Annotated in this window: 46 protein-coding genes and 1 tRNA gene; 15 read left to right on the top strand and 32 right to left on the bottom strand. The window is 47.5% G+C overall.

Features of this window, described 5'->3' with window-relative positions; all coding sequences use genetic code 11:
- Positions 1-88 precede the first annotated feature (88 nt).
- The 8 genes from ACEW9O_RS11655 to dnaG form a co-directional block, all read right to left on the bottom strand.
- Positions 89-1186 carry a glycosyltransferase family 4 protein gene (locus tag ACEW9O_RS11655; RefSeq protein WP_373550335.1) on the bottom strand — a complete coding sequence of 366 codons (1098 nt, stop codon included), beginning with the start codon at positions 1184-1186 and terminating at the stop codon, positions 89-91.
- Entirely contained in the window at positions 1183-3084 is a 1902-nt protein-coding gene (locus ACEW9O_RS11650; protein WP_373550334.1) for an ATP-dependent DNA helicase RecQ, read from the bottom strand. Before ACEW9O_RS11650 ends, ACEW9O_RS11655 begins: the two co-directional genes overlap by 4 nt.
- Before the next feature lie 118 nt (positions 3085-3202).
- Positions 3203-3778: a Maf family nucleotide pyrophosphatase gene (locus ACEW9O_RS11645; protein WP_373550333.1), complete on the bottom strand. Its 576-nt coding sequence runs from the start codon at positions 3776-3778 to the stop codon at positions 3203-3205.
- Between the two features lie 10 nt (positions 3779-3788).
- Positions 3789-4703, bottom strand: a complete 915-nt coding sequence (locus ACEW9O_RS11640; RefSeq protein WP_373550332.1) for a geranylgeranylglycerol-phosphate geranylgeranyltransferase — start codon at positions 4701-4703, stop codon at positions 3789-3791.
- Between the two features lie 125 nt (positions 4704-4828).
- A complete protein-coding gene (locus ACEW9O_RS11635) occupies positions 4829-5332 on the bottom strand; it encodes a KdsC family phosphatase (protein WP_373550331.1) in 504 nt (167 codons plus the stop codon).
- Between the two features lie 6 nt (positions 5333-5338).
- Positions 5339-5584, bottom strand: a complete 246-nt coding sequence (iscX, locus tag ACEW9O_RS11630) for a Fe-S cluster assembly protein IscX (protein ID WP_373550330.1) — start codon at positions 5582-5584, stop codon at positions 5339-5341.
- 39 nt (positions 5585-5623) lie between these two features.
- Positions 5624-5968 carry a 2Fe-2S iron-sulfur cluster-binding protein gene (locus ACEW9O_RS11625; RefSeq protein ID WP_373550329.1) on the bottom strand — a complete coding sequence of 115 codons (345 nt, stop codon included), beginning with the start codon at positions 5966-5968 and terminating at the stop codon, positions 5624-5626.
- A gap of 132 nt (positions 5969-6100) precedes the next feature.
- Positions 6101-8044, bottom strand: coding sequence for a DNA primase (gene dnaG, locus ACEW9O_RS11620; RefSeq protein ID WP_373550328.1), 1944 nt, complete (start codon positions 8042-8044; stop codon positions 6101-6103).
- Positions 8045-8430: 386 nt separating this feature from the next.
- Between dnaG and ACEW9O_RS11615 the strand changes: the two genes are divergently transcribed.
- The 3 genes from ACEW9O_RS11615 to ACEW9O_RS11605 all read left to right on the top strand — a co-directional run bounded on the left by ACEW9O_RS11615 (position 8431) and on the right by ACEW9O_RS11605 (position 12236).
- On the top strand, positions 8431-8646 hold the full coding sequence (locus tag ACEW9O_RS11615) for a hypothetical protein (RefSeq protein ID WP_373550327.1): 216 nt from the start codon (positions 8431-8433) through the stop codon (positions 8644-8646).
- Positions 8647-8700: 54 nt separating this feature from the next.
- Positions 8701-10665: a hypothetical protein gene (locus tag ACEW9O_RS11610; protein ID WP_373550326.1), complete on the top strand. Its 1965-nt coding sequence runs from the start codon at positions 8701-8703 to the stop codon at positions 10663-10665.
- Between the two features lie 170 nt (positions 10666-10835).
- The gene (locus ACEW9O_RS11605) at positions 10836-12236 is read left to right on the top strand and encodes a hypothetical protein (protein WP_373550325.1); all 1401 of its coding nucleotides are present in this window, start codon (positions 10836-10838) and stop codon (positions 12234-12236) included.
- A gap of 6 nt (positions 12237-12242) precedes the next feature.
- On the opposite strand, the gene ACEW9O_RS11600 is transcribed toward ACEW9O_RS11605, so the two are convergent.
- Entirely contained in the window at positions 12243-13106 is an 864-nt protein-coding gene (locus ACEW9O_RS11600; protein WP_373550324.1) for a carboxypeptidase-like regulatory domain-containing protein, read from the bottom strand.
- A 113-nt stretch (positions 13107-13219) separates the two neighbouring features.
- Between ACEW9O_RS11600 and ACEW9O_RS11595 the strand changes: the two genes are divergently transcribed.
- The gene (locus ACEW9O_RS11595; protein WP_373550323.1) at positions 13220-14494 is read left to right on the top strand and encodes a sterol desaturase family protein; all 1275 of its coding nucleotides are present in this window, start codon (positions 13220-13222) and stop codon (positions 14492-14494) included.
- Here the strand turns inward: ACEW9O_RS11595 and ACEW9O_RS11590 are convergent, their stop codons facing one another.
- From ACEW9O_RS11590 to mnmA, 4 genes are all read right to left on the bottom strand, one after another.
- Positions 14495-16651 carry a prolyl oligopeptidase family serine peptidase gene (locus tag ACEW9O_RS11590; RefSeq protein WP_373550322.1) on the bottom strand — a complete coding sequence of 719 codons (2157 nt, stop codon included), beginning with the start codon at positions 16649-16651 and terminating at the stop codon, positions 14495-14497.
- A 233-nt stretch (positions 16652-16884) separates the two neighbouring features.
- Positions 16885-17397, bottom strand: coding sequence for a ribosome maturation factor RimM (rimM, locus tag ACEW9O_RS11585; RefSeq protein WP_373550321.1), 513 nt, complete (start codon positions 17395-17397; stop codon positions 16885-16887).
- Positions 17398-17405: 8 nt separating this feature from the next.
- Positions 17406-18122, bottom strand: a complete 717-nt coding sequence (locus tag ACEW9O_RS11580) for a hypothetical protein (protein WP_373550320.1) — start codon at positions 18120-18122, stop codon at positions 17406-17408.
- Between the two features lie 108 nt (positions 18123-18230).
- Positions 18231-19349, bottom strand: coding sequence for a tRNA 2-thiouridine(34) synthase MnmA (gene mnmA, locus ACEW9O_RS11575; protein ID WP_373550319.1), 1119 nt, complete (start codon positions 19347-19349; stop codon positions 18231-18233).
- 162 nt (positions 19350-19511) lie between these two features.
- Between mnmA and ACEW9O_RS11570 the strand changes: the two genes are divergently transcribed.
- Together ACEW9O_RS11570 and ACEW9O_RS11565 are read left to right on the top strand one after the other, a co-directional pair.
- Positions 19512-20150, top strand: a complete 639-nt coding sequence (locus tag ACEW9O_RS11570; RefSeq protein WP_373550318.1) for a LysE family translocator — start codon at positions 19512-19514, stop codon at positions 20148-20150.
- 123 nt (positions 20151-20273) lie between these two features.
- Positions 20274-21140 carry a septal ring lytic transglycosylase RlpA family protein gene (locus tag ACEW9O_RS11565; protein WP_373550317.1) on the top strand — a complete coding sequence of 289 codons (867 nt, stop codon included), beginning with the start codon at positions 20274-20276 and terminating at the stop codon, positions 21138-21140.
- Positions 21141-21282: 142 nt separating this feature from the next.
- On the opposite strand, the gene ACEW9O_RS11560 is transcribed toward ACEW9O_RS11565, so the two are convergent.
- From ACEW9O_RS11560 to ACEW9O_RS11550, 3 genes are all read right to left on the bottom strand, one after another.
- Positions 21283-23481: a radical SAM protein gene (locus tag ACEW9O_RS11560; protein ID WP_373550316.1), complete on the bottom strand. Its 2199-nt coding sequence runs from the start codon at positions 23479-23481 to the stop codon at positions 21283-21285.
- 33 nt (positions 23482-23514) lie between these two features.
- Positions 23515-24177, bottom strand: a complete 663-nt coding sequence (locus ACEW9O_RS11555; RefSeq protein ID WP_373550315.1) for a YggS family pyridoxal phosphate-dependent enzyme — start codon at positions 24175-24177, stop codon at positions 23515-23517.
- A gap of 67 nt (positions 24178-24244) precedes the next feature.
- Positions 24245-24634, bottom strand: coding sequence for a glyoxalase (locus ACEW9O_RS11550; protein WP_373550314.1), 390 nt, complete (start codon positions 24632-24634; stop codon positions 24245-24247).
- Between the two features lie 132 nt (positions 24635-24766).
- Here ACEW9O_RS11550 and pgi point away from each other — a divergent pair, with 132 nt between their 5' ends.
- Positions 24767-26413 (top strand): glucose-6-phosphate isomerase, encoded by a 1647-nt coding sequence (gene pgi / locus ACEW9O_RS11545; RefSeq protein ID WP_373550313.1) that lies wholly within the window; start codon positions 24767-24769, stop codon positions 26411-26413.
- A gap of 142 nt (positions 26414-26555) precedes the next feature.
- Here the strand turns inward: pgi and ACEW9O_RS11540 are convergent, their stop codons facing one another.
- On the bottom strand, positions 26556-27266 hold the full coding sequence (locus ACEW9O_RS11540) for a metallophosphoesterase family protein (protein WP_373550312.1): 711 nt from the start codon (positions 27264-27266) through the stop codon (positions 26556-26558).
- 109 nt (positions 27267-27375) lie between these two features.
- Here ACEW9O_RS11540 and ACEW9O_RS11535 point away from each other — a divergent pair.
- From ACEW9O_RS11535 to ACEW9O_RS11515, 5 genes are all read left to right on the top strand, one after another.
- Positions 27376-27450: transfer RNA gene (locus ACEW9O_RS11535), tRNA-Arg, on the top strand.
- A gap of 65 nt (positions 27451-27515) precedes the next feature.
- Positions 27516-28127: a methylthioribulose 1-phosphate dehydratase gene (locus tag ACEW9O_RS11530; protein ID WP_373550311.1), complete on the top strand. Its 612-nt coding sequence runs from the start codon at positions 27516-27518 to the stop codon at positions 28125-28127.
- A gap of 123 nt (positions 28128-28250) precedes the next feature.
- Entirely contained in the window at positions 28251-28778 is a 528-nt protein-coding gene (locus tag ACEW9O_RS11525) for an acireductone dioxygenase (RefSeq protein ID WP_373550310.1), read from the top strand.
- Between the two features lie 140 nt (positions 28779-28918).
- Entirely contained in the window at positions 28919-29599 is a 681-nt protein-coding gene (gene mtnC / locus ACEW9O_RS11520; RefSeq protein ID WP_373550309.1) for an acireductone synthase, read from the top strand.
- A 62-nt stretch (positions 29600-29661) separates the two neighbouring features.
- Entirely contained in the window at positions 29662-30114 is a 453-nt protein-coding gene (locus ACEW9O_RS11515) for a hypothetical protein (RefSeq protein ID WP_373550308.1), read from the top strand.
- Here the strand turns inward: ACEW9O_RS11515 and ACEW9O_RS11510 are convergent.
- The 5 genes from ACEW9O_RS11510 to ACEW9O_RS11490 form a co-directional block, all read right to left on the bottom strand.
- Positions 30111-32873 carry a hypothetical protein gene (locus ACEW9O_RS11510; RefSeq protein WP_373550307.1) on the bottom strand — a complete coding sequence of 921 codons (2763 nt, stop codon included), beginning with the start codon at positions 32871-32873 and terminating at the stop codon, positions 30111-30113. The two genes, ACEW9O_RS11515 and ACEW9O_RS11510, sit on opposite strands and share 4 nt — an antisense overlap.
- Complete coding sequence (locus ACEW9O_RS11505) at positions 32870-35269, bottom strand: hypothetical protein (protein ID WP_373550306.1); 2400 nt, start codon at positions 35267-35269, stop codon at positions 32870-32872. The genes ACEW9O_RS11510 and ACEW9O_RS11505 overlap by 4 nt, the downstream gene beginning before the upstream one ends.
- Positions 35266-35976, bottom strand: coding sequence for a hypothetical protein (locus tag ACEW9O_RS11500; protein ID WP_373550305.1), 711 nt, complete (start codon positions 35974-35976; stop codon positions 35266-35268). Before ACEW9O_RS11500 ends, ACEW9O_RS11505 begins: the two co-directional genes overlap by 4 nt.
- 4 nt (positions 35977-35980) lie before the next feature.
- The gene (locus ACEW9O_RS11495; RefSeq protein WP_373550304.1) at positions 35981-37111 is read right to left on the bottom strand and encodes an AAA family ATPase; all 1131 of its coding nucleotides are present in this window, start codon (positions 37109-37111) and stop codon (positions 35981-35983) included.
- Between the two features lie 116 nt (positions 37112-37227).
- Positions 37228-37845 carry a hypothetical protein gene (locus tag ACEW9O_RS11490; RefSeq protein ID WP_373550303.1) on the bottom strand — a complete coding sequence of 206 codons (618 nt, stop codon included), beginning with the start codon at positions 37843-37845 and terminating at the stop codon, positions 37228-37230.
- A gap of 187 nt (positions 37846-38032) precedes the next feature.
- Here ACEW9O_RS11490 and ACEW9O_RS11485 point away from each other — a divergent pair, with 187 nt between their 5' ends.
- Positions 38033-39634, top strand: coding sequence for a beta-N-acetylhexosaminidase (locus ACEW9O_RS11485; RefSeq protein WP_373550302.1), 1602 nt, complete (start codon positions 38033-38035; stop codon positions 39632-39634).
- A 143-nt stretch (positions 39635-39777) separates the two neighbouring features.
- Here the strand turns inward: ACEW9O_RS11485 and ACEW9O_RS11480 are convergent, their stop codons facing one another.
- From ACEW9O_RS11480 to panB, 9 genes are all read right to left on the bottom strand, one after another.
- Positions 39778-41895 (bottom strand): YCF48-related protein, encoded by a 2118-nt coding sequence (locus ACEW9O_RS11480; protein ID WP_373550301.1) that lies wholly within the window; start codon positions 41893-41895, stop codon positions 39778-39780.
- Between the two features lie 220 nt (positions 41896-42115).
- The gene (locus ACEW9O_RS11475) at positions 42116-44806 is read right to left on the bottom strand and encodes a CHAT domain-containing protein (RefSeq protein WP_373550300.1); all 2691 of its coding nucleotides are present in this window, start codon (positions 44804-44806) and stop codon (positions 42116-42118) included.
- 33 nt (positions 44807-44839) lie between these two features.
- Positions 44840-45706, bottom strand: a complete 867-nt coding sequence (locus ACEW9O_RS11470; protein WP_373550299.1) for a tol-pal system YbgF family protein — start codon at positions 45704-45706, stop codon at positions 44840-44842.
- Positions 45699-46271 (bottom strand): RNA polymerase sigma factor, encoded by a 573-nt coding sequence (locus ACEW9O_RS11465; protein ID WP_373550298.1) that lies wholly within the window; start codon positions 46269-46271, stop codon positions 45699-45701. Before ACEW9O_RS11465 ends, ACEW9O_RS11470 begins: the two co-directional genes overlap by 8 nt.
- A gap of 90 nt (positions 46272-46361) precedes the next feature.
- On the bottom strand, positions 46362-46865 hold the full coding sequence (locus tag ACEW9O_RS11460; RefSeq protein ID WP_373550297.1) for an endonuclease V: 504 nt from the start codon (positions 46863-46865) through the stop codon (positions 46362-46364).
- Between the two features lie 259 nt (positions 46866-47124).
- The gene (locus ACEW9O_RS11455) at positions 47125-49911 is read right to left on the bottom strand and encodes an MSEP-CTERM sorting domain-containing protein (protein ID WP_373550296.1); all 2787 of its coding nucleotides are present in this window, start codon (positions 49909-49911) and stop codon (positions 47125-47127) included.
- Positions 49895-50407: an exosortase K gene (gene xrtK, locus ACEW9O_RS11450; protein ID WP_373550295.1), complete on the bottom strand. Its 513-nt coding sequence runs from the start codon at positions 50405-50407 to the stop codon at positions 49895-49897. The genes ACEW9O_RS11455 and xrtK overlap by 17 nt, the downstream gene beginning before the upstream one ends.
- Before the next feature lie 256 nt (positions 50408-50663).
- A complete protein-coding gene (gene mltG, locus ACEW9O_RS11445; RefSeq protein ID WP_373550294.1) occupies positions 50664-51698 on the bottom strand; it encodes an endolytic transglycosylase MltG in 1035 nt (344 codons plus the stop codon).
- A 158-nt stretch (positions 51699-51856) separates the two neighbouring features.
- Complete coding sequence (gene panB, locus ACEW9O_RS11440) at positions 51857-52672, bottom strand: 3-methyl-2-oxobutanoate hydroxymethyltransferase (protein ID WP_373550293.1); 816 nt, start codon at positions 52670-52672, stop codon at positions 51857-51859.
- A 155-nt stretch (positions 52673-52827) separates the two neighbouring features.
- Here panB and ACEW9O_RS11435 point away from each other — a divergent pair, with 155 nt between their 5' ends.
- On the top strand, positions 52828-53811 hold the full coding sequence (locus ACEW9O_RS11435) for a DUF4249 family protein (protein ID WP_373550292.1): 984 nt from the start codon (positions 52828-52830) through the stop codon (positions 53809-53811).
- Between the two features lie 109 nt (positions 53812-53920).
- Positions 53921-55513: a 23S rRNA (adenine(1618)-N(6))-methyltransferase RlmF gene (gene rlmF, locus ACEW9O_RS11430; RefSeq protein WP_373550291.1), complete on the top strand. Its 1593-nt coding sequence runs from the start codon at positions 53921-53923 to the stop codon at positions 55511-55513.
- A gap of 180 nt (positions 55514-55693) precedes the next feature.
- On the opposite strand, the gene ggt is transcribed toward rlmF, so the two are convergent.
- Complete coding sequence (ggt, locus tag ACEW9O_RS11425; RefSeq protein WP_373550290.1) at positions 55694-57433, bottom strand: gamma-glutamyltransferase; 1740 nt, start codon at positions 57431-57433, stop codon at positions 55694-55696.
- Between the last annotated feature and the right edge of the window lie 238 nt (positions 57434-57671).

Raw genomic sequence — 57671 nt, 5'->3', positions numbered from 1 at the left:
GGTGTATCTTCAGTGTCTTAGGTTTCTTAGGTGGTGAAAAAATTGGTTCTTTTCACCACCTAAGAAACCTAAGGCACTGAAGGCACACTTAAGCATATATTGCAATTAGTTTTTCTTTTTCGAGCTCCCAACACCATTCCTTCGACGCTATTTTACAACTTTCCTGTAGCGCCAAATACAACTCATTATCCCCTATAAGGTGCACAATCGCCTGCACCAGCGCATCCACCTCCAAACGATTGATCAAATAAAAAACCCGGTGTTCTTCTTGCAGCGCCAAATATTCCGGAAAATTCATTTGAATCGACGGCACTCCCGCCTGTACATAATCAAATGCCTTATTCGCCAGCGAGTAATAATAACTCAAGCCGCGGTTTTCCAACAGATTTAATCCAATGCTGGCTTGTTGCGTGACTGAACGTAGTTTATCCGGGGCCAAATAACCCAAAAAATGCACCTTACTTTCCACCTGCAAATCCTTCGCCAGTTGTCGCAGTTCCTGCGATAAATCCCCTTCTCCAGCCAACCATAATGTTGCACCTTCAATTTTTTGCATCGCCGCGATGGCCGTTTCCAGGCCCCGGCCAGCATTGAGTACGCCTTGGTAGAGGATAATGGGTGAAGTTGAGGGGTTGAGGAGTTGAGGAGTTGAGGGAGTCTTACTGTTTTGAAGGGGCATATTTCGAATAACCTGAAAGTGAATGCCGTAGCGCTGCTGGAAAATCTGGGCGAGGGCCGGGCCAACGGTATACGCCCGATCTACCTTTGGAATACAAACCTGGGCGACCATCTCCCAGATGCGCTTAGTCAAAGGCCGGTCAACTACCTCGGGCACCTCACTGAAGTACTCATGCGCATCGTAGTAGCATTTTTTCTTTTTTAAACGTGCAACTCCCAGGCAGGGCATTATAGTATCCAGGTCGATGCCAGTGTAGATGTCAAAGCTTTTTTGCAGCAACAGCCAGCAGAATAGTCTAAGATTGTATTCCAGGTAAAACAGTTTTCCTTGGTCAAACCAACAAACCAGACGAATTTGCCGATAGTCCGCAGCGGGTAGGAGAGGGGATGTTTTGCGGAATCGCCCTACAAGGGTCACCTCATGGCCTTCCGCATTCAGGGTGCTACAAATGCGCTGCATCCGTTGATCGTAGCACAAATCATTGGTGACTGTGAAGACCAGTTTCATGTTTTGAGTTGGAGTTTACCGTTTTTTTCAATCAGCATACCCTCGTTTTGCATAAAAGTGAGCGTTTCAAGTACTTGCTGCTGTGTTTTAGGGGCGAAGGAATCGACAACCGCTTTGACAGGCAGAGCTTCTTGCTCCAAGAGGCGTTGAACTTTTTGGCGAATGCGTTCAAAAGTTTCTCCATCGAGGTTTTGCTTTTTGCGCTCCAGGCAGACATCACAAACGCCACAAGCCGGGGCGTCTTTTTCACCAAAATAATGCAACAGTTGTTGGCTGCGGCAGATTTTTTCCTCCGCGTAAGCAATCGCCTTTTGGATGCGCTCCGCGTGGCGGGTTTTGCGGAAGTTGTACAATTGAGTGTCAAAAGTAAGGTAGGCAGCATCCACCCGTTCGCGCAAATAACTCAGTTGCGGTTTGTCTTTTTGAGGGTTGTATTCAATGATGTGGTCTTCTTGCATGCGCACCAGCGCCCGTTGTAGTTGCTCAGATGAAATTTTACAATACTCCGCCAACTTTCTCTCGCTAAATGTAACATAACTGGAAAAAACACCCTGGTAACTGCGCAAAATGATTTTCAATACTTTATCCAGCTCGCGGTTTTTGATTTGGTAATCGTACAATCGCTCTTTGTCCACCTTGATCAGTAGGGTAGAAGGGGTAAAAACCGCCTCGGACAAACTAATCCAGCCTTCCTGCTCCAATAATTTGAGGCAATTAAACGTGCGTACTGGCTCCAATTGGAATTTTTGGCAAAAAATGGAGATATCAAAATCATAACTTTCACCCTGGCCGCCCCCTAAAGCGAGTTGGAAATTACTGCCTAGTGCCCGGTAAACTTGCCGGGCTTCGTCCAAGCTCGGGAAAGCTTGCGCATACTGGTATTCCAGGCTGCGGCGGTCATTTTGGTTGTACAACAAAACGGCGTAAGACTTGAGCCCATCGCGCCCGCCTCGCCCCGCTTCCTGAAAGTAGGCTTCGAGACTATCCGGCAATTCCAAGTGAACCACCGTGCGCACATCCGGCTTATCGATGCCCATCCCGAAAGCATTGGTACTAACCATCACCCGGGTGCGCCCACTGACCCAGGCGTCTTGTTTGGCCGAACGCTCATCGGGCGTGAGGCCCGCGTGGTAAAAATCGGCGGAGATGCGTTTTTTTTGCAGCAATTGGGCGATCTCTTTGGTCCGCCGCCGATTGCGCACATATACGACCCCACTGCCGGGGACTTTTTGCAAAATAGCTACGAGTTGTTCTTCTTTGGCCTCGCTGGGACGTACGATGTAAGCGAGATTAGACCGAGCAAAACTGGATTGGAAAACCTGCTGATCCCGGAAAGCCAACTTGGCCTGAATGTCTTGCACCACCTCCTGGGTGGCTGTGGCGGTCAATGCAATGATGGGAACCTGGGGGAAATACTCCCGAATTTTGGCGATTTCGAGGTAAGGTGGCCGAAAATCATAACCCCATTGCGAGATACAATGCGCTTCGTCTACGGCAAAAAAGGAGACTTTCATGCGTTTGATGCGCTCCCGTGCCAAGTCACTTACCAGCCGCTCGGGCGAGAGGTAGAGGAATTTTACATCGCCATGGACACAGTTGTCCAACAAGCGATCAATATCGCGATAGGCCATCCCAGCGTAGATTGCCAGTGCGGAGATGCCTTTTTTTTGCAGATTTTGCACCTGATCTTTCATCAGGGCGATCAGCGGAGAAATGACAATACAGATGCCCTCCTGACAAAGGGCAGGAACTTGAAAACAAATGGATTTCCCACCACCCGTTGGCAACAGCGCCAGGGTATCTCTTCCTTCCAAAACCGACTGAATGATGTGCTCTTGTTGGGGCCTGAATTGTTCATGTCCCCAATATTGGCGGAGCACCTCAATGGGTTGTTGCATAAGAAAAAGTTTAGGGAGGTTTAGGTAGGTTTAGGCTACCGCGAGCGACTTAGACAAGGTCGTGTCCAAGTCGCTCGCGGTAGCCTAAACCTACCTAAACCTTCTCAACTGCTCAACTTCATATAAAATCCAGTAGCTCCCGGTACACCTGATCCACTGGCAAGCCCATAATATTGGTAAAAGTACCTTCAATTCTGGAGATTTTACAAAGCCCGATCCATTCCTGAATGGCATAGGAACCAGCTTTGTCAAAAGGACGGTATTTTTCGACGTAAAAATCAATCTCAATATCGCTCAAAGGCTCAAATTGCACCCGGGATTCGGCGGAAAAAACCTTCTCCCGGTCTTTGGACAACAAACAAACCCCCGTGATGACCCGATGCAGTTGCCCTGACAATTTTTGCAACATCTGTCGGGCATCCGCTGCGTCGAGTGGTTTGCCATAAATAACCCCATCCAAAATGACCACACTATCGGCAGCCAGAATGATCTCATCCTGTTGGATAAACTCGCGGGAAGCATAGGCTTTTTTACGCGCCAAATACCCCGCCACCTCATCAACTGGGGTTTCGGGAGGATATGTTTCCTCTACCTCTGTTGTTTTGATTTCAAATTTGAAACCTGCTTCACGCAGAAGCTGACTACGCCGAGGAGAAGTAGAAGCCAGGATGATGTTTAGGGACAATGGATTCATTCAGAATTATTTAAATCAGTAGTAAAAGTACTCCCGCTAGCATGACTATTTTAGCCAAATTGCTGATGCGGTGGTAATCGCTGGGCGTTTGGGCGCTTTGTAAAAGGTAAAGGGCATAAACCAATGGTGAAATGACCCCTAACAATGCCCCAAGATAAAACCAGTCACTAAAACCGGGTATTTGATTGAGGTATAAAAACCCCAGCAACACCATCAAAAATAAGGCAATAGCCATCGCCAAGTACTTCGCGGAACGATCACCCGCTGCAATCGGAAAAGTGCGGCAACCTGCCGCTGCATCCCCAATTTTATCTTCCAAATCTTTGACGATTTCACGGAACATCGTGCTGAAAAAAGCAAAAGCGCAATACCAATTGATGATGGATTGTAAAGATTGAGCTGTTTGTGGTGCCATATCCTGCAAAGCCCACCAAGCTGGCAATTCTGCCAACCACACCAAGCCAGCCACCCCTGCACAAAACAAGGCGACCAACATATTGCCTACCAAAGGCCGCTTTTTAAGGGTTTTTGTGTACAAAAACAACAACACAAAGGCCAACACATACAAGCCCATCATGTACACCTGCCCAATGCGAAAAGCTAAGTAAAGGGACAACCAAAAACCCAAAAAAAACAATAGGGCATAAACCCACATGCAGAGTTGAGCACTGATTTTGACATTAACGATAACCTTTTCTTTGCGGTTGAGCAAATCCATTTCGTAATCGTATAAATCATTGATGATATAGCCACAGGCGGTGGTACAGAGCGTAGCCAGAACCAAAAAGAGGAATTCAAGCGTATTGAGTCGTGGGACAATGCCCTGCTGCTCAAAGGCTGGCAGCAACAATCGAAAATAGAGCAAGGATTGAACCAACGCAACAATCAACAAATTGGGTAGCCTTAGCAAGCGGAAGAGGGACATTGGGACTGTTTGTGTGAAATATCAATGAATACCATCCCTTCACTTAAGTTCTGGTCCCTACAAATATAGACATGCGCACAAAATATGTACTATTTAGGACTACTTATTTTGCGCGTTTGGTTTGTTTAATCTTCCGACCACTTGCCCTGCAAACGCAAAACTTTTTCAATGACATCCCGCACGCAACCTTCGCCGCCGCACAATGGAGATACATAATTGACGATGGGAAAGAGCTCTGGAGCTGAATTTTTGGGACAGGTAGCCAAGCCCACCCGGCGCATCACCGGGTAATCGGGCAGGTCGTCGCCCATGTACAGGATGCCTACCGGATCCAGTTCGTATAGGTCTACAAACTCCTCAAAAGCTTCTAACTTATTGCTGATGCCCGAATAAATGTCCTTGATTCCCAAGGCTTCCAGACGTTTTTTGACACCTTCGGAGCGCCCACCCGTGATGATGGCAATTTTATAGCCCTTATCGATGGCGATTTTGATGGCCAGCCCATCGCGGACATTCATTTTGCGCAGCAACTCCCCATTCTCGGTGATGAGCACTTCGTTGTTGGTCAACACGCCGTCCACATCAAAAATGAAGGTATGGATGGTACTGAAAACTTCCAGGTGGTTCATACTCGTTTATTGGTTGTCGCGCCATTCGTAGACCCACTTGGCCTGGATTTGCTCCAAATGCGCTTCGGTACAGCCTTCACGAGTTCCTTCGAAATTGGAAATTTCCAGGATCCATTCGATCAGCTCAGTAAAACGAATGCGGTAAATTTTGCCTTCAGGAAAATCATCGCCAAAACGCTCGTAGAGTTTCATTGCGATGTCTTCGTGATCCGCCCAGTTGATGGGGAGGTTGTCAAATTGGTCAAATGCCATTATGATGAGGATTTGAGGGCTGGTTAAAATTGGTCATTGTTAGTGCTCGTGGCCAATGATGCGGCTCTGATCGGGAATCTCGATTTCAATGTAAGCTTCTTCGTCCAGGATCACACATTGGCAACCCAAACGGGAATTGAGGCGGGGATTGTGGGCCCGGTCAATGAAGTCTTCTTCTTTGTCCGAAATTTCCTCCAGGTCGTCTTCGCCCTTGAGCACATACACATGGCAGGTGCTGCAGGCACAAACGCCGCCACAGTTGTGATTCAGGTGGATATCGTGATCTTCGGTTAGTTCCAAAATCGAGGTCCCTTCCGCCACTCCTTCCACCACAATCGGCTGAGCTATTTTTTTATCTTCAAACGTAAACTTGACAGTAGCCATTAAAAAGCAGGTTTTGTAAAAACGTGGGCAAAAGTAGTGCTTTGTTGATTGGTAAACAACTAATGAGGGGAAGAGTTTGATGAAAAGAAGGGGAGGGAGGATGATTTTAAAAATAGATTGGCGATAATATGTTCACTTCACCACCACCATCCCCAATTCCCCAGCCAGCTGATTCCGCATCGCCTTCAACTTCTGGTCCAGCTTAATCAGTGGCAGCAACTGTTCCACATCGCCCTGATTGATCACCTTCATTTTGGCGTGATTGTCCGCGATGATCCGTCCAATTTTGCGCAATTTCAGGCGTTTGACCGCCGCTTCTGCGTCCTTGAAGTAATTGTCTTCCGGCATGCGCTGATTGAGGAAAACTTCGTGTTTTAGCTCCCAATTTTCACTGAATTCGTAGGGACTGGTGAGTACAGTGGATGCCAATTGGCGCACGTCTGCTTCAGGGTGATTGATAAAATATTGCACTGAGATGTCGAGCCCCTGGTTGACCCTTTGCATGATTTCGACCACCACTTTTTTGTACAACTTGCTGTCGAAATAATCGATGACGTCTTCGATGTTGATCCACACGTATTGAGCTACGGTGGTGTTGTGCGCCTGATCGTACCATTCACCCCCGGCATTGATGAGGATATGGGCAATGTGTTTCTCCTGAAATTCATCCCCCACGCTCATTTCCGCTTCCGCCATGATCGGATTGGAGACGTACTCCTCAGTCGGAAAGGAGTCATCCGAACTCGGCGGAGTAATGCCTTCCAGTGCCTGGTATTTTTCCAGATCGCGGCGCAGTAGTTTGTTTACCTCAAAAATCATCCGACCCTCGTCGACCCCCAATACCTGTCGAGTTACCTTCACGTATTCATCGCGGCGCAGCGGATTTTTGATTTTGGAGATCGTATTGGCGATTTGCCCCAGAACGCCTGCCCTCCTCGTCGGGTCATCACCCGCTTCTTTGAGCAACAGTTCGGTTTCAAACTGCACGATGTCTTTGCCTTTTTCCTTCAAATAAGTCAAAAAAGCCTCCGAACCCACCTTTTGAATGTACGAATCGGGGTCTTCCTGATCCGGCAAGAGCACCAAGCGTACGTTCATGTCCTCGGCTAAGGCCAGATCGAGCCCGCGCAGTGCCGCTTTGATGCCCGCCGCATCGCCGTCGTAAATGATTTTGATGTTGTTGGTAAACCGTTTGATCAGGCGAATCTGATCGGGGGTGAGCGCGGTACCCGAAGATGCGACCACGTTTTCGATCCCCGATTGATGCAAGGAGATCACGTCGGTATAGCCTTCCACCAGCAGGCATTCGTCAAACTGGCGGATGGCTTTTTTGGCAAAAAAGATGCCATAAAGTACCTTGCTTTTGTAATAAATCTCCGTTTCTGGCGAGTTGATGTATTTGGGCTGCTTGGGGTCTTTAGCCATGATCCGACCGGCGAAGGCGATGACTTTGCCCGTCAGGTTGTGGATCGAAAACATGACCCGATCGCGGAAAAAATCGCGGTCGTATTGGGTGACCAAGCCCAGTTTTTTCAGTTGATCGGTATTGTAACCTTTTTGTTTTCCGGCCCGCAGGAGTCCGTCCATGTCGTTTTGGGCAAAGCCCAGCCCGAACTTCTTGATCGTTTCTTCCCGAAAACCCCTTTGTTTGAAGTAAGAGAGGCCCACGCTGCGCCCTTTGTCGGTATCGAACAATTGGCCCTGAAAGTATTCTTGGGCAAACTGATTGATCAAGTAAAGGCTATCGATGGCCTGTTGTTCCTGGCGTTGCTGGTCGGAGGATTCGGTTTCCTTGAGCTCAATGCGGTACTTTTTGGCCAAAAAACGTACAGCTTCCGGGTACGAGACTTGCTCGTGCTCCATCACGAAGGTGATCGGGTCACCTGCTTTGCCGCAGCCAAAACACTTGAAGATGTTGCGCGCCGGATTGACGTTGAAGGAAGGGGATTTTTCGTTGTGGAAGGGGCACAGGCCGCTGTAGTTGGCCCCACGTCGCTTGAGGTTCACAAAATCGCCGACTACTTCTTCAATTTTTGCGGCGTCGTTGACTTCCTGGATAGAATTTGGTAAAATCAAACTTGCTGGTTTTGATGCTAATGTTCACATTTTCCAAGCAATTATTCAAGCATTGGCCGAAGAAAAAACGGTGCTGGTCAAAAGTTGTTAGCAATGCCTTGCAAGGAAAAGGCCAAAGTAGTATTTTGATCCAAAATCATAATGATGAAAATTAAAAACTTTATACTGAGGATAGTTTTTTTTGTAGTGCCGCTGTTCCTTTTGAATTTGTACGGCAATCCAGAGCAAAGCACAAAATCAAGGATTTTTTTCCTTATTTTGCTCATCATGGTAGCCATAATCAATGCATTTTTCGGCGTTTGGATTGAAAAGAAATACCCTTATCAATCTGCCTATAAGCCTAAAAATGAATCCAATTTGGAAAAAAATCCTTAAAAAATATCCGAATGAACGCGATCCGTTTTATTGCTAGAATGTCCATTTTTGGCATTGTTTTTATTGCCATCGACCTGTTGACTGGTCCGGAAAGAGACCTCGAATCCAGATTCAAACACACACTTTTGGTGCTGGCAGGGTCTGCTTTGATGGCCTATGTCCAAACCCGCCTGTTAAAAGCCTTGGAAGCCAGGTACCCAACGGCACCCCCGAAGAGCAAGGAATAGTGCCAGACAATCTCTATACATTTCCTATCTTAGCTGCACTAATTTTTGCAGCTTATGATCACCACATCTTATCGATTTGCAGGTAAAGCTTTGTTTTACCTCTTGCTGGCGCATGCCCCCTTGTTGGCCCAAACAGATGTACAAGCCTGGGGCAACCTCACTGGCACCCGCGCCAACGGCCAATTGTTCCGCTTTGAAAGCAGCATTCGGCTGATCCAAAACAACTGGCAACGGGAAAATGCCACCGGCCGCGAACGCAACTGGACTACCTACCGCCGGGAAGGCAATGCCCAGGTAGTGCGTACCCGCATGGACAGCTTGTTTTTTACCCAAACGGTTCAAGACGGCTCGCCAGGAAACATTCAAGTCAACTTGGATCTTGATCCTCACCGCGATCAGGAGTTTACGGGGGTGTTTTTCCACCTCAATTTGCCCGCCAAAACTTATGCTGCCGCTGAAATCCAGCAGATTGACCCCGGCGTGTATCAAGTGCAAACCGAAGAACTGATTCCAGTCGGTGAAAATGAACGCCTAAGGGTTTTGGCCAAAGGTTTGGCATTTAAAACTGGGCAGCAAAGCCTGCGCATCACTTCGAATCAAGCGGACTTGATCATTGTAAAATCCAATCCCAAAACTGGCGATTTGGGGATCTATTTTACCTTGCAAGCCATGAAAGTAAAGGCAGGCCAAAAAACAAGCCGACAATTCAACATCCAAGTGGAAGGTAAAGCCACGGATCAGGTCGCCCAAGTTGAATTGTTTCCGCAATATCCGGGCAGGCAGTTCCTAGGCCTGGGTGGGAATTTTCGCTTGCAAAACTTCCAACAGGACCCCCAAGTGATTGATTATTGCCTGAAAAACATGGAGGTACGTATGGCAAGGGTGGAATTGCCCTGGCGCTTGTGGCATCCGTACGACAGCATCAATCCACTGGAAGCGGCGCGCAAAGGAGAGATTCACCCACGGGTGAAAGCGGCCCTGGAGCTGGCCCAACGCTTACACAAAATGAAAATGCCCGTACTGCTGGCCGCTTGGTTTCCACCCCAATGGGCAGCAATTGGTCCACTCAGCGGCAATGATCGCAATGCGGATGGCAGTTTTGGCAATCCCTTGCGCTCCGAACGTACCGAAGCCATTTACGCCTCCATCACCAGTTACATTCTTTACCTCAAAGAAGCTTACGGGGTGGAAGTCAGCATGTTTTCCTTCAACGAATCGGACCTGGGCATCAATGTACGCCATAGCGCTGCGGAGCACGCCGTCTTCATCAAGGGCTTGGGTGCGTACATGAAGGCACGGGGACTCAAGACCAAACTCCTACTGGGTGATACCGCCGATGCGAATGGTTTTGCTTTTGTGAACGCGGCACTGGACGACCCACAAACCTGGGAATACATCGGTGCGGTATCCTTCCACTCCTGGCGGGGTTGGGAAAAGTCGACTTTGTTGGAGTGGCATGACGCAGCCAATCGCCTCAAAGTGCCCCTGATAGTAGGAGAGGGGAGCATCGATGCGGGTGCCTGGCGCTACCCCAAAATATTTGAAGAAGGCCATTATGCCCTGGAGGAGATCAAGTTGTATGTGCGCATGTTGAACATCTGCCAGCCTCAAACCATCATGCAATGGCAATTGACTTCAGATTATTCGCCCTTGGTGGGAGGTGGGTTATTTGGCAACAACAGTATTCCTCTGCGGCCGACCCAACGCTTCTGGAACTTGAAACAATTGGCTGCCACGCCGATGGGCCTGAACATTATTCCTCTGACTTCCAATGTGGAGGATATTCACCTAACGGCTTTGAGCGATGCCGCGCAGAAAAAACTGAGCATTCACTTGGTCAATGAAGGTGCTGAAAGAACCGTTGAACTAAAAGGTTTACCTGCTGGAATTAAAACACTCCAAGTGTACCTCACCGATCAAAAAAGGGGCATGCAAAAAGGGCCATTGCTCGAAGTGAAGCAGGGGACTTTGACTTTCCAAGCGGATGCAGCGTGTTTCATTAGCTTGATGAGTGAATGAAGCTAAAAAACAGTACTACTTTTTTAAACTTAACCTTGCTTTTTAACTTTAAGCAATTATATTCGCCATTATTCAATCCAACCAGAATAATCAATCGGCTACTATATTTTGCCAGGCATCCATGCCGGGCACTTCACACTTTTGCCATTTTTTCTGTAAAAGAAACTGTCATGAAGTACCTAGTAGCCACTGTTTTTACTTTTTGGTATTTGGGCCTTGCCGCCCAGGATGTCAAGTGGGGCCGTCCCCATCAAAAGCCAGATAAGAACCTGCACATTAGTCAGGTGATCGGCAAAACCTCGGCGGGTATTTTTACCCTTTTGACCGATATGCGCGATCCGGCCATTCTGCCGCCCGTTTTGCAATGTTTCAATTCGGAACTGAAGTTAGAGCGTCAGGTGCCACTGCGATTACACTTTGATTTGGGGGATTTGAAATTGGAAACGGCGGTTATCCTCAAAGACCGTTTGCACCTTTTGCTCAGTTTAGAAGACCCGACCCAGAACAAACTACGGCTCTATACCCAGGAAATAGATCCTCAATCGTTAGTGGCCTATCGTGCGCCCCGCCCGATTTACGAAATCAATTGGGATCGAGGAATTTTTGATACCCCATTGGGTTTTAAGCTTTCAGAAGATCGCAGCAAGTTGCTCATTTACAATCGTTTTCCCAATACTGCTAACAACTCCTCGCGTAAATGGCTCTTGCTTTGTGACGAAGCCTTGATGCCCCTGTGGAGCATTGAGCCTAAACTCCCTTGGAGTGCTTCCATTGTGCACCTGATGGATTATGAGGTCAACAATAGTGGTGAAGTGATCGTATTGGCAACGCATCGTGACAAAGACAACCCTGATCCTCAGTATTGTATTTTGTCTTATCGGGAACAAGGGCGCAAACTAAAGTGGTACGATTTTAATCTGGGATCGGCCAATCCGCACCAAATTGCCATCCAACTCAATCAGGACGGCCAGTTGTATTGCGGCGGCCTGCTGGGCAATCGAGAGCATGATACCAACGGTGCCTTCGCCATTGCAATAGACTTAAAAACGGGGCGGGTACAAACGCATATCCACTCTTTTAGTGCCGAAGACCTACAATCCTTAGAGGGCGCACCCAAACGTTTGCCAGATTACCAATTGCGTGCGCTACACGTAGAGGCCAATGGCAACATCAGCATCGTAGCAGAACAGTTTTTGCCACCTTTCCGAGGCAATGATCAACGCTATTATGGCCAAGTTCTTCTGATTTCTTACACCGCAGATTTGAGCACGCGTAAATTGTTTAGCCTGAATAAAAATCAAGTGAGTTTTGACCAAGGCTATTTTGATTCATTTGCCTTTTTGGCCAAGGATGAACAATATTTGTTGTTGTACAATGACAAGAGCAAAACGCCCATGCGCAAGGCCTGTTTTAATGCCAAAGGGACCCAAAATACCCCACTGGAATATTCGGGTACGGAAAAAATCAAGGTCCGGCCCAGCAATTGTGCGGCCTTATCCAATGAGGAGCTGTGGATTTATGCGGAAACTGCGGACAAAAAGCACTATCAAGTTGGACTGATAGGATTTTAAGCGCCATTAATACGCCACTTTAATCACCATTGGTGTTGACATATTGGGGAATTTTTTCCAGGCGTTTTGGCTCCCGAATTGATAAAAATGGGTGGAACCTACTGCTGGAAAGGCAATGGGTAAACTCAACCGTCTGCCCGTGGGCGAATGGTCGATCCATTCCAGGCCAAGAGCAATGTCTCCGTCTACGATGAGGTCATAGGGTTTGAGGTTGACTTCAACCCAGCCGGTTTGCCCTTTTTTTACTTCTACGATGACGTTTTCATTCAATAGGGGAGTTCCAGGTTTGCCGTCTTCCAAATGGTACACCATGACTCGCAGTTTCGCCCAATCGTAATCGCAGGAGCGCAAGTAAAATTTGAGAGCGTCCAAGCGGCAGGCTTTACTTTTGCTACGTTTGGTGTACTTATTCATTTTGAACTTGCGGGCAATTTCCGCACCGAGGTTTTGCCGGGGAAATTTTGAAATGGCAAAATTGGTATTGCGATCCGTAGAGGTTTTGTCAAATCCGAACTCCTCAAAAATCAAGGGTTTGACGGTCACCTCCGCCAGGTCATACTGAATAGCACTCAGTTTGATTTGCGGGTTTTGCTCCAGCATGCTCCGCAAATTTTGCAACACAAAAGCCCGACTGCTGAAACCAATGGTGGAGATTTTGATGGTATCACTTGCTTTGACCTGATCGACAAGCAACTCGAATTGGCCATTTTCCTGGCTAACGGTTCCGATTGCCGTATTCAGCACACCGACGTTGACGTAAGGAATTGGTTGGTTGTTTTGATCCAGGATGGTGCCTTTGATGACATCTTGGGCTTTGAGGAAGGAAGCACTGCCGAAAAAAAGGCAGATGAGCAGTATTTTATACATCATTATAGTATTTTAATAGCGAATATTCGCTATTTTTTGTGGGAACTATTTTTCACAAAAGCAAAATACAGTAATTTGGCTTTTTTTTCAATCCTTCCTAATCAAACAGATCGCAAATGGAAGCCTACGGAACAATTTTGAACATTGTTATGCCCATCTTTGTCATTCTTTTTTTAGTGGAAAAAGTGGTGGAATGGTATCGGGGGGCCAATGTCATTCGAGGATTGGATAGTGTCTCCAGTTTTTCCTCCGGGATCACCAACGTAGTTAAAGACGTGCTGGGTGTCGGCATCAGTGTGATTACCTATCAGTGGTTGGTAGAGCGGGTCGCGTTCACCCATTTGGCCGCCAATTCGGTGTGGGCTTACCTGATTGGCTTTATTGTGGTGGATTTTCAAGGGTATTGGATCCATCGTTGGTCACACGAGATCAATTTTTTGTGGAACCGCCACATCATTCACCACAGTAGTGAGGAGTTCAATTTGTCCTGCGCGTTGCGGCAGTCGGTATCTTCCTTCATCAATTATTTCACCATTCTGCTTCTACCCTCTGCACTGCTGGGCATACCAACTCAGGTGGTGGCAGTGATCGGTCCATTACATTTGTTTCTCCAATATTGGTACCATACCCAACTCATCAACAAGATGGGAATTTGGGAATACATCCTCGTAACACCCTCACATCACCGCGTGCACCACGCGATGAACAAGGAGTACATCGATAAAAACTACGCACAGATTTTCATTTTTTGGGATAAACTCTTCGGCACTTTCCAGGAAGAACTGCCAGAAGTTCCACCTGTGTACGGCGTCACCCGCCCGGTACAGACCTGGAATCCGATCAAAATCAATTTTCAACACTTGTGGTTATTGATGCAAGACGCCTGGCGTACCCGCAGTTGGTGGGACAAAGTACGTCTGTGGTTTATGCCCACTGGCTGGCGCCCGGCGGATGTGGTTGAAAAATACCCGCTAGACAGCATAAAAGATGTCTACAACTTTGAAAAATACGATACCAAAGCTTCAAGTGCGCTGATCGCCTGGAGCTGGGCACAGATGTTTTTCAACTACTTTTTGCTGACTTATTTTTTTGCCAGCCTGGCCAAAATTGGTAGTCCAGGTATTTTTTACTACGGCGGATTTTTGTTCCTGGCCATTTTTGCCTATACCGAATTGATGGATCGGAATCCTTTTGCGGTTTATTTTGAAGCCATCAAATCGGCCTTGGGCTTGTACATCATTTACCAGTCGGGCGGCGACTGGTTTGGTGCTGCGCAAAACTGGGGCTTGTGGTTTGTATACCTCGTAGGGGCTTATTTTGTGGTGTCGGTGCTGATGACAGTGGTGTTTGTGGAGCGGGAGATAAAAGGAGTTTTTCAGACGGATGTTTAATCACCGAATATACCTTTCAAAAAACTCATAAATCCGCAACATCCGGTCAATCCGCTGCCGCACATTCCCCGAACGGCTCAACTCGTGCGTTCCACCTGGCATCAGGACATATTCCACGTCCTTTTCCAGGTATTTCAAACTACGGAACATCATCTGCGACTGAATTACCCCGGTGCGCAGGTCATTTTCGCCGTGTTTGATCAAAAACGGCGTGCGGATTTTATCCACGTAGCTGTAAGGCGACTCCGCGTCAATTTCAGTGGTTTTTTCATCCTCCCAAGGCAAGCCAAAATAGTTAGGCACGAGACGCCAGGCGTTGCCTTCACCCATAAAAGTGGTCAAGTCGTAGACTCCGCGCTGGGCAAAAGCGGCCTTGAAACGGTGATCGTGCGCGATGATCCAGGCGGTGAGGTAACCCGCGTAAGAACCACCCGTGATGACTTGTTTGGCCGTATCTACCCATGGCGCTTTGGCGGCATCGGCGCAGGCGGCCAGGGCATCTTCCTGTGGGCCAGGGCCCCAGTCGCGGTAATTGGAAAACTGAAAATCCTTACCATAACCACCCGAACCGCGCTGGTTGGGATACACCACCCCATAACCCTGCGAGCAGAAATATTGGAGCTCATGCCACATCGAAAACTCACCCGGCCCCCACATGGCGGTAGGACCACCGTGCAATTGCAGCACCAAGGGATACTTCTTCCCCGCTTCCATAAAGGTCGGCTTCATGATCCAGTACTCCACTTTTTGCCCTTTGGAGTTGGTGTACACTCGCTTTTCGGGCAAACTGAGCTTTTTGTCTTTCAGCCATGCCTCGTTGTGGCGGCTGAGCTGAACCGGATTTTTCATACTAAGGTCGGCATAGTAGAGTTCGGAAGGACTCAATACATCCGTTTTGCTGTAGACCACTTTGCTGCCCGTCAGGTCAAAAGCGTTGATCCCTGTATCAAAATCGCTTAATCGCTCGACTACGCGGGTTTTGGCGTCGATGCGGTACACGGGCGATCCGCCATTGGAAGGAGCAGTCAAGTAAATGTATTTGCCATCAGCCGACCAGTTGGCTCCACCGGGGGTACGGTCGAAAGGCACAATTTGTAAGTTACTGCCATTGGCATTGGCAATGACCAATTGGCTGAATGACAATAAGTTTGGCGTAGACATGATGGCCGCCAAAGTATTGCCGTCGGGCGAAAGGCTGAAGCCGCTAAAGGATTTGCCACTTTCCGCCAGGATGGTTTTTTCCTCCCCACCTTGCAGGTTCATGCTCACGATGGTGGATTCTTGCTCCCGATCGGGGTGTTGCGTCCGGTCTTTTCCCGTTACGGCCCAAATACGCTGCCCATCAGTCGACCATTTGCCCTGCCCATACGACCAAAAACCTTTGGTGACTGGGCTGGCTTTGGCACCTTCTTTGACCTCGGTGACAAAGAGGTGATTGAATTGAATTTCTGGTTCAACGGCCGCTTCACCCTGAAAATTGAGGCGAGTAAATACCTTGGCTTTGCGGTCTTCTACATCTTTATCGAGGTAGGCGCGGATTTCTTCCAAGCTACCGTCGGGGTTGGGTTTGATTTTTTTATCGCGGTTTAAAAACTCGTTTTTGGGAAAGCCCGGCTTTTCAAGCGACCAGGTAGGGATTCCTTTGCCTGGATTCAGGATGGTATCGTTGAGCAAGGTGCTCAAATTTAGGGATACGCTGAAGAGGATTTTGCGGCCATCTGGCGAAAAACGTGGATTGCCCGCACCATAAGAAACATCGGTCAATTGCCAGGCTTCGCCGCCATCCAGGGGTAAAATGAAGACTTGGGACTTGCCTTTTACCCCGCGTACAAAAGCGATGGTTTTGCCATCGGGTGAAAAAACCGGGCTAGAAACACTTTCTGCGCCCCGGGTCAAAGCGCGAGGAGTGGCGTTGGCTTGCAGGTCGACAAGGTAGAAGTGGTTGCGGTAATCATACTCCAACTTGTTTTCCGCATTGGGCTCGATGGTTCGCAAGGTATACAGCGCCTTATTTCCATCGGGTGAAGCGGCTACCGATACCACCTGTTTGATGCGCGTAAGGTCGGTGACTTGAATTTTTTGAGTGCCGTTTTGGGCAAAGACGCTGATAGCCTGTGAGCACAGCACCAGCAGAAAAAAGGTGTAGATGTTTTTCATGTTTGTTATGGTTAGGGCGTGAAAATAGTGAAAAGTGAAGAGTGAATAGGGAAAAGCAATTACACCAATGGTTTTTCAACTGTTTACCATTATTTTCTGCTTTTAAATTTGGAAGGATAGGAATGTCCCCCTATTTTTTCACTTTTCACTTTTCACTTTTCACTTTTCACTTTTCACTTTTCACTTTTCACTTTTCACTTTTCACTTTTCACTTTTCACTTTTTACTTTTCACTTATAACTCCAGCAAGCCTTCCGGCAAATCCACCAGCACTATTTGCGCTTTATGATCCACTGATTTGATGAAAACAGGGTTGAGGGGGACCGTCACATCGCGCCCCTGGTATTCCAGAAAAGCCAGGTATTGGCCGGGAGATTCAACTACTTCATCAATTTTACCCAATTCACCCAGTTCCACATCCTGTAAGAGATAACCGACATACCGTTCGTATTGGGATACATTCACCTCGGCGGCTTCGGGCAAAAGGTCACTTTCCCGCATAAATAGCTCCTTGCCGCTGAGGGCTTGCGCGGGTTCGCGTTGATCCAGGTCTTCAAACTTGACGATCGGATCAAGTCCACCCCGAAATTCTTCGATGAAATAAGGCACCAGTTTACCCGCTGATTCAACAAACAGCACTTTTGCTTCCGCAAAATCATTCCAATAGCGATCCTTGATTTTCAGCTTTAGCGCACCGTCTACGCCGTGGGTTTTGCTGACTCGACCGATGGCAATGTACTTATCCATATTGTTACTTAAATTCTACGCATTTTTAAAATAAAGCCGGACTGGGCTTTCTTCTCCCAAGGCTGTCCCTGGCAAGCACTCAAACATTGGGTGTTGAGTACGCTAAGCTCGCGGTAAACCAGGCCTAGATTGGCGGCATATCGCTCGGTGCCCCGGCGCAACTCAATGGCATTTTCGTAGTCACTGAATTGAACTTCGAGGGTATTCGGATATTGATTCCAGCTTTGATCGATGCTTTTGATCTGGGCTTCCCAGCCTTTGAACAATTCCAGGGGTTCACCTTTTACGTCTACTTTTGCCAGCGGATCCACATACACCAGTGGATTCCAACTTTGATCTATTTTTAGTGGAAAAACCATTTTTAGTAGGCGAAAATTGTCCTCAAAACGCTGGGCCTGATGGCTAGGGCGCGATTCGCTCAGCACTTTTTTCAAGACCCAAGGAGTTGTGCTATTGCGGCGCTCGTAGCGTTCGATGCGGTATTCCAGTTCATTGCTGGCATTGCGGAAAGTATCCACGACCAATTCCCGAATAAAGGTTGTCGTAGAGTCGATTTGCACCCGATTGCCCAAGGGGTCGAACAAAATGCTGTCGACCACAAAAAGGCGTTCTTGCCCAATCAACAGTGGAAAGTATTCGTAGCGGTAGTCCAAAGCAGGGGCTGCTACTTCATCTTTACAGGCAAACAGGCCAAAACCGATTAAAAGCAGCAAGAGTGGACGCATGGAAGAAATTTAGTTTAGGGAGGTTTAGGGAGGTTGAGAAGGTTTAGTAGGGGCATTGTCAACCTCCTTTGCGGTAGCCTAAACCTTCTCAACCTCCCTAAACCTTTCTCAACTTAATATAAAGTCTTTCGGTATTTCTTTATAGATGATTCCACCACCAATCACGTCATCGCCCTCCATAAATACTGCGGATTGCCCTGGCGCGATGCCGCTGACGTTCGCGAAAAACTCCACGGAGATGCGCCCCTCGGGTGTGTTGCTCAATTGACTCATGGTTCCCGCATCCTTGTAGCGCACTTTGGTCAAAGCTTCCAGTCCGTCGGGAATACGATCGTACTTCATGGAGTTGACCTGGTACACACTCATGCTGTTGCGCACGAGTTCGTCCAACTCGCCGAGTACCACGGTATTGCTGTCTGGCCGAATTTCAGTGACAAACATCGGCTGCCCAAAAGCCATGCCCAGTCCTTTGCGTTGACCAACGGTGTAAAACGGATAGCCCTCGTGTTTGCCGATGACTTCACCTTTGGTGTTGATGAAGCTTCCTCCTTTGACCTGCTCTTCCAAATCGGGCAAACGGCGTTTGAGGAAACCCCGATAATCGTTGTCAGGCACAAAACAAATCTCGTAGCTCTCCGACTTTTTAGACAGTTCGGCGTATCCGGCGTCAAAAGCGATTTGACGTACTTCCGGTTTGGTAAATTTACCTACCGGGAATTGGGTGCGCTTTAATGCCTCCTGGGTCAAACCCCACAAAACATAGGACTGATCCTTGTGCGGATCGGCGCCTTTGCTGATGTATTTACGGCCATTTAATTCCTTGACCTGGGCGTAATGCCCGGTGGCGATGAACTCACAATCCAGGGAGTTGGCGCGTTTCAGCAGGGCGTTCCATTTGATGTGGGTATTGCACAACACACAAGGATTAGGGGTGCGCCCGGCGATGTATTCTTCTACAAAATTATCAATGACGAAGTCCCCAAATTCATCCCGAATGTCGATGATGAAATGGTGAAAGCCCATACTCACGGCCACTTCACGGGCATCGTTGATGGAATCGAGGCTACAACAACCGGTTTCTTTTTTGGAACCGCCCGAATTGGCATAGTCCCAGGTTTTCATGGTAATGCCAATCACTTCGTATCCTTCCTCGTGGAGCAGCATCGCAGTAACCGTACTGTCGATCCCCCCACTCATGGCCACTAAAACCTTTCCGTGTTTACTCATGCAATGATTTTTGAAAAAATATCCCGGCAAAATTACAAAAATATCGACCCAAAAGTTCGCACTAGGACAAAAGGACTTCGTTTAATTGTCAAAAAAAGTTGACCTTTGGGGCGTAAGTATCTAATTTTGCCTCTCGATTGTTCGTTATTCAAAAAAAGAAAAATGGAGCCGTCACCCGCTCTGGTGTTTTTACTGAGTATGCTGGCCAGTATTGTTGGAACTTTGCCCTTCGGCCCCATCAATCTTTCCGTAGTTGATACCACCATCAACCGCAGTTGGCGCGCCGCATTTCATTTTTCGGTCGCTGCGGCTTTGATCGAAATTCCACAATCTTTTATTGCCATTCGGTTTAATCCAACCGTGCAAGCCCTTTTGCAGCACAATGTCTGGGTCAAAGTTTTTGTGGTGGTCTTTTTTATTGCCATCGGTTTGGTCTTTTTCTGCCGCAAACCCGCTGGAGACCAAGAGAAAAAGCGCAAAATCAAAGAAAATGACTTCTTACATGGCCTAATGGTTTCTATAGCCAACCCGCAGGCCATTCCTTTTTGGATTTTTATCCTCGCCTTTTTAAAATCTGCCAAATATTTGGACATTTCTGCTCACCCGCCCTTGTACTTTTTGTGCATCTTCTTGGCTGGGGTTGCTTGTGGTAAGCTGCTTACACTTCTGTTTTATGCCTTTCTCAGTCAATTGATTGTACGCCGTGCGGCCTTTGTCAGTCAATGGATGAACAAGATCATTGGGGTCATTTTAATCAGCATTGGCCTTTTTCAAGGGGTAAAAGAAGTGATGGCTCAGTAAATTCCCGAAAGTCCTTTGTTTGGAGAAATCCAACATTTATTCTATATTTGACTACTTTCCACGAAGCCTGGGTACCGATTTGGGCTTCCAGAACGTTTATGTACTGAATAAACCTGATACCACATGAGATCTATCACATTTGTATTTTCGCTGGTACTGTCGCTCAATGCATTAGTGCTAAGCGCGCAAGAATTTGGCTATGCTTCCTACTATTCAGATGAGTACAACGGTAGTGAGACCGCATACGGAGAAATTTATGATCGTGGCAAAATGACTGCGGCACATAAAATGCATCCCCTGGGCACCCGCTTACGAGTAACCCGCCTGGATACCAAAAAATCGGTCATTGTCCGGGTAAACGACCGGGGCCCTTACCTCAAAGGCCGGATTGTTGAATTGTCTTACGCGGCAGCTAAACAGTTGGGCATGCTCAATGACGGCAACCTGGAAGTAAAAGTGGAAGTAGTAGGCCAAGAAGCGCCTGTAAAAGATGTAGCCAAAACACCCCCAGTTGCGGTACCTGCCGCCAATACGGAGGAGCTTGTTAAACCAACGACCACAATTAATACTACGCCTCCACCTGTAACCGTTGAAACCAAACCTGCACCAGCCGCAGTGGCGGAAAAAAAGGTGAATGTTATCGCTGCGCCAGTCAAACCGACTACTAAATTGCAGGTGGACAAAAATAAATTGGTACGTGGAGACATGGGCACCAGTGGTCTATTCCAGATCGCCATTGCGCATTCGGATAAAAAAGGCTTTGGTGTACAAGTGGCCTCGGTGAGCAATTATGAGAGTATGCTGGATAAAGTTGCCCAATTACAAGGCAAATGGTTTGACAATATCCTGATCAGTCTGGATGGCGGGAAAAAATTCCGGGTTATCCTCGGGCCGTTTGATACCGAAGGCAGTGCCAGGGCTTATGAAAGTAATTTGAAGAAGAAGAAGAAGATAGATGGGTTTGTGGTGAATTTGGCGGAGCTCAAGTAGTGTTTTATCTTAGGTGGCTCTTTGGTGTCTAAGGTTTCTTAGGTGGTGAAAAATACGCTGCCTGCTCCGCAGGCTTTTTTCTTCACCACCTAAGAAACCTTAGACACTAAAGAATCACCTCAGGAATTTCACACCATGCTTTTTACAACACCAGCAATCCCAATTTTCCCAATTTATTAAAGGGCTTATTGTACCAAAACAAGTCAAAATCTTCCAGATCAGCTGCCTCGTAATGCTCTTGAACCTGCTGAAAAGTCCAGGCCTCCGACTGATCTACTGCAATTTGTTCCAAAATTTCTACTACCCACTTGCCCTGAGAAACTTCTACTTTTATACTTAAGTTTTCTTTTTGATCATAAAAAGTCAAGAGGGCGCTCTCCCAGGTTTCGCCGCGTTTGGTTTTGCTGCTGATTTCCAGTTCGGGAGGATTGCCCAGCCAAACCACCTTGGCGTTGGCTTTGATGGATGCGATTTCATCCTCATTCAGCGCATTGAGAATATAATCCTTCGGCACTTTGGTACGCGGCACCTTAAATTCAAACCAATCTTGTAAGGGGAATTCAAAGCCAATCCCATGCATGTAATTCAGCAGCGATTTTTTTAAACCAAAACCATACGCATCATGATCAGTCCCGGTCGGGTCTGTGAACAGAATGTCGTTGTTGGCAAAAGGCCCACTGCAACCGGGTTCGATTTTGATGCCGTATGCTGCTGGATCGAGTCCCACCGGGCTATGCGCTGTGAGGGCAAACTGATGCCAAAATCCCGACTGTAAAACCCCTGCCTCAAACAATTGCCGCACCATTTCCAGTGAATCAATGGTTTCCTGGGCGGTTTGACTTGGGAATCCGTACATCAGGTACGCGTGCACCATAATGCCTGCCTCAGTGAAATTGCGGGTGACCCGGGCTACCTGGGCCACAGTTACGCCTTTTTGAATCAAAGCCAACAAACGATCGGAGGCAACCTCCAATCCACCCGACACGGCAATACAACCCGAAGCTTTGAGCAAAAGGCACAAATCGCGGCTAAAGCTTTTTTCAAAACGAATATTGGTCCACCAGGTCACGGTGAGTTTGCGGCGGATGATTTCCAGCGCCAGGGCGCGCATGAGGGCAGGCGGAGCGGCTTCGTCCACAAAATGGAAGCCTCTTTCACCAGTTTGGGCAATCAATTCTTCCATGCGGTCGCACAACAATTGCGCGGCTACGGGTTCGTACAACTTGATGTAATCCAGTGAGACGTCACAAAAAGTACACTTGCCCCAATAGCAACCGTGGGCCATGGTGAGTTTGTTCCAGCGCCCATCGCTCCACATGCGGTGCATGGGATTGACCACCTCGATGGCAGAAATGTATTGATCCAGAGGCAAATCGCGGTAATCGGGGGTACCCACCTCACTTTGTTTGTAGTCCCTGTTTAGGCTATGGTTGATGTACTCCACTTTGCCTTTAAGCACAGTATACGTACGCTTCAGCAAATCTACGGGGCGTTTGCCTTGCAAGTGTTCGATGAGGTTTTCGATGGGGGTTTCTCCATCGTCCAGGGTAATGAAGTCGAAGAATTCAAAGACTCTTGGGTCGGTCAGGGAGCGCAATTCGGTATTGGCAAAACCACCCCCCATGACCACCTTGCTGTCGGGATGGTGTTTTTTGATCCACTGCCCGCAGCGGAAAGCGGTGTACAAATTACCAGGAAAGGGCACGGAGATGGCGACCAATTGGGGTTGCAACTCCGCCATTTTTGCACTCAGGATTTGAATAAGTAGTTGATCAATATACGTGTAATCCGCCTGTAGTTGTTGGTACAATTCATCAAATTGATAAGCTGAACGCCCCAGGCGTTCGGCGTAACGGCTGAGCCCAAAATGTTCATCCACACATTCGGTGATCAAATCCGCTAAGTCTTCGAGATAGAGGGTAGCCAGGTGTTTGGCTTTATCTTGGGTGCCCATGCTGCCGAAAGCCCAACTAAGATCGGCAAGTTGTTTGAAGCGCTCGGCACGGGGAAGGTAGCCCGCCTGGCAAATGAGATGGGCGAGTGTAGGGTTTTTGCCTTGCAAAAAATTGATGACCCCGTCGATGGTTTGGATGTAGGGTTTGCGTAGGGCGATAATGCGGCTGGCATTTTCCGACCATGTTTGGTTTTTAGCTGCAATGTGTTCAAACAGGTCGCTAAGGCCCTTGGAGGAATACAAGGCCAAAAAAACTTCAATGCCTAAATCGGCTTGATAAGAACTGATGTTTTTGGTATTCAAAAATCCTTTCAGGTACGCAGTAGCTGGATACGGCGTATTCAGTTGGGTAAAGGGAGGCGTAAAAAGAAAGGCTGTGGTGCTCAAGAATGGTGATTTTAGGCCATAAAATTAACTCAATTATACCACATTCCCATAATTCCGGGCGCCAAAGAGTAAGGTTCCAATGCGCACCAAAGTGCTGCCTTCTTCTACCGCAATCGGATAATCATCGGACATGCCCATGGAGATTTCCTTAAAGGCTGAGTCATTGGGGAAATAACGGTCTTTGAGTTGATCAAAAATATTTTTCAGGTTCTTGAATTCCCGGCGAATTTGCTCTTCGTCCTCCACAAAAGACGCCATACCCATCACGCCACAAAGCCGGATGTTTAGCAAGTTGGGGTAGGAGAGGGATTCCAACAGGGCAAAAGCTTCCTGGATGTCTAACCCAAACTTGGTCTCTTCATCGTTGATTTTAAACTGCAACAAACAGTCGATTACGCGATGGTTTTTGACTGCTTGCCGGTTGATTTCTTCCAATAGTTTCAGGCTGTCCACCGAGTGGATCATCGCTACAAAAGGAGCAATGAACTTGACCTTATTGCTTTGCAAATGCCCGATGAGGTGCCACTGGATGTCTTTGGGTAAGGCTTCGTATTTGGGCACAACCTCCTGCACCTTATTTTCTCCAAACAGGCGTTGCCCTTGTTCATAAAGGCCCATGACGGCCTCATGGGGCTGCGTTTTGGAAACCGCCACTAGGCGGGCAGAGCCAAGTTCCTGAATCAGTTGTTTGTACATCGTATTTTAACCTTGAACTACAAATGCAAAGGGACAAAGGTAGGCTTTTGCTGATTGTGCTCAACGATTAATCCTGATTTTTAAAACTTTCAACCGCAGATTGTAAACGTTGGATCAACATTTGGATCAGTCGCCGGGAGTGCTCCGCTTCGTTAATTTGAAATGTAGCCCATTCTTCTAGGGTAAAATGACCCAAGACCATTCCCGTCAACATTTGGCGCAGGCTTTGGTCTTTTTGCACACTGTGCTGAATCCAGCCCAAGCGATCTTTGGCAGATAATTGAAAAAAGACACCATGTCGTTTGTCGATATAAGCCCGGAAAGCCGCTACCAGCAGTTCATTCTGGAATTTAAGGATCGGGCGCAGGGTTTGATTTTGGAATTGTTCGGCTAGGGTAGACTGGCTGCTGTCCAGTTCAAGATTTGGTCGGATGGATGATAATTGTTGGCTGCGCAAGACGATTTATGTTTTGATGCTTTCACATTGAATACTCCTGGCAGCCAAATGGTTCAATCTTTTGGAAAATCGCGCTTCCATTTTCTATTTCTCACAAATCTCCTACCTTTACCACAAGTAATCAATCCAGACATGCACAAGCAAAATCCAACCCAAACAAAAGCCTGGCAACAGCTGACCGAGCATTTTTCCAAAATGCAGGAAGTCCAAATGAAAGACCTGTTTGCCGCTGACCCACAACGTTTCGCTCAGTTCTCCCAAAGTTTTGAAAACGTTTTGGTCGATTATTCCAAAAACATCATCACTGCCGATACCCTCAAAACCCTCTTGCAACTCGCCGAAGAATGTGGCCTCAAAGCCGCCATCGAAGCAATGTACAGCGGGGAAAAAATCAACGCCACCGAAGGCCGGTCCGTATTACACATTGCCTTGCGCAATCGTTCCAATCGCCCGATTTTGGTGGATGGCGCGGATGTAATGCCCGATGTTAATGCCGTTTTGGCCAAGATGGAGGCTTTCAGCAAGCGGATTCTGTCGGGTGAATGGAAAGGCTACACGGGTAAATCCATCACCGATATTGTCAACATTGGCATTGGTGGTTCGGATTTGGGACCAGTGATGGTAACCGAGGCGCTGAAACCTTACTGGCAACCTGGGATGAAGGTGCATTTTGTCTCCAACGTGGATGGCACCCACATCGCGGAAACCCTCAAACCGCTGGACCCGGAAACCACGCTCTTTTGTATTGCTTCCAAAACCTTCACCACGCAAGAAACCATGACCAACGCCGAAACGGCGAAAATCTGGTTTTTGCACAAGGCCAAAGATCAATCGCAGGTCGCCAAACACTTCGTAGCGCTGTCTACCAACGAAAAAGCTGTGGCTGCTTTTGGCATCGATACAGCCAATATGTTTGAGTTTTGGGATTGGGTAGGGGGCCGTTATTCCTTGAGTTCAGCGATTGGTTTGCCCATTGCTTGTGTGATTGGTTTCGAGAATTTTGTGGAATTACTGGAAGGTTTACACGCCATGGACGAGCATTTTTACCAAATGCCACTGGAGCAAAATATCCCGGTCATTCTGGCGCTGATTGGCATTTGGTACAACAACTTTTACGGTGCTGCAACCGAAGCTATCCTGCCCTATGACCAATACCTGCACCGTTTTGCCGCTTATTTCCAACAGGGCAACATGGAGAGTAATGGCAAGTACGTAGGCCGCGACGGCAAAGCCGTGGATTACCAAACCGGTCCCATCATTTGGGGTGAACCGGGTACCAACGGCCAACACGCTTTTTATCAATTGATTCACCAGGGTACCAAAATGATTCCTTGTGACTTTATCGCGCCAGCACAAAGCCACAATCCGATTGGAGACCACCATGTGAAGTTGATGTCCAACTTTTTTGCCCAAACCGAAGCTTTGCTGATGGGTAAAACCGCAGCAGAAGTGGAAGCGGAACTGGTCAAACAGGGCAAGTCAGCGGCGGAAATCGCGGAGTTGCTGCCCTTCAAAGTGTTCCAGGGCAACAAACCAACCAATTCTATTTTGGTGAAAAAAATCGATCCACGTACCCTCGGTATTTTGATCGCGCTATACGAGCACAAAATTTTCACCCAAGGTGTCATTTGGAACATTTACAGCTTTGATCAATGGGGCGTGGAATTGGGTAAACAACTGGCCAATAAGATTTTGCCGGAGTTGCAAAATGCTTCGTCAGTAAATTCCCACGATGCTTCTACAAATGGGTTGATCAATGCCTTTAAGGCGCTGCGATAGGGCTCACTTTCTAAGGTGAATCTTTAGTGTCTTAGGTTTCTTAGGTGGTGAAAAAGAAAGAACAAGTATTTTTCACCACCTAAGAAACCTAAGACACTAAAGATTCACCTCAGGGATGAAAGCGTGATTGTCGAATATACATTCATTTGATATAGGGTTCCCCAATCTCATCCCAAGGGTGGCGCGGCTCAAAATAGAGGAGTCGATTGCTCAGATCGACCGCACACAAATGCCCATAACCCGCATGTTGAAATACACAACCCGCATCAATATTCACAACCCGTAGCGCTTCAAAACGAAAGAATAAATCTTGAATGGCAATCCGGCGGGTTGGCGTATGGCCATGTACGATGTAACGCTGCCCCAACCATTCCAGGTCTAGATCTGGGTACCAATTGCGGATCCACAGCATTTTATCCTGATGCTCAAAAGGGCTGCTGCCCGGCACAAAATGTAAGCCTGCGTGTACAAAGATGTATTCACCTGCTTCTATCCAGAGCGGAAGACTTTCCAAAAAATCCAGGTAATGCTGGGGGATATCCCGAGGGTGTTGTACACCAAAGCTGGCCAGGGTTGTATCGCCGCCATTCCGTAAAAAAGACTCCAAATTGTAACTGTGGCCACTGAGTGCCCACAGGAGCATTTCTTCGTGATTTCCTCGCAGGCAATTTACTTGGTAACCTTCTGCCTTGAGTCTGAAGATGGTATCTAGCACCTGCTTGGAGGAAGGCCCCCGATCGAGGTAGTCGCCCAGCAAAAACAGTTGATCTTCTGTAGAAAAATTGATTTGTTGGAGCAGGGCCTCAAACGTGGCGTTACACCCGTGAATGTCTGAAATGGCAATCTTTCTCATTCCATTGGAACTTCTTTCCGCTAAAAGTAGTTTCCTTTTTTTAGAAAAAATTATTCTTTGTGAAAATAGCTTTTGTATATTTGCGCTCTCGAAAGAGAAATTTTCATACGGCTTCGTAGTACAACGGATAGTATGTAGGTTTCCGGAACCTAAGATAGTGGTTCGATTCCACTCGAGGCTACCAAGCCCAGTCTAACCTATAGGCTGGGCTTTTGTTTTAAATTTCGTACACTTGCACTCAAAAAAGCGATGAGCCAACGCGCTGAATTGGTCAAAGTTATTCACTTCTTGCACCAAAAAGGCTGGGCACCAGCCACTTCTTCCAATTACTCCTTCCGGGAGGCGGGGCAGAGCAATTTTTTTGTGTCACAAAGTGGCCTGGACAAGGGCGACTTTGCCGAAAAGCACTTTTTGCAGGTAGATCCTTCTGGCAACCCGGTTGATGATGCCCGCAAACCTTCGGCCGAAACCCTCTTGCACTGCGCAGTGTACCAACTTTTCCCCGAAGCCCGTTGCGTATTGCATACCCATACCGTGCTCAATACGGTCGTATCGCAGTTACTCGAAACACAGGGGGGAATTGTGCTTGAAAACTATGAAATTTTGAAAGGTTTTAGTGGCATCAAAACCCATGAAATTTCCGTAAAAATTCCCATCTTTGCCAATACCCAGGACATTGCTGAATTGTCTATCGAATTAGCAGAGTTTGTAAGATGGAACGATTCCGAACTTCGCGCTTTCCTGATCGCTGGACATGGCATGTATACCTGGGGTAACACCATCGCCGATGCCAAAAGGCATGTGGAAGTGGTGGAGTTTTTGTTAGAGTGTGAATATCTGAAAATGAAGTTGAAGGGTTGAGAAGGTTGAGGGAGGTTGAGAAGGTTTAGGCTACCGCAGCGTCATTGTCCAAGCCGCTCGTGGAACCTCAACCTTCTCAACCTCCCTCAACCTCCTCAACTTCTCAACGCTAAATTTCCATCCATGGCCATCCTTACCATTCCAGACAAACAAACCGTCGTCAACGATCCTGCCGAGATCAAAAGCTTTTTGAACGCACGTGGGGTCATTTACGAGCAATGGGAAGCCTCGGTTGAATTTGCCAACGACGCTGACCAAGACACCATCATCGGCGCGTATGCCCACAAATTGAAGCCTTACATGGACTCCAATGGCTACAAAACTGCCGATGTGATCAATGTAACGCCCGATCACCCACAGTTGGAGATGTTGCGCACCAAGTTCCTGAGTGAGCACATCCACACCGAGGATGAAGTACGCTTTTTTGTGGACGGAGAAGGTATGTTTTGGTTCAACCTGGGTGGTGACGAAGACATCTTCTGCGTAACCTGCCAGGCGGGTGACCTCATTTCAGTACCTGCCAACACCAAGCATTGGTTTGACATGGGCCCCAAAAAATTCGTCAAAGCCATTCGGGTGTTTATTGATCAATCGGGCTGGGTTCCGCATTACACGGAGTCCGGGGTTGATCAGCAGTACAATTTGAATTAGGGCAGCTTCGCTGCTGGTTTTGACCCACCTTAGAAACCTTAGCCACCTAAGAATCACCTTAGCAGGAAACACACTGAGGTGGTTCTTAGGTGGCTAAGGTTTCTAAGGTGGGTCAAAAAAAATCTTCATCCCACCAACCCATGCAATTCATCCTCACTGACATCGAAGGCACGACTACCGACATCAACTTCGTGCACAAGATTCTTTTTCCTTATTCATTTGAAAACTTGCCAGACTTTGTGCGGGCGAATCTGCATGATCCGGCTGTAGCCCAGGCTTTGGAACAAACCCGGCAGACCCTGCTCGAAGAAGAACTACCCGCAGAAAGCACTGAAGACCTGATCAATGGCCTGCTCTCTTGGATCACTACCGATCGCAAACACCCGGCCCTCAAACTATTGCAAGGTTTGATTTGGAAAGTAGGCTACGACAGTGGCGGATTCAAAGGGCACGTATACCCAGATGTGGTGCCAGCCTTGGAGCGTTGGAAACAGCAGGGTATACCGATGGGGATTTATTCCTCGGGTTCGGTGGGGGCACAAAAATTGCTGTTTGGCCACAGCGAGTACGGGGATTTGAATGGTTTTTTTAGCGAGAATTTTGATACAGCAGTAGGGCATAAGAGAGAAGTGAAATCCTATCAAAATATAGCAACTCAATTGGGTTTGGCTACATCAGAAATCCTTTTCCTTTCCGACATCGAAGTAGAATTGGATGCAGCCCAGGCGGCGGGTATGCAGTGCTTGCAGTTGTTGCGGCCAGGTACTATTCCGAGTATGCGACATGCGGGGGTGGGTAGTTTTGAAGAAATTGGCGGATAATTTTTTTGCCAACAACTTGACTTATTTGTTGAAAAAATTTATTTTTACAACAAATAAATGCAATGACAGCAGAAAAATCCAAACACCTGGAAAACAGCTTAAAAGACAGCGACGATTTTTCAGAAATCTTCGACTATTTCCTCACCAATTTTGCGGAGCAACCCGCCTTTACGCAGCAAAGTAAAAAATTCAAATCCCCCCTTATTAAAGAACTTGTGAGCCATACATCGGCTCAAATCTTTAACAAAATTCCGATTCAAATCACCAATATGCTACTGCTCAACCACGAACGATTCGGCATTATCCATGGTGCTGGGTGGGTTGAAGCCAAGTTGTTCAATGTTTTTTACTGCAAGCGCGTCAACAAAGGTTTGTTGGTCATCACCACCGGGAAAAGCACTGAAATGGCGCGAATTACACCTACCCCCACCAAACCTGCTGAACAGCTTGGAGAGGATTTTATTGAGTCGGTAGAGGATTTTTCAAAACATTTTAAACATCAATTTCCGAATTAGGGGTTGATGCCGCCAATTTCGTAGAAGAGGACTTTCCCACTTTTGGTGAGGAAGCCGACTTGGTCGAGGGTCGGCCCTTTGAAGATGTCGGTGACTGATTCTTCCAATTCAAATGTGCTAATTTTGCGGGGTGTTGCATCGCCGCTGGTATCATATATGCGAACCTGGGTATCTTCTACGACAACTAATCCTTGATTGGTAAAGAGCAGATAATCAATCACTACACCTACTTCAAAAAGATCACCACAAGCATGGAATCCGTTTTTATCCAATCTATAGTATTGACAACCAAAATTGGATGTCTCCCAATCCCAGATACTTCCATCCCCACCTACACTTACAATCAAGCGCATGGCAGTATTTTCGTCAGAAACCGCAATTTTTCTGGCTGGGGCGGGTAATGGTTCGGTCAAAACCATGCCTACAGGTGATATTCGATAAACGTACTGATTATGAGGGAGGATAAAATAGAAAAACCCTTGCCTCGCAAACATTACATAGGGAAGGCGCTCTCGATTTAAATTACTTACCATGAATGGTTCTCCGGAAGGAAGTGTACACAATAAAGTTCTTTGAATCCGTTTGTTCGGGTCGAGATATACCAGATGCAATAACCCTTCATTATTGTTTTCTAATAATGCATAGCCATTTCTGTCAATTGGAGCAATCCCCAAAGGAAGGCTTGAAAATTTGAGGTCAAGGGTTTTAATTGAGGTAATGTTGGTGTCCAAATTGGTGGCGGTGCTAAAGTCGAATGATATGTTTACATGGGTTATACCAAGATAATGAGATTGATTAGGACAGGAGATCAATCGGGTAAGTCCCTGTGTGAAACTGCGTTCAATCAGGATTATTTCATGGTGAAATTCTAAGTCTGAAATGTAGAAAACACTTCCTTTATTTGATCCGAAAACCAACAAATGGTGATTTAACATTCTGGCTTCCTCCCAAAATACCTCCTTATCTAAGGTGATTTCGTTGATTAGATTAATTTGTTTAGTGGAAGCTGTTGTTTGGGCTATTTTCTCCTGCTGCTTTTTTTCTTTCACCTCCGCACTATAGCGACTCACATCCCCACCCAACAAGCGATCCCTAGGCACAAAAGTCTCCAACATCCCAATGTGGCCAAGGTTATCGTGTTTCAACTCATCACTGACAATTTGGTACACAATCTCCCGGGTATGCGGCAACTCAGCGCGGCGCTGCTTGTTTTTCCCAATCTCCTTGAGCACTTCCATAAAGGTATTGCGTTGCGAGGGCTTACACTGCGTTTGGTAAATGCGTTGCACCTCCGCATCAAACTCAGCATTGCTGGCCTGCTGAAAAAATTCGAAATACCGGCTTAGGCAAACGGAGGGATTGAGCTTGTTGTGCCAACCCTTGAGCAGACTGGCTTTTGCCTCGTTTTGATCCTTAAGTTTGTGGTCATAAATTCGAGCAGCTTCCAAATGGTTAGAGGTTTTTAGTGCCTCTGCTGCGCAATTTTGATACAATTTTTCCGCCTCGACCCATTGATCAATGTGGACATACAAATCCCCCGCCTTTTCCTTTTGGTCCAACTCCAGGTAAAGGCCGATGGCTTCAGTGTACAGGCCACCTTTTTCAAAACAACGCGCTGCTCGCTGCTTGTCCTTGAGGTGATCCCGATACAAAATGGCCGCTTCGTAAAAATGTTTGCCCTGTTCCAGCACATTGGCGGCGGTATGGAAATCGCCGAGCAAGTGGGCGTGGATGTAGGCGGCCTTGCGGTAATCGCCTTCGGCGATTTTTTGATTGGCCAGCCGGAGATAGTGCTGGCGCAAAGCGACCTGACGTTGGGCATCCAGTTCCCAATTGTCGCGCGGCCCACCAGTATTGAGCCCGCCCAGGTTAAAATCAGGCGCATTGTTGCGACCTAGAAGCCCTGAAGGCGGTGCAATTCCCCGACCTTCGTAAGGGCTGTCCAAAGGAATTGAATACCGCAAGGCTTCTTCAGGATCGTCCTGATACAACTTGAGCAAACGATCAATCTCGCTCTCGCGTTGTTTTTGCAGGTCAGCCAGCATTTTGCTGATGCGCATTTCCAAACGATCCAACATTTTGCCCAGCCAGCCCTGGCTTTCACCCTCTCGCAAATTGGGGCGTTGGCTCAGTAATTTCTCCAGGGAGTTTAACAAGGTGCTGCGGATGTCCTTGTCATCGTCGGCTGAAGGTTTGTTTTTGCCTAAATCTTTTAAGGCTTTGTCGCCCACACCTTGTACCTGGGCAAAAATGTCTTCTACTTTGGGTTGCAGCACGCTGATTTGTCGCAGGGCTGGGGTCCTAGGAGGGCTGGGTTTGGCCAAAGACCAGTCTTGTTCAAGGGGGGCAGGATAGGTCAATAGGTCGGCCAAATTAACCCGATCACTGTGGTTAAAACCGACCATGCCTAACCCCGGGTGGAAAAAATGCCAGTCGTAAAACAGTAGGTTTTTCCACTCTTCCTCCGCTATCTGGGGCTGGATGCTGGCGTATTGAGGGATGAGTAAAGCGTCGCCAACGCAGCGATACGCCTCCTGCAAGTCCAACTGAGCGGGAAAATGGCCTTTGCGGTTGATCAACAACAATCCAGCTACCTGTAAGTCACTTTTGGACTGGGAAACGGCATATGCTTCCAAATCGTTGGGGGGAATGCCCCAGGATTGGATCGTACTGAGCCAGTACTGCGGGTCGCTACCACGCAGAAAAGCGGCTCGGATGGGCCCACGGGGGCTGGAGTGGAGCTGGAGGTTTAGTTTCATGGTTTATCCAATGCGTTGATGAATGGAACAATAAAACGGTTGTAAAAATCAGTTGGTGTAGTGACCTGATCAACCCGGGCATTGAAAAAATAGGGATTTCCGGCATAGTAGCCAATGTTTGCACAAGCCCCGAGTTCCTGACCAATGATGAGGGCAATGGTAAAATCCTTTGCTGGACTTTTGGGGCGGAAAAACTTTAAAAATCCTCGACTGTCCAGTATGATTTGGCTGCCATTCGGCCATTTAGTTGATCGGGTATAAAATTGAATGTCCAGACGGTTTTCGGGCTCAAACCTTAGCATGGTCATATCCTCAATTGGAGTTTTGATTAACCACAATTTACCATCCTGCAAGATGATCCGATGCTGGTCCAATTGAATGCCCCCATCAAGGGTAAAGCCAATTGTTTTGATGTTTCTCAAGACGGAGTACCCAGCATGCACCATTTTTTTGATCGGGCGCAAATTTAGTGGCGAGTGTTCTTTGGGGATGAAACGTTTTTCTGGCAGAAGAGAAATGATATGGGTCTTTAAATCTATCCGATGAGTAATGTTCTTGTAGCTGTAATAATAATTGGGGCTAGCTGGTAGATTCAAACCGATGAAAAGATCCCCACCTTCATAAGCACAAGCAACCACTTGCCCATCTATCTCCTGCAGGTTGACCACGTTTTGTTGAGGATGGTATCGGATCAGCTTGGCGTACAAGTCAACCACCGCGGATAACTCATTGTTTTCAAACAAATAAGCCATGAATTTATGCCCTTTGGTATAGACAATGATGCATTTCAGTTCATGATCCACCAGATAAAAAGAGTACCCTCCTTCTTCAATTGTATCCAATACTTCAATGGCCCCCTTTTGGGCACTATGCCAGAGCCAGACCCTTTTGGAAGGCAGTACAGCGACCAATGCTGTGCCATCATAAGCGACATCCTCCCGCTTTAATTTGCCCGGATAGGAAGGGAGAAACAGTCCATAATGTTTGATAGCGTGTTCGGGTTGGAGATCGAGGGAGCCAAGCAATGCCGCGAGCATCGCTGATTTTTTTGGCTCAAACAACAAGGCCTCCAAGTCAAACACACTTGTATTCATCAAACTCCTCTGCCCATTTACTAGCTTATAAAACAACAAAGTCCCCGTCCGACTCAAGACCAGCAAATAATCTAGATGCTGCTGTTGCTCCGCGAAAATCAGGCTGAAGTTTTTATCCGCCATCACCTCCTCGCTGGTGATGAAAAAAACTGCCCGTTGGGCCGATTGGGGTTGTTGGCGGAAAAAGGCGCGTAAAGCCTCCCCGCTGTGCAAAACCGGGCTTTGCTGCTCCAAAAAAAGGATAACTTCTTCCTTCGTGGCCAAAGCATTAGGTCCAAATATTTCTTTACCCAACGCAAATGCCGAAATTCCCGCCTTTTGATGATTGTTCAGCGCACAGCCCAGCGCTGCCGATACTGCAAACACCCGTGGCGTTCCCCACAGGCGCAAACTGGTATCCACTAGAATCACCCGTTCCTGCACTTGTGGATCGGGGGGCGTTTCGCGGCGCAGGTACAAGGCTTCGTTGTTCACGAGGCGGGCACTGAGCGTATCGTCGTCGTTGGCCAGTTCACTCAGCAGCAGGCGGTCGAAGTCCCCGCGATTGCTGATGTCGGATACACCACCGAGGGGCTGATCACTGGCACCCTGGGTATGGGGTGGAATGTTGAGGGCGGCGATCAGGCGTTTGGTCAGGCGGGCGAGGCCAGCCGTTTGGGGGTCTTGGGAGAGTTGGGTGAGTAGATCGTCGTTGCTGGGGATGGGCTCGGGAGTGGGGAGTGAGGCTGGTTCTGGGATTTGTTCCAGGCCGGTGCGGAGGATTAGTTCAAGTTCGTTAGCGTCATATATATTGGCAAATGATTCGAAAGCAATTTCCAAACGATCTTCGGGCGGATTCTGAGCTTTTTTTTGAATCAAATGGCTTTTTAGATTCCCACTATCTAATAACTGGATTAATTCCTTGGCTTTGTAAGGGGCAATTAAATGGGGGGAATCACGAAAAATCTCTCTAAATAAATGAACGCGGAAAGCTCCACTGCGCAATTGTAAAGGCAGTGAAAAAATTGCGTTCAAGTTGTTAGATGCACTCCGCCGTTTACTAACTTTAACGTGGAACCGCAATAAAATCTCCTTATGCTCATTTTTGAGTTGACCATAATGGCAAGCGGAAATCGCCAACAATATTGCATCCAATGGGGGCAGACCAACGGATTGAATCCCTTTTAATAATTCGATCAAATCTTTTTGGTAACAGATGGTATCGCCATTTTTCCATTCGATCACCTGCCCATCTTCTACCCAACTCCAAAAACTTGACCCATCAGAATGAAAATAAGCAATAGCTTCTTCAATTGGAATCATGATTTAATATTACGCTGCCTTATCCCCGCCCGAGTCGCCGGAACAAAACACTGTTTTTCAATTTTTTGCCAATTCCCGTCCTTTTCAAATAATAAAAAATGCATTCCCTTACTGTTCTCCTGCTGGTTAAACAACTGCGCCAACAAAGGCCATTCCAAATCATAAGCAGCCGGCAACAAGATGGATTCCCGCAACCAATATTCCTCTCCCGGCAAAGGGGGCAGTGGCTCGCCCATCACCAGCACATCTCCCGCAGCCGACAAGGCAAAACGCAAAGCGGACAAACGAATTTCCGGCGCAGTATCCGCGTATGTTTGCCAATCGTCCAACTTGAGCTTCAACGCTGCCCCAGAATGGTATTCCATGGAGGGCAACAACCGCAAAGCGTATTGTTGAGTCAATTGAGCGGGCAGGGCAGAACCAGGCAATTCGATGGGGATGAACTGTTGCATTGGTAACCAGTCCAGCGCGGGCAGTTTGGAGACCGGAGTACTTCCACTCAAAGGAAACAACAAACCCTGAGCATCTTGCCGATAAGTGTGCATGGCAGGTAAAGCCCTCAATGGCTGATCCAAGTCAGCATGCAGCAGGGGGCAACGCAACCACACCTCGGTTTCGGTTTCGGCGGCGTATAGCCCCGGCCAGCAGCGCACTGCGGCCAAGTGAGGAAGATCAGATTTTTTGAATACCAGTACCCAGTTTTCCATGCCGTTACATCATTTTGGTCCACAATTGATCTACGGCAGCTTGTACAAATTCCCGTTGGGTGCTTTCGACAATCCAGGCACAACGCCCACTCAGGTAGCGCAATTTGTCTTTGAGTACTGCTTTTTCGGCTGCGCTTGGTTGCGCATTGTCCCATTGTTGGGCAATATTTTCCACCTCACGGTACAAATCATCGGCATTGGGCGCTGAACTGTTACGGGCACGGGGATGCTGGACTTCGGAGCTTTCCTCTTTGGCAAAGACCGAATTGACGATCTCGGCAATCACCTCACGTTGCTCCTCGGTATCCCAAATGTAACGCGCCACCCAAAGGTCGGATACCAGCGCATGGTCCCGCTCGCAGAGTAAGGCACTGGCAGCCACCAGACGCTGGATTTTTACTGCCCGGCGGTCAGATACTTGTACTCCGGCGTTGCGCAACTTGTGGATCAGCTCCAGGTACTCCCGGCGGATGCCATTTAGCTCGATGTCGGATAGTTGTATTTGTAAGGACTTGATGGTACTCGCCGCAATTTCGGGAGGAGTGCTACTGCCCTGAGTTTCGAGCGCCCAACCCGCATCCAGCACGGCACTCAATTGGTCAGGCGCTACATTGTCGCAACGCACTCGGATGAGAAAGCGGTCGAACAGGGCATTCAGTGCCTCGTCTTCGGGCAGATGGTTGCTGGCACTTACGATCATCAGGGCGGGCAATTTGCGGGTTTCGCGGCCCCGGCGGAAGATGTGTTCGTTGAGCACCATCAGTAAACTGTTCAGGATGGCGCTATTGGCGTTGAGCAATTCGTCGAGAAAAATGAGGTCAGCCTCGGGCAACATGCCTTCGGTATTGGTGATCAATTCGCCTTCGCGCAATTTGCGGATGTCGAAAGGGCCAAAAAGTTCGTTGGGCTCGGTGAAGCGGGTGAGCAGGTATTCAAAGGTTTGGCCGTGCAGGAGCGTGGCGAGTTCGCGTACCATGGCGCTTTTGGCGGTACCGGGAGGGCCGAGGAGGAACACGTTTTCGCGGGCGACCAGACCAATGCCGAATAGGTCGATGATTTCGTCTTTGCCGACAAAACGTTGTTTGAGGTAATTGAGGGTTGTTTTGAGTTGGGTGGCGGCTTGGAAATTGGGCATGAGTTGGATGGTAAATTGGAGGTTTTGAAGGTTTTTTTTGTGCAGCTTCGCTGCTTTTTTTTGAACCACCTAAGACACCTAAGGGCATCTTAGGGAACTTGAGGCTGGACTAGGGGTTAGGCGTCCCAGTTGGGCCAGAGGGTGTGGGCGTGGTCACCGAGGGCGGCGGCGATCAGGGGGCGAATATGGGTTTGCTGGGCTTTGGCTTGGAGGCGTTTGGCGATGATGCGGTCGGTGTAGGCGATGGCCAGGGCAGGGTGGGAGAGGAGCAGTGCTTCTGCGGCTGGATCAGCCTCGGTAATGCCTAAACCCGAAAATGGCCAGGTGCTCGCCGTTTTTTTTAGTTCCAACAACAAGGGATCAGCAGGGGAAAGCCCTTTGGCAAAACTGAACAAGGTCGGCAAGTGTCGCAAACTGAGGTCGGCAGCGTAAACGGCTTCAGCTTTGATTGGTGCAGGCCAGGGCACCAGGTGTTCTTGCAGGATTTTTTCATCCAAATGGCGTAGCAAAATGAACTGAATGGCGCGGTACAGGTATTGGGCTGCCCAGAGGGCTGGTTCGGCAGCAAAGCTGGGGGTGGTTCCAGGGAAGTGAATTTGCTCTTCAGCGTAGCCACGTTGAAGGACCAATTGGGCCTCGTTAAGCTCCTCCACTGAGAAAGCTTTCAGCTCGTATGCCACTTCAACCTGGCCGTTTTTCCACAAATCGCTGAGGAATTGATTTAGTGTGCTCATGGGTCAATACTTTGTCAACCAAAGATAAGTTTTGCGGGGTGATTTAGGGCAATACAAAGGCGACAATATTTAAGTTCCCTAGGAGCTCACCTAAAAGTCTTTTTTAATTTTTTTTAGAAATATTTACCTTGTAACCCATTCAAAAAATACAATCAGGCTCGTGCCTTCGGAAAAAATCAATCAACTCATGCCTACACTACGCATCAGCAATTTTGGCTCAGCACTCTTGTTGCTGGCTGTATTGACCACTTTTATGGCTTGCGCGCCCAAAAAATCTCCTCCAGTACCAATGGATTTGGCGCAGGAAAGCATCATTCCCATTCCCATGTCCGTAAAGGCTACGAATAGTTCCTTTGAATTGACAAGCGCCACCGACATCTACGTGCAGGGGGATTCCAAAGAGCTGCTCAAAATTGGGCAATACCTGGCAGATAAACTCAATCCTTCCACGGGTTTAGGGATTGCAGTAAAATCGAGCAGTCAAGCGCCTGGAGCTGGCAACATTTATTTGTCGCTCAATAAAGATGGGCTATTGGGAAATGAAGGCTATTCACTCGACATTACACCAGAGGGAGTACATCTGGAAGCCAAATCTCCAGCTGGTTTGTTTATGGGAGTTCAAACCATCCGCCAATTGTTGCCAGCCGAGGTTGAATCGTCCAGCAAACAGGAAGGCCCTTGGCGGATGGCCTCGGGTACCATCCAGGACATTCCAACCTACGCCGTGCGGGGTGCCATGTTTGATGTGGCTCGGCACTTCTTTAGTGTGGAAGACACCAAACGTTTCATCGACCTGATTGCGGCCTACAAAATGAACACGATGCACCTGCACTTGTCCGACGACCAGGGCTGGCGCATCGAGATCAAATCCTGGCCCAAACTGGCCGAGCACGGTGGCAAAACCCAGGTCGGCGGCGGCAAAGGTGGCTACTACACCCAGGAACAATACAAAGACATCGTACAATACGCCCTGGATCGCTACATCACCATCATTCCGGAAATCGACATGCCCGGTCATACCAATGCCGCCTTGGCTGCTTACCCCGAACTGAATTGTGACGGCAAGGCCCGGGAATTGTATACCGGCACCGAAGTGGGCTTTAGCACCCTGTGTACCAAAAATGAAATCACCTACAAATTCATCGACGATGTGATTCGGGAATTAGCCGCGATGACTCCTGGCCCCTTCATCCACATCGGCGGCGACGAATCACATGTGACCAAAAAAGAGGATTACATTCCTTTTGTGAACCGCGTGCAGGGCATCGTCTTGTCACACGGCAAGCAAGCAATTGGTTGGGATGAAATTGCCCTGGGTACGTTGAAAAAAGGCGCTTTTGTACAGCATTGGGCCGATGTGGACAATGCGGTAAATGCGGTCAAACAAGGTTCGAAAGTCCTGATGTCGCCAGCACGTAAGGCTTACATGGACATGCAATACGACTCCACCACTCAATGGGGCCTCCACTGGGCCGCCTACATTGAAGTGGATAGCGCCTACATCTGGGATCCGGGAACGCTGGTGCCAGGTGTAGCTCAAAAAGATGTGCTGGGAATCGAAGCGCCGCTGTGGTCCGAAACCGTAGATCAGATTGAAGAGGTGGAATACATGGTTTTCCCTCGTTTGCCGGGTTATGCGGAGATTGGTTGGTCGGCAGCAAGTGCACGGAACTGGGATGGGTACAAAAAGCGCCTCGGGGCACATGGCCCACGCTTTACGGCGATGGGGATCAATTATTATCCTTCGAAGTTGGTGGATTGGAAGGAGGAGAAGGGGAAGAAGAACTGACAAAAGAGGGAGCTAACAGAGCTCCCTCTATATTGCCCTGTCTGGGGTTTAACCTATTGAAATTGTAGTAAAAGTGCTCGCCAATTGCCCAGTGAACTGCCCATGTCTATAAAGGCACGTGGTACATTTGAAGCGATATTTTTCTATTTTTTGACCACCATTCCAGCAACCACTTTTCCGTTCCTTCCGCTGATCTGCCAAAGGTAAACGCCTTGGGGCAGGTGGTCTACACGGACTGTGCTGAGTCCGGCATGGATCATTTGTCGATATGTTTCCTGGCCGTTCTGGTTAAACAGCCGTAGAAACATTCCTCTGATGCCTCCCAAGCGTTCGGGTAGGGAATCGGGTAAATCAAAAGACAACCAATCGTAACTCGGATTGGGAAATACCTTGATACCGACCGCCAGATCTGGATCCTTTACCGATACTATCAGGTTTCTATTGTTGAAATTCGCCCGAATCATGGGGGCAAAAGCATACCCAACAATAGAATCCACTCGATTAAGTGTACGTACAAACAATGCCTGTTTACTAACCTTCCTTCCATCCATTTGAAATGAGCCCCCTCCACTGACGTATTGTAAACCAACGGCATAACGACCTGGATTCAGTATTAAATTACTGGGTAGTTTGAAGGTGATCCACTCAACTGGGACCGGGACCGTAAGCGAATCATTTCCGAAGACAATTATCGTGTCTTTCGGGGTTAACTGGATTGGTGCCGAACTGAATAGACGCTGATCATAACGGCGGGTGATCGGGTTGAAGCCATAAACCCAAAAAGAGACACGGGAAGGTATGTCAACGTAAACTTTTGCTGTAATGGAAGTTAGGGTGTCCTGTGCGAGCAGATCAATAAAATTACCCCGACTTTCTCCCACGCCAACAACTGTGTGGTCACTGTCTTTGGCAAAAACAGAATCACCGACGATAAGATTCATCACATGTTGTTGCTCAATGGTATTGTTGTTTAATAAGGTAGTTTGAAACATGTAATTGCCTTTGCCACTGAGTGCCGCCTTGGAATAACTCGCGGAAACCTGCTTGGGCTGCAGGGCCAGATTTTCTTTTAGGGTAGAAAGGGCATTCCCGTTTTTCAGTAGCTTGTGTTCAATTCCATAGCTACCAGCCGGGGCAGACCACAACGCCAGTCGAGCACCTGAGGTGGGTATGCCACTGGCATGTTTACTTTTTATAGCGGTATAATCGGGCTCAACCGGATCAAAAAGCACCGGAGGGTTGGTCCATTTGAGCACCGTACTATCATTGTGGATCGCCCAGGCAGTTTGTGCATCAATGAATTTGACATTACTCAAACTCGCTACTCCTGGCTGGAGCAGGCTAATGGACCAACTCTTGCATTTGTCAAAGCTGAGGTCGGCCCAGCCTTCAAATTCATTGCTACTCAGGTATACATCAGGTTGTTTTTTGATGCTGAAAATGCGATTGGGTGAGCTTCGATCTACACTGCGGCGGGTGCCCTGGGTCCAATTGCTACCCCCATCGGATGTGAGCCATATATTTCCACCGAGCACACTCAATGCGCCCTCGTGTCCGTTGTTTAACGCAATGCTTCCAATGTCAATAGCGGTGGGCAAAGATACAACACTCCAGTTTCGCCCCTGGTCATTGCTTTTTAATACCCGGCCACGGACGGTACCAATCCAGATGGTGTCGCCTTGAGTGTCATAAGCGCTAAAATAACTTATTTCATTACTTAAAGCGCGGGGTGCTTTCATCCTGCTCCAGGTATTGCCGCCATCTATAGTGCGATACATTTCAAAAGTATCCCTAACTGGGTCTCCCCAGGCCAGCGCGGTACTGGGACTAAAAAAATGGATGCCATTCAGAAAACTTCCCAGCTCGTTAAACTCCCCATTCGGAAAAGCTGGGTTCCAGGTTTCACCCCCATCAGTCGTGCGGAAGTTCAAAGTGCTCGTCCCATCGAAATTAAACCACACGGTAAAAGCTTGTTGTGCATCCGCAGCAAAAAAAGACCCTAAATAGTAATCCAGAAACACATCTTCAGGCACTGAAATGAAGTTGGTATTCCAGGTTTTACCACCATCCAGTGTACGCGTGACTACTCCAAAAGGATCAGCAAACCAGGCGGTATCGGCATTTACAACACTCATGAATCCCCACTGGGGGGACGATTCAGGAGTAGGTGAAGAAACCGGAGTTAGTTTTTGCCAATTTTGGGCGTTGATCAATGGGCTCTGCAAAAGGAGGAGGAAGAAGAGTAAAAATTTATTTTTCATGGTGTTTTGATTTAGTTAGTTGGAGTATCCAAATTTTCAAATGATAAGTCAATAAATTCCAGTAAAGACATCGATTTTAGATTTTTTATTCAAATCAATAATCTACCAAAACAGACACCCCTTCGTTGCATCCAGCATCGACGGGGTGTCCACTTTGTTGGTCGAGCTTAAGTACCACGAGCCACCAAAATCTTAACAGCACATTGATTTTTTTTTCGATTTACTCCACCATTACAAAACCCGCCCAATAAAAAGGCTCATACCCCTTTCGCCGTATCTCTTGCTGGGCATTCAGCAAGGCTTGGTGCGCAGTTTGTTTTTCATACAATAGTTTTTGATAAAACAGGGTCATCAGTTCCTTCGTCTGGAAATCGGGAACCTGCCAGAGAGACATCACCAGCGTTTTGGCGCCGGCAATTTTGAAGGCACGTTGTAGGCCATAGACTCCTTCATCGCCGCGAATTTCGCCAAGCCCGGTTTCACAAGCAGAGAGTACGACCAGTTCAGTATTGGACAAGTTCATCTGGCTGATCTCGTAGGCGGTGAGTACACCGTCTTCCCGCTTGCCCAAAGGGCGGCCCGTTTGCCAGGCATGATTGGCACCCGCCAGAATGAGCCCGGAGCGGATCATGGGGTGATCCGAAAGTTTAAAGGCTGGACCAGATGTTGCATCTACCTGGGTTTTGGGATCGGGGAAAAAATAACCATGCGTCGAAAGGTGCAGGATACGGGGGGATGGCGCTTGTTTGCCAATTGCCTTGAAGGATTCCTCTGTGGCGGCATGGCCTTGGTGTAAAACGTTGGGAATGCTCACTTTTTGTAAAGCCACCGCAATCTCCGTAGTTTCTTTTTCCGAGTATTTGAGGAATGCCCAAGTACCTTCACGTAGTGTAGAGTCGACTTGATCAAAATCTAGCCCGCGATAATTTGCATTTTTAATTACGGAAACTGGTTGAATGGCGGTGCTGTCCATATCGTATTGGATGGCACCATAAAGGGATGCTGTTGTTTGAGCCGATGCCAGTTGAGATGGGGCAACCAATTGACGGGTACTACCCAAGATTATAAAATTGTGTCGGTCGGCCAAAATGCCTTGCGCTCCAGTAGACAAGGCCGCTAAATTGATTCGATGCAACAACCCTGACGGGGCATAATACACCGTTTTTACCCCTTGTAAATGTGCCTCCAATGGTGCCCAGATCAGGCGGGTAGTTGCTTTGTTTTGGTACAATTGGTTGATGTACTCTGAGCGCAGGCGATCCAGGGGTGGAATCAGTGCTTCTAATTCTTTTTCGTCAAAAAGTGGGATAAAAATCGGACGGGTTTGGTTGGGTTTCAACAGCAAAGCTGCATAAAGCACTTTCCCGGTGGGTTTGGGATTTGCATAATTAAAATGGAGAAATTCTAGTGCTACTTCATCAGGTTTCAGCGCGGCTTGGACATCCTGCCATTGTACCTGACGAACGACCTCTCCATAACCTACAACAGTACGGCTGAGTTCTTTTTCAAGGGTATTGACTATTCCTTCTACCTCTTTGATTTTGGCCTGATTCCGTTCGGCTTGTGGAAGAGCATATTCAGCAGACAATTGATTGCGATGGTTTTGAATCTGCTGGAGTTTATCAGGGAGCTGGGTATTGGTAATGTTCTGGCTTCTGAAACGTTGTGAAATATTGAGCAGGAAGCCTTTGTGGAAGAGGGTGTTATTGTAACAAGAAGTTGTGAAATCTGGAAGGTCTGCAAAATGATCATTTGCAAAAGAAAAGTGTTGATCAAGCTCTTGTTTAAAATATTTGGTGTATAAAAAAACTTCTTTTTCTGAGAGGTGCCTTGAAGCATTGAACAAAAGCTGCCTGCGCATATTGGCTGCTTCGGTCAAATACAATACTGCTTTAACATAATCTTTTTTCGCCCAGTATACTAGAGATAAATTGGCAAGGCTCATTTGGTAAGACAAATGCTCTGTTCCCAGTTCTTTTCCGCGAAGTTCTTTGGCAATCAAGTGATAATGTTCAGCTAAGTCGTATTTCCCCAAAGCATAGTATAATTCACCTAAAAATTCCATGCAGGACATATATGAGGGAATTTTTAAATAATCGGCTGTATTTTCTAAAATGCGTTTTGACTCTAAAAATAATAGCTCTGCATCTTTGGGCTTTCCCGACTTGAGGTAAACACTTGCCATATTCATGATCCCTCCAGCATAGTAAATATGTTCTTTTCCGAATATGCTTGAAACAAATCTAACATTAGTGTTGTAAAGTTTTTTAGCTTTTTCATATTGCTTTTTCCCTAAATAAACAGTCCCAAGATTGTTGAGTGTGCCATAATATTTGGTGCTATCATTACCAAATTTTTCTTCTCTTATTTTCAAGTCTTCTAGTAGATATTTTTCAGAAACATCGTAGTTCGCCATCTGTATATACAACATCCCCAAAGCACTTAGTATGCCTGCATATTCAAGACTATTTACTCCAACCGTGTATTCTTCAATCGCTTTTACTTCAAGATAACATTGCTCGGCTCGTTCATAATTGTCACCCATATGATAGTATACATTTCCCAAATAATACAAGCTTCTTAAATAGTCTAAGTGTTCTTTTCCAAGTAATTTTAGCCGGATCGCTCTGCACAAGTCCAGCCATTTTTTAGCATCTTTGTAATCACCGTAACTGTATTGAATGAGTCCATAAACATAGCACAGATCAGCGTAACGGATACTCTCCTGCCCAAAAGCGTTCATAGTGAGGGGCTCTGCCAAAGCCATTTTTTCGAGCGCTTCTTTGAATTTCCGATCCTGATTTAAGTAGCGAGCTTGTTGTACCAAACTGTCCGCCTTGTCAATGCCTCCTTGTCCGTAGCTGAAGAATCCAGAAAGAAGCATAATCGTGTATAAAATTGCTTTTTTCATGCGGATGTGGATTGAAAAATTAAGCAAATTGGATTACTTCAAGGCTGCGTATAACTGTGCCGCATTTTCCAAGCGGAGTCCCTTTCTTTCAACAATTTCATTCAAAGTTTTCTTGGCTTTTTCGATCTGGCCAGTTTGCAAATAACTCAATGCCAAATACCAGGGCACCTGCTCCACAAAGCGTGAATGTCCAATTTGTAGCATTCCCTCCAATATCGTGGCAGCTGCGTTGCCTTGCCTGGCGTGTAACAGACAATTTGCTTTCAAAAAAAGATTAGTATTGTCTTGCTGCGCGAAAGTGCTCAAAGAATCAAAGGCGCTGAGCGCGGCTGCATATTTTCCTTCCCAGTACAATTGCTGAAAATATTCTTGAGGGCTAAGTTTTTCGGCTGCGCTGCCTCGAACACTGGGCTCCAGCGAAGCATCCCGATAAGGCTCAAAATAAGCTGCAAAGATTTTTTTGCCGTCTATCGATGCAGGTTTGGTTTGAGCTTGAGGGCGAGAAGGAATGGGATCAAGGGGTTTAGGGTTTGCGGGCGGCAACGGAAGGGACTTTTCAGTCGGCGCAGCGGGGGAAATCGGCTCTTTTGTTGTACTTTTAGGATCGATAGACCAAAGTCCCATTGCTAAAAGGACAATCAGCAGCAGACCCCATTGCCAGGGAAATGCGGTAGAACGATTTGGGACTTTTGCGTCCAGTTCTTTTCCCTTTACGGTCAAGCGGCGGCGTAATTCTTTTTCCCCTTGCAGGCGAATAGCTTCCAATGCCAATCCGTGCCATTGCACTTCTTTAGCGAAGTCGGAGTCACTATTGATTCGGCGCTGAAATTCTTGGTTTTCCTCTGAACTCAGCGCGTTTTGGTGGTAGCGTTCAATTAGTTTTTGTGCAATTTCATCCATTGGAAAAAACGCTAAACGTTTTTTTAATAAATTCTTTCAAACGACCCAAACAGCGTGCTAATGTGGCACTGGTCGTATTGGCATTTTTTAGATTCCAACCTTGCTGTATTTCCTCAATTCCTTGATTCTGGTAATACCGGGCAATTAATAGTTCTCGGCATTGAGCAGACATGGATTGCAGGGCTGTGTGCAGCGCTTGTACTTTTTCAGGGTCATTGTCTTCCTTTTCCAGTTCTATGGCCAACAGCGCATCATCAATTTGATCTTTCCAAAGCATCCGTTTCATCTTGCGATTGTTGTTCAACAAACGTTTGTACCCAACTGCATACAGCCATGTACGCACTTCAGAGCGAAGCTGTAGTAATTTACCCTGATTTACTTGTTGGTAGAATGCAATGATGGAATCTTGCCACGCGTCTTCAAAATCCTGGCGGGTACCTTCAAAACGATGGCTTGCCCAACGGAAGAAGTCTTCCCGATGATGGGCGTAAAGCTCTTCAATTACGTGTGAGTCTCCGGCTTGAAGGGCATTGATGATCGTCTCGGCATTAGAATTGGAAGACATTACTGGATGGTTTGTCTTCCAATATAGGGTTTTTAAGATTGGCGAGAAAAGTTTATCTCAGTTTTTTAAGATTATACATAAAAAAGCAATTCAAATACTCCATTCCCGACAGCGCCTGTCCGCCAACTTCAGCATCTCAGGAATCCGAAACACCCCCGCCATCTCCTGTACTTTTTCTGCCGCAAAAGCTGCTTCGGTGCCAATTGCCGTTACCCACAACGGATTTTTACTTTCGCCCCGCAGCACCGGAATGGCCACTTTTTCCGCAGGCCGAAACCGCGTTTTGGCTACCCCCACCACCGGGATTTTCCGCTCCAGGGCCTCGTACAAATGCCAGCCCAAACCCCCACGTCCTTCATCCAGCCATACGTAGGCGTCGATGATGATGATTTCTAAGGGGAGCTCAATGCTGGCCAGGGCTTGTAACAAACCCGGCAATTCCCGCTTGTAAAAAGCACCTGGCTCATAGGGCGCAATCTGCTCGACCCGCACACAATTGACTTGTACTGGTTCTGCAGCTGTCCAGGAGTCGAAGAGGGCGTAGGCGCACTGGGCTCGGGGGTCGCGGTAATCAGTGTCGAGGCAGATGAGCATGGAATCGACTAGTTTTTATGCATTATAGGTAGCTATTATAAATGGGATGATCAAAAAATGAAAAAATATAACGAAAGCCAGCACTGCGTGCACAAAAAACAATGCAATTTAGTGGAGAAATTCGTTTGTATTTGAGATTTTACACACCACTACGTGGGCGCTCGTCGATCCCAAAATGCTCGCTGCGCGAGCGGGCTCGACGGTCGCAGGCTTTAGAGCCTACCGCATTTCAACCTTTTTACGTCTGCTCAACTAGAATTTAAATTCGCATTTGCCTCCAATATACAATCAGCAACATCAAGCCCAACAACACCCAAAACCCCGGTTCCGACATCCGCACCGGATCTTCCCCCACATCCAAGGCTTTTTTTCCTTGCAAAACCTGTTTTTGTTTGGCCCTCAACAAGCGTCGTTGAGATTCATTTTCCAGCACCAAATAAGCAGTTTCAGGAGTAAGTAGGCCCGTGTTGAAACTCTTTTTGATCAAGTCTTGCCAGGCCATTTCACCCAATTCAGGATGTGCCTCTTGGTGACGCCATTCGGCCTGGAGTAGGGCTGCTGACTCCCAGCTTCCTTTTTTGAGGCTCGAATTGGGTTGGTATTTGGGCAAACGGACCAATTGCTCGGTAGACAAATAAGCCAAAGGTTGTTGTGTATTGGGATAAGCTACTGCTTCAATGGCCTGAGGCTCGGCTCTGGTGGGACTTGATTTTTCCCCAAATTCAACTGCTTTTAAAACTTGATTTTCCAATTCTAAAACCTTATTTTCCAAATGGTAGTACCGCACGCCATTGTACACCGAGTATGCCATTCGTGGCGTGAATTCGGGTAGAATGGGCAAGTTTTCCGTCACCAGTACCATTACAGGATAATGCTTCAAAGCTTGAGAGGAATAGGTGTACAGGATCTTTTCAAAGGCCCTTTCGGCAAAAAAACCGCCTACTTGAGCCTGCTTGCGAATGGCTTCCTGCCAATTGTCGTTTTTGCTCAAAGTAATCACCTCACGATTGGTCAAATGGAAATGGAGGGTTTCTTTCGGCAATTTTCGTTCCCGAATTAAATTTTCCAGGTCTGCAATCTGCGCATTGATGTGCTTTTTGCTTCTGGACGAGCAATCCACAATGAAATGATAATGAGGTGCTAATTTGACTTTGGGTAAAGTTTCACTTAGGGCAGTGGGAATGTAAGCCAACTGGCCATTGCCTAGGATAATCGGCGCGGTTAGGTTTTGATTGCGGCTGAGCTCACCAAAAGTCAACTCGTGGTTTTGATCCAAAGTCAGTTGGAATGCCTCTTTGTGGACGATCGTAAACCCGGTTTTACGGACTTCCTTAGCTTGGAAAGGATACACCCGCAGCGACAAGGTTTGGGCATCCAAGTAGCTCAACAGGCCTGGATCACGCCGGGAATTGTTGCGGATTTGTTCATAAATCCAGGTGGCCGTTTTTTTCTCTGCTAGTTCCCCTTTTACTTTTTCTGCACCGACGTAGAGGTAATAGCCTTTGATGAGTGCGCCATCGGGCAAGGAGAATATCGTGCGGTATTCTTCCAGGTTTGCACCGGGGTTCTCAAGTTCAAGGTGTAGCGTACTGGTCCAGGACTGGTCAATCTCGTCCCATTTGGAGTCCACCTGGGCTGTTTTGATTTGGGGAACGGAATTGCGCTGGATGGTTTCGGGGAAAAATTGTAAGTCTTTGCCCAAAAAGATGGCTTCGAGTTTGTTCAATTTGCGGTCGGAGAGGGTTAGGTTGTCCAGCACAATGCTGTTGTAAAAGTGGGAGAGATAGGGGGTACTTTGACCTCCAATGTCCATGGAGCGGCGGCGTTTATTTTGTTGGATGGCGCTGAAGACTCTTGCCAGTCTGGCATCGGCGATTTTGAAAGGGTGGGAATTGTCAAAATCAGGAGCATACACGTAATCAAGTGCCTGGTGCAGGGCTTTCCGATCTTGAACTGCTGAGAAATACAAGTAGGTCGGCAGCAATAAGGCGCCCAGCACTGCACCCGTGATCATGCCGGACTTTGGGTAGTAATTTTGCAGGTACTGCAAGTCTTTAACCCAGGTTGCCGATTGCAAAACGAGCAAAACAACCGGAGTCAGCATCAAAAAACCCGTTCCAATGGCCAGGACTGCCGGAATTGCCAAGGGCAAAAAGGGCAAAAAAACCAAAGCAAAATACAGGATGTAAGGGAAAAATACACTGCGTAACAAGAATAGAATTGCGCGATAAATCGGCTGCGGATAATTAGGCAGGGTAAATAATACACCATTAACTACCGCCAATGCATAAAACCAGGGACTTGAAAAATTGCCGAAAACATGCTCGGGCATATACCCAATCTTACTGTTGTTGAGCATCAAACCCCAGATCGGAAACGCGATTCCCAACACCCCTTTGATCAAAATATCCCATTGCGACCAGCCCGACCAGGGGCGATGGCCAAAAATGTAAATACTGCGGCCCAAAAAGAAAAAGAACAGGGTCGACATGGAGAACAAGCCTACGATTGCAAGGTGTGGGGCATAGCGCTCCGGGAAGCCACTGACGGAAAGAATATTGATACCGATAAAACAAGCCAAAGCCACACCAAACGCGCCCAATAGACTAAACAAAGGTTTGGGATTTTTTTCAAAATCGGTCAAAAACGCAATGATGCTGTACATGGAAAACGCCAGATTGGGCATCAGAAAACCTACAGGATACAATCGTGCTTCGTTGCTGACCATCCAGCTCGGGATATCATTGGGAATCAGGGTTTCCCCATTGATCAAATAGCCCACTAACCAACAGAAATAAAGAACATACACGCCGATATGGTAATACAAACTGCTCTTTCCTCGACTGAAGTGCAAATACAGGTAATACCCCAATTGACCCAAACCCATCAAGCTCAAACTTAAACCCAGCGCGAACCAGGCAGTTTTACTTTCTCCATTCAACTGTGGAACGATGATGTAATAAATCTGCGTGGCCAGTGCCAACAAGGCTCCAACTGGAAATACTCCACTGACCAAAATCCACCAGGGGCTACGCCAATTTTGCATGTTTGGGAAGGTTTAAATAGTGATGAAAAAGAGCAGTGGCCAATAATAAAACGGAAAGGTAAACCACCACGCCCAATGCCTCGTGTACATTGGGGCCATGCAGACCGGGCAAACGTTGTAAAACCAGGGCGCTGAGGATGCGAAAGGTATTGGCCAAAATGCATAGACCATAACAAAGGGGAATACTCCACAACAAGGCTTTGATTTTGATAGGCCGTGCTTGCTGGTTTTGTATGCTCAAATAGGCCAAAGTACACCAACAAATGACCAAAAAATTGACCCCGGCGCAAGATCTTTCGATGATGAATCCAGTGAATTGGTAACCTTCACCCGCCAGGTACACACTTGATTGGCCAGTAAAAATAGCAACCAGCCATTGAACTGGGTAGAGCAAAAAGCGCAATTCATCGCTGCTCCAACCGCGTTGCACCCATTTGAAGAGCAAGGCAGGGCTGATGGCAAGCAGGATGAAAATTGAGGCAAATTTAGATTTCATAAAGTACTTTGTAATTCAAAGTTAAACCTAAATTTTTTACCCTGCAAGTGTTTTTCAAAAACGCTGCAAAAAAACTACCAACTTATCTTTAGTTAGGATCTTTGTAAGATGTTCAAGTACCTTTCCTGAGGTGATTCCTTCAGTGTCTTAGGTTTCTGAGGTGGTGAAATAATTTTTTTTCTTTTTCACCACCTTAGAAACCTAAGACACCAAAGAGACACCTTAGCAACGCACTAAGTAGGAGAGCTGCCACCGCCTACCGTAAACCCCTCGCCTCCAAGTTCCTCACATAAGTCCGCACATTGCCCAGGTGCTGATCATAGTCCTCCGCAAAAGCGTGCAAACCCGATCCATCCCCAACCGCACAAAAATAAGTGTAATTGTGCTTGTCGTGATTCAACACGGCGTCGATGCTTGAAATGGAAGTCATCGTGATGGGGCCTGGCGGCAAACCCGCATTCATGTAGGTATTGAAAGGAGATTCAAAACTGGTATGGTAATTCGTCACCCGTTTGGTGGTAAAATCGCGGGTGGCAAAAACAACCGTGGGGTCTGCCTGCAAACGCATGCCAATTTTGAGGCGATTCAGGTAGGTACCCGCAATGGTGGATTTCTCTTCCTCTTTGAGGGTTTCTTTTTCAACAATTGAAGCGAGGGTGTACACTTCCTCTGGCGTCATGTTCATCGCCTTGGCTTTGGCGAGGCGGTCTTTTTGATCCCAAAAACGTTTGTGTTCCAATAACATGCGCTCCATGAACTCTTCGGGCGACAGGTTCCAATACACTTCGTAGGTATTGGGGATAAAGACCGACATGAGGTTGTCTTTGGTGTAGCCGATTTTGTTCAGGTAGGCTTCATTAAAAAACAAGGCTTCCAGGGTTTTGGCATCTGGTTCAATGAAACGAGACACTTTTTCCGCAACTTCTTCCAAAGTTCGTTCGGTGGTGAGGATCACTTTCACTGGGGCTTGTTCACCGCTGCGCAAATGCCGAATCAGGTGGATGACCGTCCAGCCGGGTTCAATTTTGTAGCGCCCACTGCGCATGGGGTCTTGTTTGTAGCCCATCCGTTCGGCTACCCGGCGAAATACGCCTTCTTTTCTGACTACGCCTTCCTTTTTGAGTAAGGCGACTACTTCACCAAAAGTAGCATTGTGGGGGATTTCAATGTGAAAGTCGTTACCGATGCTGGAAGGCACTTCAGCGCCTCCCAAAATGATGCGATAGCCAGCGTAAAGGCCTACTATCAACAACAATAGCACGATCAACACTGTGCGGGCCTGGATTTTCATAGAATGCTGATGAACTTTTGGGTTTCAAAAAAAGTTGAAGGTTTGAAAAGTTGAAGGGTTGAAATGTAAATAAGACCATTTGAAGAGATGGCACACTTGGTCTACTTAACTATCCAACTTTTCAGCTTCTTTTCAACTCTTCAACTTTTCGACTACTATTAATATTGCTCCTGATCATTGGGAAATTCGCGTGCTTTCACGTCCTTAACGTAATGCTCTACTGCACCCTTGATCACGTCGAACAAATCGGCGTAGCGGCGTAAAAAACGCGGCGAGAATTCCTTGTTGATGCCCAGCATATCGTGGGTAACCAGTACTTGCCCATCACAATGTTGGCCCGCACCAATCCCTATGGTTGGGATATACAGGCTTTCACTGACTTTTTTGGCCAAATGCGCCGGGATTTTTTCCAGCACGATGCCAAAACAACCCAACTCCTCTAACAGTTTGGCGTCTTCCTGCAAACGGATGGCTTCGGCTTCTTCCTTGGCGCGCACAGCGTAGGTGCCAAACTTGTAAATGGATTGCGGGATCAAGCCCAGGTGCCCCATTACCGGGATACCTGCACTGAGGATTCGCCGGATGGAGTCAGCTACTTCTGCGCCACCTTCCATTTTGACGGCGTGAGCACCCGATTCCTTCATGATGCGGATCGACGATTCCAGCGCTAGTTTGGAGTTGCCTTGGTAAGTGCCAAAGGGCAAGTCTACCACCACTAAAGCGCGGCTTACCGCCCGGACTACCGCCGAAGCGTGGTCGATCATTTGATCCAGGGTAATTGGCAAGGTGGTTTCATGCCCGTGAATGACATTGGAGGCGGAGTCGCCAACCAGGATGATGTCGATCCCTCCAGCATCGATAATCCCCGCCAGGGAAAAATCGTATGCGGTAAGCATGGCAATTTTTTCACCTTTGGCTTTCATCGCCTGCAAAACGTGGGTCGTGATGCGTTTAACCTCTTTGTTGACGGACATGATAAGTCGTTGAAAATTTGAGGCGCAAAGATAAAAAATTATCAAGTTTGTCTGACAAAAAGCCATCCCGGCTTTTCTTAGACAAGGCACGAATAGTTTTGTTACTTTTGTTGCGCAAAGATAAACGTCAATTGAACGGAAAAATGTTAGATTTTATGCGTTTTGTATGGGCATTGTTGTTGCTAACTTGTGTGGCTTGTACCACCGATTTTGACTTGGAAGGAGACTTTGAGTCCTTGCCAGTAGTGTATGCTTTCATCAACAAACAGGATACCGCCCATTACGTGCGGGTAGAACGTTCGTTTTTAACGGCAGGGGGCGATGCCACTCAACAGGCACTTGATCCCGACAATCTTTATTTCCCCAACGCGGTAGTGGAGTTGGAAAAACTGGGGACTACCCAAAAGTTTGTACTCACCCGCGTAGATGGCAATCTGGAGGGCTACGCCCGCGAGGAAGGTCCCTTTGCCAAAGCCCCTAATTATTTGTACAAAATCAAAGCCAATCAACTCAATTTAAAAGGCGGAGAAATCTTAAAAGTGACGGTGACCCCAGGGGAAGGACTTACTCCGGCTAGTGCCGAAACTAGCGTTTTGAGTGATTTACAATCCCTGGATCGCCCGGCCAGTCCGGTGACCATGGTGGATTACAACCGCAGCATTACTTTTGCCTGGAATGCTCCCATAACGGCCCGCTTATTCGATTTACGCCTGCGGATTCACTACCGCGAGTCGACCTCCAGCAATACTTTTGTCAACAAAACTTTGGAATGGCCAGTCGTGAAAGACCTCGAACGCGCCGACGAGGAGTTGCGCGTAGCGTATACCATCACCGGAGAACAGTTTTATAAATTCCTTGCCAGCAACATCGATGGGACTGTGAACCGCCGCCGTGTTTTTGATGGTTTTGACGTGTTGATCACCGCTGGAGGCAAAGAAATGGCCGATTTTGTACGCATTAGCCGCGCCAATTTGGGCATTACCAGTTCACAGGTAAGTCCAAAATACAGCAATGTCAGGGATGGGGTAGGGGTGTTTTCTTCACGTGCGAGTTTGTTGCGTACAGGTTTACAATTGAGCGGCCCTTCCAGTGATTCTCTGCGTTTGGGGAAATTTACCAAGCTTTTGGGCTTTCAATAAAGGCCGCACCAACACCAGTTGATGTGCAGAAAATATTGATTCTGAATAAAAAACCAATAGTGTTGGCTTTTATGCTTAACTTGTGCCCCTACAAATGGAAAAAGTTTTTATGTCAAAGATAAACGAAGAGGATTTCAAAGGGAAATCTAGAGGGAAGTCTGAGGGAAAGCCCAAAAAGAAAAGCAGCGGCCCTCCAAAACGCAAGCCTGGTGAAAATTCAGGCGGGAAATCTGCTGGTGGGTCAGACAGTAAGGGCAAGAAGTTTTCGAAAGGCCCAAGTGGAGAACGCTCCGAACGCAAATCGAGTGAATACCCCAAAAAGAAGTCTGGCGACAGCCCAGAACGGAGATCTGGTGAGCGCCCGGAGCGCAAATCTGGAGAATACCCCAAGAAGAAGACGGGTGACAACCCCGAGCGTAGATCCGGTGAGTATCCAAAGGGCAAATCTAGCGACCGGCCGGAGCGCAATTCTGGGGACTATCCCAAAAAGAGAACCGGCGATGGACCCGAGCGCAAATCGGGCGATTATTCAAAGGGTAAATCGGGCGATCGTCCAGAACGCAAATCTGGCGATTACTCCAAAGGAAAATCGGAAGATCGTCCAGAATGGAGATCTTACGACCGTCCCGAGCGCAAATCCAGCGACCGCCCCGAGCGCAAATGGGATGATCGAGGCAAACCTAAGCCCAAACCAAATGCAAAGGTACAATCCAGCATCCCCCACCAAGGTAGGCCCAAAGATAAGCCTAAAGACAAGGACCATACCAAAGACATGCCCAAGTTTCACCCCCGTAATCCCCACAAGGATCGGTACGACCTGAAACTATTGGCGGAGGCTTGCCCGGAATTGGAGCCTTTCATCAAAATGAACATGCACAATGACCAATCCATTGATTTTAACAATCAGGAGGCAGTCAAATTTTTGAATAAAGCCTTGCTTAAACAGTATTACGGCATTGAAACGTGGGACATCCCTGCTGGTTATCAATGTCCTGCGGTGCCTTTGCGGGCGGATTACATCCACCACATTGCCAGTTTGCTGGGGACGAACCACGATTCCATCCCATTGGGCAAAAATGTACGTTGCTTGGATATTGGGGTAGGTGCCAGCCTCGTGTTTCCTATTATCGCGGCTGAAGCTTACGGCTGGTCTTTTGTAGGCTCGGAAGTTGATCCAGTAGCGATTGAGTCAGGCAAACAGATTCTTGAAGGCAATGCCTTTTTGCAGGAGTTTGTTGAATTGCGGGTGCAAAATGATGTGAAGAATTTATTCGAAGGCATTGTTCAAGCAGACGAAAAATTCGACCTGTGCATTTGTAATCCCCCTTACCACATGGGAGCGGCAGTGGAAACTGCTCCAGCGAAAGCAGACGCGCCCAAGGCTAAAAAGAACGCACAACTCAGCCCGCTCACCGGTATACTCAGCAATGAATTGAGCTATGAAGGTGGCGAGGAAGCGTTCCTGCAATTGATGGTGAAACAAAGCCAACAATTCCGCACATCGGTGTATTGGTTTTCGAGTTTGGTTCTGAAGCAGTCTCACCTCAAGAGCGCTTACAAAACTTTGCAAAAAATTGGAGTCAGCGATATCAAAGTCATTCAGATGGGCCAGGGTAATAAATCCAGCCGCATTTTGGCCTGGACTTTTATGAATAAGGCGCAGCAGGAAGAGTGGAGAGCAGAGCGTTGGAAAACGATTTAGACGGTACCACTAAAGCGGTATTTTATTATCACAAAGTAAAAAAAAGAGGGCACAAAGAACACAAAGCGAAGCGCTGTCAACGTCTAACTTTGTGTTCTTTGTGTCCTCTTTTTTTTACTTTGTGGTAATAAAAAAAATGTTGCCACTTTAGGTCTTAGTGAAATGAGGAAAGCCCATCTTTCAATACCCCTTAGCATCATCATCCGGGTTCCGCGGATCAGCGGCCCCTTGTAACTTCCCATTCGGCAGGCGCAAAATCGCCTTCACCACTGCCATATAGTTCACCTCGCGCAATTTGTGCCCCATTTGTTCCAATTCCTTGCGCAGTTCCGGCGTCATGGCCGCTTTTTCCACCCAAATTTCATCCGGTAGCCACTGGTTGTGGAAACGCCCCGCTTTGATCGCCTCATCGATCGGCATGCCAAACTCCATCACATTCATCATCACCTGAAACACGGCAGTGATGATCGTCGAGCCCCCTGGCGCACCAATCACCAAAAACAATTGCCCGTCCTTTTCCACGATGGTGGGCGACATGGCACTCAACATGCGTTTGTTGGGCTGAATGGAGTTGGCTTCACTGCCTACCAATCCAAATTGGTTGGGTACCCCAGCCTTGGCGCTGAAATCATCCATTTCGTTGTTGAGTAAAAAACCAGCCCCGTGGACCATCACTTTGTTGCCAAAATTGGAATTCAAAGTCGTCGTGACCGCTACCGCATTGCCGTCGGCATCAACTACCGAGGTATGTTCGGTTTCAAAACTTTCCTTGCCGATGCTGCGAAAATCTCCCGCCAGAATATCCTTGCTGAGCGTAGCCTGGGTCGGATTGAAGTTGGCCATGCGTTGACGCAGGTATTTGTCGTTCAGCAGTGAATCTTGAGGGACCTGGAAAAAATCGGGGTCGCCCATATACTGGGCTCGGTCGGCGTATACCCGGCGTTCGGCCTCCGCCATTAGGTGTACCGCATTGAGGGATTGGAAACCCCATTCGGCTAGGGGAAAACGCTCCATCATTTTCATCAACTGCAGAATGATGATGCCACCACTCGAGGGTGGAGGCATGGATACAATGTGGTAATTTTTGTAATTCGCCGCTACGGGTTCCCGCCAACGGGCCTGATAATTTTTGAGGTCGTCCAGAGAAATGAGGCCATTGCCCCGGGCCATTTCTGCTACGATGTAATCAGCAGTTTGACCTTTGTAAAAACCAGCTTTCCCTTTTTTCTGAATGCGTTCCAGCGTAGCTGCCAGATTGGGCTGGATCAACACATCGCCCAGTTTCCAGGGGTCGGCTTTGACCAGGGCATTGTCTTCGGCATTGTACTTTTTGAAATTGGCCTGATTGCCGTTGAGGCGATCTACTTCACCTTGGGTGATAGCGTAGCCTCTTTTAGCCAAATCAATGGCGGGTTGAATCAAGGTTTTGAAGGGAAGTTTTCCATATTTTTTGTGCGCAGCAATCATTCCGGCTACAGTGCCCGGGACTCCTGCAGCCAGGTGGCCTTCGATGCTGAGGCGAGGTACAACGTTACCCAAACTATCAAGATACATGTCGCGACCAGCATTGCCTGGAGCCTTTTCGCGGTAGTCAAGGGCATTGAATTTGCCATCTTTGCTGCGCAAAACCATCAACCCACCTCCACCGATGTTCCCGGCGCGTGGATACACCACGGCAATGGCAAACTGGATGGCAATGGCCGCATCCACTGCATTGCCCCCTTTTTTCAAAATATCCAGTCCAACTTGCGAAGCGATTGGATGTGGCGCCACCACCATGGCCCGATCGGCGATGGTGCTTTTACTGATGGCATATATACCAGGTTGATTCGCATTTTGAGCATACCCTTTTGATGGTAAAATGGCCTGAAAAAGTAGAAAAAAAAGAAAAAACGAAAAAAAAGTAAAGTTTGGTTTCATTTTGGCACGATTATTTATTCAGTTATCAATGAACAACGATCAGTGATTAATTAAGGTTGGTTGCTGGTCATTGTTCAAACCGTTCAAAGATAAAAAAAGTGTAACTATTTAGCGCCCGAAGGGCGCGACATATATTTGGGTGCTGCAAGCAGCACGAAGTTCATTGAAAACATTGAGTTGATGCTTACGACAGGTACTAATGAAGCCTTGAATTCGGGCATAGGTTTCAGCACCCTCG

The sequence above is a fragment of the Haliscomenobacter sp. genome (genome assembly GCF_041740695.1).
In the GTDB taxonomy this organism is placed as follows: Bacteria; Bacteroidota; Bacteroidia; order Chitinophagales; family Saprospiraceae; genus Haliscomenobacter.
Note: the sequence above shows the minus strand (reverse complement) of the source record. Positions and strands in the feature narration are given on the sequence as shown.

Excerpts from the sequence above, each read along its gene's own strand:
- mnmA (WP_373550319.1), bottom strand. The coding sequence starts at position 19,349 with ATGAGTAAACACGGAAAGGTTTTAGTGGCCATGAGTGGGGGGATCGAC.
- ACEW9O_RS11480 (WP_373550301.1), bottom strand. The coding sequence starts at position 41,895 with ATGAAAAATAAATTTTTACTCTTCTTCCTCCTCCTTTTGCAGAGCCCA.
- ggt (WP_373550290.1), bottom strand. The coding sequence starts at position 57,433 with ATGAAACCAAACTTTACTTTTTTTTCGTTTTTTCTTTTTTTTCTACTT.
- ACEW9O_RS11640 (WP_373550332.1), bottom strand. The coding sequence starts at position 4,703 with ATGTCCCTCTTCCGCTTGCTAAGGCTACCCAATTTGTTGATTGTTGCG.
- ACEW9O_RS11580 (WP_373550320.1), bottom strand. The coding sequence starts at position 18,122 with ATGCGTCCACTCTTGCTGCTTTTAATCGGTTTTGGCCTGTTTGCCTGT.
- ACEW9O_RS11475 (WP_373550300.1), bottom strand. The coding sequence starts at position 44,806 with ATGAAAAAAGCAATTTTATACACGATTATGCTTCTTTCTGGATTCTTC.
- ACEW9O_RS11510 (WP_373550307.1), bottom strand. The coding sequence starts at position 32,873 with ATGAAACTAAACCTCCAGCTCCACTCCAGCCCCCGTGGGCCCATCCGA.
- ACEW9O_RS11455 (WP_373550296.1), bottom strand. The coding sequence starts at position 49,911 with ATGCAAAATTGGCGTAGCCCCTGGTGGATTTTGGTCAGTGGAGTATTT.
- ACEW9O_RS11650 (WP_373550334.1), bottom strand. The coding sequence starts at position 3,084 with ATGCAACAACCCATTGAGGTGCTCCGCCAATATTGGGGACATGAACAA.
- ACEW9O_RS11485 (WP_373550302.1), top strand. The coding sequence starts at position 38,033 with ATGCCTACACTACGCATCAGCAATTTTGGCTCAGCACTCTTGTTGCTG.
- ACEW9O_RS11465 (WP_373550298.1), bottom strand. The coding sequence starts at position 46,271 with ATGTCTTCCAATTCTAATGCCGAGACGATCATCAATGCCCTTCAAGCC.
- ACEW9O_RS11435 (WP_373550292.1), top strand. The coding sequence starts at position 52,828 with ATGCGTTTTGTATGGGCATTGTTGTTGCTAACTTGTGTGGCTTGTACC.
- ACEW9O_RS11635 (WP_373550331.1), bottom strand. The coding sequence starts at position 5,332 with ATGAACCACCTGGAAGTTTTCAGTACCATCCATACCTTCATTTTTGAT.
- xrtK (WP_373550295.1), bottom strand. The coding sequence starts at position 50,407 with ATGAAATCTAAATTTGCCTCAATTTTCATCCTGCTTGCCATCAGCCCT.
- panB (WP_373550293.1), bottom strand. The coding sequence starts at position 52,672 with ATGTCCGTCAACAAAGAGGTTAAACGCATCACGACCCACGTTTTGCAG.
- ACEW9O_RS11490 (WP_373550303.1), bottom strand. The coding sequence starts at position 37,845 with ATGAGCACACTAAATCAATTCCTCAGCGATTTGTGGAAAAACGGCCAG.
- ACEW9O_RS11525 (WP_373550310.1), top strand. The coding sequence starts at position 28,251 with ATGGCCATCCTTACCATTCCAGACAAACAAACCGTCGTCAACGATCCT.
- ACEW9O_RS11605 (WP_373550325.1), top strand. The coding sequence starts at position 10,836 with ATGAAGTACCTAGTAGCCACTGTTTTTACTTTTTGGTATTTGGGCCTT.
- mltG (WP_373550294.1), bottom strand. The coding sequence starts at position 51,698 with ATGAAAATCCAGGCCCGCACAGTGTTGATCGTGCTATTGTTGTTGATA.
- ACEW9O_RS11505 (WP_373550306.1), bottom strand. The coding sequence starts at position 35,269 with ATGATTCCAATTGAAGAAGCTATTGCTTATTTTCATTCTGATGGGTCA.
- iscX (WP_373550330.1), bottom strand. The coding sequence starts at position 5,584 with ATGGCATTTGACCAATTTGACAACCTCCCCATCAACTGGGCGGATCAC.
- ACEW9O_RS11615 (WP_373550327.1), top strand. The coding sequence starts at position 8,431 with ATGAACGCGATCCGTTTTATTGCTAGAATGTCCATTTTTGGCATTGTT.
- rlmF (WP_373550291.1), top strand. The coding sequence starts at position 53,921 with ATGTCAAAGATAAACGAAGAGGATTTCAAAGGGAAATCTAGAGGGAAG.
- ACEW9O_RS11515 (WP_373550308.1), top strand. The coding sequence starts at position 29,662 with ATGACAGCAGAAAAATCCAAACACCTGGAAAACAGCTTAAAAGACAGC.
- ACEW9O_RS11600 (WP_373550324.1), bottom strand. The coding sequence starts at position 13,106 with ATGATGTATAAAATACTGCTCATCTGCCTTTTTTTCGGCAGTGCTTCC.
- rimM (WP_373550321.1), bottom strand. The coding sequence starts at position 17,397 with ATGGATAAGTACATTGCCATCGGTCGAGTCAGCAAAACCCACGGCGTA.
- ACEW9O_RS11530 (WP_373550311.1), top strand. The coding sequence starts at position 27,516 with ATGAGCCAACGCGCTGAATTGGTCAAAGTTATTCACTTCTTGCACCAA.
- ACEW9O_RS11645 (WP_373550333.1), bottom strand. The coding sequence starts at position 3,778 with ATGAATCCATTGTCCCTAAACATCATCCTGGCTTCTACTTCTCCTCGG.
- ACEW9O_RS11570 (WP_373550318.1), top strand. The coding sequence starts at position 19,512 with ATGGAGCCGTCACCCGCTCTGGTGTTTTTACTGAGTATGCTGGCCAGT.
- ACEW9O_RS11610 (WP_373550326.1), top strand. The coding sequence starts at position 8,701 with ATGATCACCACATCTTATCGATTTGCAGGTAAAGCTTTGTTTTACCTC.
- ACEW9O_RS11460 (WP_373550297.1), bottom strand. The coding sequence starts at position 46,865 with ATGCTCATCTGCCTCGACACTGATTACCGCGACCCCCGAGCCCAGTGC.
- ACEW9O_RS11470 (WP_373550299.1), bottom strand. The coding sequence starts at position 45,706 with ATGGATGAAATTGCACAAAAACTAATTGAACGCTACCACCAAAACGCG.
- mtnC (WP_373550309.1), top strand. The coding sequence starts at position 28,919 with ATGCAATTCATCCTCACTGACATCGAAGGCACGACTACCGACATCAAC.
- ACEW9O_RS11555 (WP_373550315.1), bottom strand. The coding sequence starts at position 24,177 with ATGTACAAACAACTGATTCAGGAACTTGGCTCTGCCCGCCTAGTGGCG.
- ACEW9O_RS11540 (WP_373550312.1), bottom strand. The coding sequence starts at position 27,266 with ATGAGAAAGATTGCCATTTCAGACATTCACGGGTGTAACGCCACGTTT.
- ACEW9O_RS11495 (WP_373550304.1), bottom strand. The coding sequence starts at position 37,111 with ATGCCCAATTTCCAAGCCGCCACCCAACTCAAAACAACCCTCAATTAC.
- ACEW9O_RS11565 (WP_373550317.1), top strand. The coding sequence starts at position 20,274 with ATGAGATCTATCACATTTGTATTTTCGCTGGTACTGTCGCTCAATGCA.
- ACEW9O_RS11655 (WP_373550335.1), bottom strand. The coding sequence starts at position 1,186 with ATGAAACTGGTCTTCACAGTCACCAATGATTTGTGCTACGATCAACGG.
- pgi (WP_373550313.1), top strand. The coding sequence starts at position 24,767 with ATGCACAAGCAAAATCCAACCCAAACAAAAGCCTGGCAACAGCTGACC.
- ACEW9O_RS11590 (WP_373550322.1), bottom strand. The coding sequence starts at position 16,651 with ATGAAAAACATCTACACCTTTTTTCTGCTGGTGCTGTGCTCACAGGCT.
- ACEW9O_RS11625 (WP_373550329.1), bottom strand. The coding sequence starts at position 5,968 with ATGGCTACTGTCAAGTTTACGTTTGAAGATAAAAAAATAGCTCAGCCG.
- ACEW9O_RS11595 (WP_373550323.1), top strand. The coding sequence starts at position 13,220 with ATGGAAGCCTACGGAACAATTTTGAACATTGTTATGCCCATCTTTGTC.
- ACEW9O_RS11500 (WP_373550305.1), bottom strand. The coding sequence starts at position 35,976 with ATGGAAAACTGGGTACTGGTATTCAAAAAATCTGATCTTCCTCACTTG.